The 45786-nt window shown below is 68.1% G+C and carries 40 protein-coding genes and 3 pseudogenes; 15 read left to right on the forward strand and 28 right to left on the reverse strand.

What is annotated here, in order from left to right; translation table 11 throughout:
- Positions 1-136 precede the first annotated feature (136 nt).
- The 4 genes from ABZV91_RS23955 to ABZV91_RS23970 form a co-directional block, all read right to left on the reverse strand.
- Positions 137-1465 (reverse strand): FAD-binding protein, encoded by a 1329-nt coding sequence (locus tag ABZV91_RS23955; RefSeq protein WP_355245704.1) that lies wholly within the window; start codon positions 1463-1465, stop codon positions 137-139.
- A gap of 62 nt (positions 1466-1527) precedes the next feature.
- Entirely contained in the window at positions 1528-2316 is a 789-nt protein-coding gene (locus ABZV91_RS23960) for an SDR family NAD(P)-dependent oxidoreductase (protein WP_355245707.1), read from the reverse strand.
- Between the two features lie 38 nt (positions 2317-2354).
- Positions 2355-3398, reverse strand: coding sequence for an extracellular solute-binding protein (locus ABZV91_RS23965; RefSeq protein WP_355245710.1), 1044 nt, complete (start codon positions 3396-3398; stop codon positions 2355-2357).
- A 120-nt stretch (positions 3399-3518) separates the two neighbouring features.
- Positions 3519-5450, reverse strand: coding sequence for an FAD-dependent oxidoreductase (locus tag ABZV91_RS23970; protein WP_355245818.1), 1932 nt, complete (start codon positions 5448-5450; stop codon positions 3519-3521).
- 136 nt (positions 5451-5586) lie between these two features.
- On the opposite strand from ABZV91_RS23970, the gene ABZV91_RS23975 reads away from it, so the two are divergent.
- The 5 genes and pseudogenes from ABZV91_RS23975 to ABZV91_RS23995 all read left to right on the forward strand — a co-directional run bounded on the left by ABZV91_RS23975 (position 5587) and on the right by ABZV91_RS23995 (position 11116).
- A complete protein-coding gene (locus tag ABZV91_RS23975) occupies positions 5587-6624 on the forward strand; it encodes an extracellular solute-binding protein (protein WP_355245713.1) in 1038 nt (345 codons plus the stop codon).
- A gap of 37 nt (positions 6625-6661) precedes the next feature.
- Positions 6662-7444: an SDR family oxidoreductase gene (locus ABZV91_RS23980; protein WP_355245716.1), complete on the forward strand. Its 783-nt coding sequence runs from the start codon at positions 6662-6664 to the stop codon at positions 7442-7444.
- A gap of 1 nt (position 7445) precedes the next feature.
- Positions 7446-8608: pseudogene (locus ABZV91_RS23985) on the forward strand (ABC transporter ATP-binding protein).
- On the forward strand, positions 8608-10308 hold the full coding sequence (locus tag ABZV91_RS23990) for an iron ABC transporter permease (protein WP_355245719.1): 1701 nt from the start codon (positions 8608-8610) through the stop codon (positions 10306-10308). The pseudogene ABZV91_RS23985 and the gene ABZV91_RS23990 overlap by 1 nt, the downstream one beginning before the upstream one ends.
- Before the next feature lie 43 nt (positions 10309-10351).
- Positions 10352-11116, forward strand: a complete 765-nt coding sequence (locus tag ABZV91_RS23995; protein ID WP_355245722.1) for an SDR family oxidoreductase — start codon at positions 10352-10354, stop codon at positions 11114-11116.
- A 1068-nt stretch (positions 11117-12184) separates the two neighbouring features.
- On the opposite strand, the gene ABZV91_RS24000 is transcribed toward ABZV91_RS23995, so the two are convergent.
- The 3 genes and pseudogenes from ABZV91_RS24000 to ABZV91_RS24010 all read right to left on the reverse strand — a co-directional run.
- Entirely contained in the window at positions 12185-12445 is a 261-nt protein-coding gene (locus ABZV91_RS24000) for an IS3 family transposase (RefSeq protein ID WP_355245725.1), read from the reverse strand.
- Between the two features lie 4 nt (positions 12446-12449).
- Positions 12450-13067: an IS3 family transposase gene (locus ABZV91_RS24005; protein ID WP_355245728.1), complete on the reverse strand. Its 618-nt coding sequence runs from the start codon at positions 13065-13067 to the stop codon at positions 12450-12452.
- A gap of 2 nt (positions 13068-13069) precedes the next feature.
- Positions 13070-13279: pseudogene (locus ABZV91_RS24010) on the reverse strand (transposase); the annotation flags it as partial.
- 23 nt (positions 13280-13302) lie between these two features.
- Here ABZV91_RS24010 and ABZV91_RS24015 point away from each other — a divergent pair.
- Positions 13303-13536 (forward strand): annotated as a pseudogene (locus ABZV91_RS24015) (transposase); the annotation flags it as partial.
- A gap of 88 nt (positions 13537-13624) precedes the next feature.
- Here the strand turns inward: ABZV91_RS24015 and ABZV91_RS24020 are convergent.
- Positions 13625-14572: a hypothetical protein gene (locus tag ABZV91_RS24020; protein ID WP_355245731.1), complete on the reverse strand. Its 948-nt coding sequence runs from the start codon at positions 14570-14572 to the stop codon at positions 13625-13627.
- A gap of 177 nt (positions 14573-14749) precedes the next feature.
- On the opposite strand from ABZV91_RS24020, the gene ABZV91_RS24025 reads away from it, so the two are divergent.
- A complete protein-coding gene (locus ABZV91_RS24025; RefSeq protein ID WP_355245734.1) occupies positions 14750-15286 on the forward strand; it encodes a type VII secretion system-associated protein in 537 nt (178 codons plus the stop codon).
- A 218-nt stretch (positions 15287-15504) separates the two neighbouring features.
- On the opposite strand, the gene ABZV91_RS24030 is transcribed toward ABZV91_RS24025, so the two are convergent.
- The 14 genes from ABZV91_RS24030 to ABZV91_RS24095 all read right to left on the reverse strand — a co-directional run bounded on the left by ABZV91_RS24030 (position 15505) and on the right by ABZV91_RS24095 (position 28759).
- On the reverse strand, positions 15505-16524 hold the full coding sequence (locus tag ABZV91_RS24030; protein WP_355245737.1) for an MBL fold metallo-hydrolase: 1020 nt from the start codon (positions 16522-16524) through the stop codon (positions 15505-15507).
- Positions 16521-16856: an EthD domain-containing protein gene (locus ABZV91_RS24035; protein WP_355245740.1), complete on the reverse strand. Its 336-nt coding sequence runs from the start codon at positions 16854-16856 to the stop codon at positions 16521-16523. The genes ABZV91_RS24030 and ABZV91_RS24035 overlap by 4 nt, the downstream gene beginning before the upstream one ends.
- A gap of 72 nt (positions 16857-16928) precedes the next feature.
- Positions 16929-17552, reverse strand: coding sequence for a TetR/AcrR family transcriptional regulator (locus ABZV91_RS24040; RefSeq protein ID WP_355245743.1), 624 nt, complete (start codon positions 17550-17552; stop codon positions 16929-16931).
- Between the two features lie 43 nt (positions 17553-17595).
- Entirely contained in the window at positions 17596-19110 is a 1515-nt protein-coding gene (locus tag ABZV91_RS24045) for a class I adenylate-forming enzyme family protein (protein WP_355245746.1), read from the reverse strand.
- 70 nt (positions 19111-19180) lie between these two features.
- Positions 19181-20224, reverse strand: a complete 1044-nt coding sequence (locus tag ABZV91_RS24050) for an NAD(P)-dependent alcohol dehydrogenase (RefSeq protein WP_355245749.1) — start codon at positions 20222-20224, stop codon at positions 19181-19183.
- Entirely contained in the window at positions 20224-21015 is a 792-nt protein-coding gene (locus ABZV91_RS24055) for an SDR family oxidoreductase (protein WP_355245752.1), read from the reverse strand. The genes ABZV91_RS24050 and ABZV91_RS24055 overlap by 1 nt, the downstream gene beginning before the upstream one ends.
- Position 21016: 1 nt before the next feature.
- The gene (locus ABZV91_RS24060) at positions 21017-21772 is read right to left on the reverse strand and encodes a glucose 1-dehydrogenase (protein ID WP_355245755.1); all 756 of its coding nucleotides are present in this window, start codon (positions 21770-21772) and stop codon (positions 21017-21019) included.
- Positions 21769-22971, reverse strand: coding sequence for an acyl-CoA dehydrogenase family protein (locus tag ABZV91_RS24065; RefSeq protein ID WP_355245758.1), 1203 nt, complete (start codon positions 22969-22971; stop codon positions 21769-21771). Before ABZV91_RS24065 ends, ABZV91_RS24060 begins: the two co-directional genes overlap by 4 nt.
- A 31-nt stretch (positions 22972-23002) precedes the next feature.
- A complete protein-coding gene (locus ABZV91_RS24070) occupies positions 23003-23953 on the reverse strand; it encodes a phosphotransferase family protein (protein WP_355245761.1) in 951 nt (316 codons plus the stop codon).
- Positions 23950-25158, reverse strand: a complete 1209-nt coding sequence (locus tag ABZV91_RS24075; RefSeq protein WP_355245764.1) for an acyl-CoA dehydrogenase family protein — start codon at positions 25156-25158, stop codon at positions 23950-23952. The genes ABZV91_RS24070 and ABZV91_RS24075 overlap by 4 nt, the downstream gene beginning before the upstream one ends.
- 14 nt (positions 25159-25172) lie before the next feature.
- The gene (locus ABZV91_RS24080; protein ID WP_355245767.1) at positions 25173-26324 is read right to left on the reverse strand and encodes a thiolase family protein; all 1152 of its coding nucleotides are present in this window, start codon (positions 26322-26324) and stop codon (positions 25173-25175) included.
- Positions 26321-26689 (reverse strand): OB-fold domain-containing protein, encoded by a 369-nt coding sequence (locus ABZV91_RS24085; protein WP_355245770.1) that lies wholly within the window; start codon positions 26687-26689, stop codon positions 26321-26323. Before ABZV91_RS24085 ends, ABZV91_RS24080 begins: the two co-directional genes overlap by 4 nt.
- A 37-nt stretch (positions 26690-26726) precedes the next feature.
- Positions 26727-27515 (reverse strand): enoyl-CoA hydratase/isomerase family protein, encoded by a 789-nt coding sequence (locus ABZV91_RS24090; protein ID WP_030519541.1) that lies wholly within the window; start codon positions 27513-27515, stop codon positions 26727-26729.
- 101 nt (positions 27516-27616) lie between these two features.
- Complete coding sequence (locus ABZV91_RS24095) at positions 27617-28759, reverse strand: acyl-CoA dehydrogenase family protein (protein ID WP_355245773.1); 1143 nt, start codon at positions 28757-28759, stop codon at positions 27617-27619.
- A gap of 92 nt (positions 28760-28851) precedes the next feature.
- On the opposite strand from ABZV91_RS24095, the gene ABZV91_RS24100 reads away from it, so the two are divergent.
- The 4 genes from ABZV91_RS24100 to ABZV91_RS24115 all read left to right on the forward strand — a co-directional run bounded on the left by ABZV91_RS24100 (position 28852) and on the right by ABZV91_RS24115 (position 32344).
- The gene (locus ABZV91_RS24100) at positions 28852-29232 is read left to right on the forward strand and encodes a nuclear transport factor 2 family protein (protein ID WP_355245776.1); all 381 of its coding nucleotides are present in this window, start codon (positions 28852-28854) and stop codon (positions 29230-29232) included.
- Positions 29229-29600: a hypothetical protein gene (locus tag ABZV91_RS24105; RefSeq protein WP_355245779.1), complete on the forward strand. Its 372-nt coding sequence runs from the start codon at positions 29229-29231 to the stop codon at positions 29598-29600. The genes ABZV91_RS24100 and ABZV91_RS24105 overlap by 4 nt, the downstream gene beginning before the upstream one ends.
- Before the next feature lie 56 nt (positions 29601-29656).
- A complete protein-coding gene (locus ABZV91_RS24110; protein ID WP_355245782.1) occupies positions 29657-30676 on the forward strand; it encodes an NADP-dependent oxidoreductase in 1020 nt (339 codons plus the stop codon).
- A 165-nt stretch (positions 30677-30841) separates the two neighbouring features.
- Entirely contained in the window at positions 30842-32344 is a 1503-nt protein-coding gene (locus ABZV91_RS24115; RefSeq protein WP_355245785.1) for a helix-turn-helix domain-containing protein, read from the forward strand.
- Here ABZV91_RS24115 and ABZV91_RS24120 read toward each other — a convergent pair.
- Positions 32324-33427, reverse strand: a complete 1104-nt coding sequence (locus ABZV91_RS24120) for a transporter substrate-binding protein (protein ID WP_355245788.1) — start codon at positions 33425-33427, stop codon at positions 32324-32326. The two genes, ABZV91_RS24115 and ABZV91_RS24120, sit on opposite strands and share 21 nt — an antisense overlap.
- A gap of 334 nt (positions 33428-33761) precedes the next feature.
- On the opposite strand from ABZV91_RS24120, the gene ABZV91_RS24125 reads away from it, so the two are divergent.
- The 3 genes from ABZV91_RS24125 (at position 33762) to ABZV91_RS24135 (ending at position 39666) form a co-directional block, all read left to right on the forward strand.
- Positions 33762-35813, forward strand: coding sequence for a hydantoinase/oxoprolinase family protein (locus ABZV91_RS24125; protein WP_355245791.1), 2052 nt, complete (start codon positions 33762-33764; stop codon positions 35811-35813).
- 42 nt (positions 35814-35855) lie between these two features.
- A complete protein-coding gene (locus tag ABZV91_RS24130; RefSeq protein WP_355245794.1) occupies positions 35856-37868 on the forward strand; it encodes a hydantoinase B/oxoprolinase family protein in 2013 nt (670 codons plus the stop codon).
- 106 nt (positions 37869-37974) lie between these two features.
- Positions 37975-39666, forward strand: coding sequence for a cytosine permease (locus ABZV91_RS24135; RefSeq protein ID WP_355245797.1), 1692 nt, complete (start codon positions 37975-37977; stop codon positions 39664-39666).
- A 21-nt stretch (positions 39667-39687) separates the two neighbouring features.
- Here the strand turns inward: ABZV91_RS24135 and ABZV91_RS24140 are convergent, their stop codons facing one another.
- The 5 genes from ABZV91_RS24140 to ABZV91_RS24160 form a co-directional block, all read right to left on the reverse strand.
- On the reverse strand, positions 39688-40458 hold the full coding sequence (locus tag ABZV91_RS24140) for a MerR family transcriptional regulator (protein ID WP_355245800.1): 771 nt from the start codon (positions 40456-40458) through the stop codon (positions 39688-39690).
- Positions 40459-40525: 67 nt separating this feature from the next.
- Positions 40526-42034: an NAD(P)/FAD-dependent oxidoreductase gene (locus ABZV91_RS24145; protein WP_355245803.1), complete on the reverse strand. Its 1509-nt coding sequence runs from the start codon at positions 42032-42034 to the stop codon at positions 40526-40528.
- Between the two features lie 11 nt (positions 42035-42045).
- Complete coding sequence (locus ABZV91_RS24150; protein WP_355245806.1) at positions 42046-42969, reverse strand: ferritin-like domain-containing protein; 924 nt, start codon at positions 42967-42969, stop codon at positions 42046-42048.
- Position 42970: 1 nt separating this feature from the next.
- On the reverse strand, positions 42971-43864 hold the full coding sequence (locus ABZV91_RS24155) for an SDR family NAD(P)-dependent oxidoreductase (protein ID WP_355245809.1): 894 nt from the start codon (positions 43862-43864) through the stop codon (positions 42971-42973).
- 1 nt (position 43865) lies between these two features.
- On the reverse strand, positions 43866-44849 hold the full coding sequence (locus ABZV91_RS24160) for an alpha/beta hydrolase (protein WP_355245812.1): 984 nt from the start codon (positions 44847-44849) through the stop codon (positions 43866-43868).
- 114 nt (positions 44850-44963) lie between these two features.
- Here ABZV91_RS24160 and ABZV91_RS24165 point away from each other — a divergent pair, with 114 nt between their 5' ends.
- Positions 44964-45758, forward strand: a complete 795-nt coding sequence (locus tag ABZV91_RS24165) for an SDR family oxidoreductase (protein ID WP_355245815.1) — start codon at positions 44964-44966, stop codon at positions 45756-45758.
- Positions 45759-45786 lie beyond the last annotated feature (28 nt).

Raw genomic sequence — 45786 nt, forward strand, 5'->3', positions numbered from 1 at the left:
GGGCCCGGGGGGGGGGGGGGGGGGGCCGCCGGGCGGCCGGGCGGGGGGCCGGCGGGGCCCCCCCCCCCCGCCGGGGGTGGCCGGTGCCTTCCGTCCTACTCCGGATATCGCGCCCCACCGGCGATCCGGACTGCGCTCACACCGCGACCGTCCGATCCGCCGCGGTATCGGCCGCGGCCAGGCCGAAGACCAGCGCCGGTGCGATACCGCCCGCGTACGCGCTGTCGTAGAGACCCCCGATATCCGACCCCGCCGCGTACAGACCGCTGATCGGGCCGCCCGCCGCGGAGAGGACCCGGGCGGTGGCGTCGACGCGGATCCCGTGGAACGGGAAGGTCAGCGCCGGACAGGTTTCTATGAGGTAGTAGGGGCCGCGGTCCAGCGGCAGGGCGTCGTGGGCCCGGGTGGGGACCACCGCGTTCCCCGCCGCGTTCACCGCGCGGATCTGTTCGGCGATGGCGGTGCCGTCGTAACCCCATTCCTCCGGTAGATAGGCGAAATCGTCCAGGGTTTCGGCGATTCCGCACCGGCCGTCACGGCGCCGGGTGAGGTCGAACTTGTCCACCGCCACCGCACCTTCGACGTAACTGCCGAGCACCCGCTCGCGGTACACCCGTTCGTCGGCGACGAGCAGTCCCCGGGCCTGCGGCTGTTCGAGCAGCCGCATGGCGGTCAGGTGGTCGCCCAGGGTCTCGTCGGTGAAGCGCCGGTTGTGCAGGTTGAACAGCAGGGCGTGTTCGCTGTAGTAGAGCGACAGCGCCACGAAATCGGCCGGGTCGCGGAAGGGGACCCGCGTCGGCACGAGGTGCCCGTAGAAACCGGAGTTCGGCGTGCCGGTGGCGGCGCCCACGCCGAGGGCCAGCCGCAGTCCGTCTCCGGCGCTGACCGGATTGGAGCGCAACTGCATGTCCGCTGCCTGCGGATGGATGTTCTCGGCGACCAGTTCGGTGTCACCCTGGAAGCCGCCGGTGGCGAGCACGACCGCCGCGCTGTGGATCTCGAGCTCGGTACCGTCGGGCCGGCGGATCCGGGCTCCGGTGACGGCGTCGTCGCGGGTCAGCAGCCGGACGGTCTCGGTACCGGTGAACAGTTTTCCGGCGGCGGTGATCCGGCGCCGGCATTCGTCGATGTACTGGTTGGTGTCGAACTGATGCCCGATTCCGTACCGGAGCACGGGGACCGGAGCACCGCACTGCACCCCGAGCGCTCCGATCCACGCGAGGGCCGCGGGGAACCCGTCGACCAGCGCGTGGCGCAGCACCGGATCACCGTCCGGGTTCACCTCGTCCATCACCTCGCGGGTGGGCGCGGTCCAGGCGTAGCCGGCATACCGTGCCGACCCGCCGACGGTGTCGGCCTTCTCCACCACCACGGCCGAGCGTCCCCGGTCGAGGGATCGGGCGGCGGCGGTGAGCCCGGCCATTCCCGCACCGATGACCAGCACATCCGTTTCGATCGTCCGCATTCGTGATTCCTTGTCGCTCGGTTCGCGGGCGGATGCCCGCCGTGGGTCCGGGGCCGGCCGGCTCATACGGTGAACCTGCCACCGTTGCTGAGCAGGACCGCGCCGATGACATTGGCGGCGCCGGGGGAAGCGAGGTAGAGGATGTTGTCGGCCAGTTCTGTGGCGGTGGCGTACCCGCGCGGGGCGCCGTCGGCCATGGCCGCGCGCAGATACGCCGGGGTCCGGGCCGCCATCCCGGTGTCCACCGGCCCCGGTGCGACGGTATTCACGCGGATACCGAAATGAGCCGCCTCCTTGGCCACCGACTGGCTCAGCGCGTGCACGCCCGCCTTCGAGGCCGCGTAGTGCGGGTACCCGGTGAGCGTGTCGAAGGCCGCGGACGAACCCACCGTGACGATCGCGCCGCCGCCGGTCTCCTTCATCGCGCGGACCGCCGCACGCAGCACATGGAAGGTGCCGTCCAGATTCACCGACAGGATCCGCCGCCACTGCTCGTCGCCGAGGTGGGTGAGGACGTCGGCGGGACGGTTCTGTTCGGCTGCCTCGTGGATCCGCTGTTTGCTGTGCGGATCGTCGACGCCCGCCGCGTGGACCACCACGTCCACACGGCCGTGCTCGCCGAGCACCCGGGCGAAGGCACTGTCGACCTGAGCCGAGTCGGCCACATCCAGTCCGATCGCGGTCGCGCCGGTGATCTCGGCCGCGATACGCCCCGCCGCCCGCCGGTCGATATCGCAGAGGTAGACCGCCCGGGCGCCGCGCCGGGCGAGCAGGCGGGCGGTGGCGGCGCCGATACCCGACCCGGCTCCGGTCACCAGGGCTACTGTGTCGGCGAACTGGGTCGCTGTCATGTCCTTCTCCTCGTCCGCTGCCTTTCGCACACCGCCGGTCACTGGAAGATGTCCTCCCATTCGTCGCGATAGCGTTCGGCGCCTTCGCCGATCGTGACCTCGAGGTTCTGGTCCGGGACGTCCTGCGCGACCGCCAGTGCCCCGTCGATACCGGGCAGGACGGCGCCGTAACCGGCCGAGGTCGCCTGCTGGCCCGGCCGGCTCACCATGAAATCGGCGAGCACCTGGGCGGCGTTGGGGTGCGGCGCCGAGCCGAGTGCCAGGCCGTACCATCGGGCGCCCCACACATGCGGTCCTTCGGTCCAGCCGACCGGCGCCCCCGCCGCCCGTTCGGGCAGCATCGGATTGCACATGAGCGCGGCCACGATCTCCCCGGAGGCCAGTGCCTGTCCCAGCGGCTGGCTGCTCGGGTAGATCCGCGGACCGTTCCGCGCGAGTCGCCGCAGGAAATCGCGGCCGCCGTAGTTCTCCTCGATGTGGTCGTAGTAGTCGATATAGGTCGGGGAGGTGGCCGGGGTGACGATGCCGACCTTGCCTTGCAGGGCCGGGTCGAGCAGATCCTGCGCGGTGCGGATGCCCTCGGGGTAGGCGGCGGTGTTCCAGCCGAAGCCCAGGATCACCGCACCCTCGAGGAAGAACTTCCCATCGACGATGCTGTCCGCCCGGCGGTATTCGGGCGCGTCGAACGCGGGGCCGACCACAGCTACCGCCGCATCGGTGCCCTCGGCCTTCTGCATCCAGGCCACATCGGTGATGACCGCGACATCTCCGGCTCCCTTACCGGTCCTCGATTCCGCGTCGATCCGGGAGAGCAGGTCGGCATCGACGCCCCGCACGACAGTGAGATCGATCTGGGGGTAGGCGGATTCGAACGCCTTTTCCAGGTTCGCGAGCATCGGCTGGGCCTGGGTGGAGTAGATCGTCACCGCGCCTTCGGCGTTCGCCGCCGCGACCACCTCGTCCCAGGTGCCGGAGACGGGACGGGAGACCTGGCCGGTGCCGCCGCAACCCGCCAGGGCCAGGGCGAGGGAGCCGACGACCGCGGCTGTTCTCAGCACGCGGGCGCGCACGGTTTTTCGCATGAATACCTCATCATTTCGATCCGATGTCGAGGGATGCCGACACGGTGGGGACGGGTGGTCTCGGGCGACCGGAGGTGTCCGAGCGCGGTAGGCGGGATCGAGAGTCGGCGCCGGCGCCGGTCACCCGGCCCCGACAGGCGATCGGCTACCGCTGCCGAGGACGGCCGCCGCGGCGGCGCGGCCCTCGGCGACAGCATGGGAGACCCGCCGGGGCACCACCGCGTCGCCGATCACCTGGACGCGGGCGTGCGCCGCTTCCCGCTGGAACGACTGCCAGTCGGTGGCCCGTCGTTCGCCCGCGACCACCACCCGGTCGCAGGTCAGTGCGGTCGGGCGGCCGGAGAGAAGGTTCCGGTAGGTGACCACGGTCTGCGAGTCCTGTCGCGTCACCTCCGAGACCGCGGCCTCGACGACGAACTCCACCGGGCGGCCCACCAGGCGCCGGCGCAGCTGAACCCGGCTCTCCGCCGGGATGCTCGCGGCGACGGCCGGTCCGGGCACGAGTACGGTGACCTGACCCGCGCCGCCCGCCAAGGCCGCCTCCACCACGCCCAGGGCCGGCCAGTAGCCGAACCCGTCGTCGACGACCACCACCCGGTCACCCGGCCAGATCTGCCACGGGTCGATCAAGGCCGCGGTAGTCGTCGCGGTACCGGGAGTCGCGGTCTCGACCGCGCCGGTCGCCACGATCACCTCGTCGTAGTCGGCGAGGTCCGCCGGACGGGCGCGGTATCCCAGTTCCAGTACGGTGCCGTCGAGATTGTCCTGGTAATAGCGCAGCAGCGCCGACCATCCGGTCCGGTTCGGAGCCTGCGCGGCGGTGCGCAACTGGCCGCCGATCCAGCGGCTCGCCTCGAAAACCGTGACAGTGTGGGTCGGGGCCAGCCGGTAGGCGGCTTCCAGTCCCGCGGGGCCGGCGCCGACGATCGCCACCCGCGCCGCCCGGTCCGGCGCCGAGCCGAATCGCAACGGCCGGGCCGGGCGGGCCGACCGGCCGGGCGGGGCCAGGTCCGGATTCACTGAGCAGAGCAGGACAGGGGTGAACGAGCGGCAGTCCTCGTTACAGGAGACGCACGGCCGGATCCGGCTGTCCTCGCCCCGCAGCAGCTTGTGCGCGATATCGGGGTCCGCGACGAACGGGCGCGCCATGCCGACCAGATCGGCGCCCGCGGCGAGCGCCGCCTCGATATCGGCCCGGGATCGGAACGCCTGGGAGACCAGCAGCGGCCGGTCGGTGGCCGCGCGTAACCGGTGGAGTTCCGGGAGCAGCGGGGGCCCGGCGGTCGCCATATCGCGGACATAGGTGGTGCGGACGCCGACCGTCACATTGATGTAGTCGAACATGCCGAGCAGCGGCAGCAGTTCGCACAGCCCGTCGGTGTCCATCCCGGCCTCTTCGGCGCCGTCGATCGAGACGCGCACGCCGAGCGCCAGGTCCGGGCATGCCGCGGTGATCGCGCGGTGCAGCCGGTGCAGTATGCCCGCACGTCCGGTGGCGGTCCCGGCGTCCGGACGGGTGTTCGAGGCCGCGGACAGGAATTGGGCCAGCAGATATCCGTGCGCGGCATGCAGTTCCACTGCGGCGAACCCCGCCTCCGCGGCGTGCCGGGAACTGGCCACGAAGGCCTCGACGAGGGCGTCGATATCGGCGTCGGACAGTACCCGGGCCCGGACCGGTTCGCGGGGTGAACGCACAGCCGAGGGCGCCACGGGATGTTCCCAGATCTCCGCGCCCAGCGTTTCGCGTCCCAGGTGGACCAGCTGGCAGACCGCCACCGCGCCTTCCGCGCTGATGGCCCGGGCGCGTCGGCGCAGTCCGGGCAGTCCCGCCGGATCCGAGGCGTCGGTGATATTGCCGGTGCGGTTGCCCGAATCGGATCCGACCACGGTGCCGCCCGCGATCACCATGGCCGCACCGCCGGCCGCGCAGCGCCGCCAGTAGTCCGCGTCGCCGGGCTGGGCCGTACCCGCGCTGACCGCCCCGGACCCGTGCGCGGTGGCCACTAGGCGGTTGCGCAGCGTGAGGGGGCCGATCCGCAGTGGGGACGACATATGAGGGGGGATCACCGTTCCTCCTTGAACTGGATTCACTTCATATTATTGCCACACAGTGATTGACACCACAATGGGTTTGGCATAGTTTCAAACTGACATCAGTTCAGTTCTGCCGGATGTGGGTATTCGCACCATGAAGTTGTTGTTCAAGGCCACGGCGGCCGCGACGGCCCTCGCTGTCATATCGGTTCTCACCGCGTGCGGGGCGAGCCCGGGCACCACCGGACCCGTCTCGGGCGCCTGGTCCGACGTCGAGGCCGCCGCCGAAAACGAGGGCAGCGTACTGCTCTACTCGAGCCAGAAACCCGCCAACCTGGAACGGCTGGAGAAGGCGTTCGAAACGAAGTATCCGCGCATCGACCTGGAGTTCGTACGCGGTACCGACGCCGATATCAACCCACGGGTGGAAACGGAGAACCGCACCGGGCGCGGCACGGCGGACGTCCATATGCTCACCGACGCCACCTGGGTCGCCAATGCCGCCGAGTCGGGCAGTTATTCGGCCGAGCTGGTCGGGCCGCATCTGCAGGCACCGGAGTACCGGCCCGAAACCAGTGTGCTGGAGAACCGGTTCGCGCTCAGCAGCGCGGCCGTGTTCGCACTCGGCTGGAACACCGCCGCGGTGCCGGACGGTCTGCGATCCCCGCGGGACCTGCTCGATCCGAAATACCGGGGCAAGATCGGTATCGTCAACCCCACCGGTATCGCGTCCTACGTCGACCTCTACCGCTTCTACGCCCGGACCTACGGCGAGGACTACTGGGACCGGATCGCCGAGTTGAAGCCGCGCATCTATCCGAGCGCGCTCGGTATCGCCCAGGCGCTCACCTCCGGTGAGATCGTGGCGACCCCGTCGGTACAGCCGCTGGTCACCGAGGTGGCGGCCGGTGCTCCGGTCGACTGGGCGCTGCCGGCGCAACCCTGGGGCACGCCGTGGTACACCCACGCGCTCAGCGTCGCGCCGCATCCGAACGCGGCGCAGGTCCTGGTCGACTTCATGACGACCAGGGAGGGGCAGACCGCCCTCAACGACGGGTACGCCGCGGCGCTGCCGGACATCCCGGGCGCGGTGGTGCAGGCGCAGGAGATCGCCGCCCCCGATACCGCTGATCTCACCCCGGACAAGGTCACCGAGTACTCGCAGGAATGGGCGCGTCGTTTCCAGAGCTGACCGGGCTCCGATTCACACCGATCGACGAAGGACAGGCATGGACAACAGGGCCGAGCCCCTGCGGGGCACCCACGTGCTGGTGACCGGGGCCTCCGGTGGAATCGGCGGGGCGACCGCCGAACTGTTCGCCGCCAGGGGCGCGACCGTCTATCTCACCGATGTGGACGATATCGCGGGCCGGAAGCGAGCGCTGGCGCTCGGTCCCCGGGCCCACTACCAGCATCTCGACGTCACCGACGAGGACGACTGGCGCACCGTGGCCACCGCGATGGAACGGGCCGGGCACTCGATGAACGTCCTGGTGAACAGTGCCGGGGCCGCGCTGAAGGCGCCGCTGACGCAGACCACGCTCGCGCAGTTCCGGCGAATGATCGACCAGCATCTGGTCGGCACGTTCCTCGGCCTGCGGACCGCCGCGGCGGCCATGACCGGCGGGGGCACGATCGTGACCATCTCGTCGTTGCGCGGGGTCCTGGCGACCGCCGAACTCGGCGCCTACGGTGCGGCGAAATCCGGTGTCCGGGCGCTGACCAAGGTCGCGGCGCTGGAATTGGCCGGACAGGGTATCCGGGTCAATTCGGTCTGCCCCGGCAGTATCACCACCGAGATCACCTCGGCGTCCGGCTTCGCCGCCGACGATATGGAGACATACGTCCGCAGTATTCCGATGCAGCGCCGCGGCTCGCCCGACGAGGTGGCGGCGGTGATCGCCTTCCTGGCGACCGCCGACAGCAGCTATGTCACCGGTATCGACCTCCTGGTCGACGGCGGGACCGCCGCCGGTGTCCGCACCCCCAAACTACCGACCCAGAAGGCATGAGATGACGTCGCAATTCACCGTTTCCGGCCTCACCAAGACCTACGGCGCGAATATCGTCGTCGACCAGCTCGATCTCACCATCGAAGAGGGGGAGTTCCTGGTCCTGCTCGGGCCCAGCGGGTGCGGGAAGACCACGACCCTGCGGTGCCTGGCCGGCCTGGAGAATCCCCAGGGCGGTGCCATCGCATTCAAGGACCACACGGTGTTCGACGCCGCGGCCCGTGTGAACGTGCCCGCGCACAAACGCAATATCGGCATGGTCTTCCAGTCGTATGCGCTGTGGCCGCATATGACGGTGCGCAAGAACATCGGCTATCCGCTGAAAGTGCGCAAGATGAAAGAAGCCGTCGCCGAGGGCGCGGTGGAAGCCGCCGCCGAGATGGTCGACTGCGCGCAACTGCTCGACCGCTACCCCTCGCAGCTCAGCGGCGGCCAGCAGCAGCGGGTCGCGGTGGCCCGCGGCCTGGTGGCGCGGCCGGATCTGGTGCTCTTCGACGAACCGCTGAGCAATCTCGACGCCCGCCTGCGCGATCAGGTGCGCACCCAGATCCACCGGCTGCACCAGCAGCTCGGTTTCACCGCCGTGTTCGTCACCCACGACCAGTCCGAGGCCTTCGCGCTCGGTGACCGTCTGGCCATCATGAAATCGGGCAAGATCGAGCAGTACGACACGCCGGAGCGAGTATTCGAGAACCCGGTATCGGACTATGTCGCCGCGTTCATCGGGATGAGCAACCGGTTGTCGCTGCGGCGCGGCCACGAGGGGTGGAGCACCGCGGCGGGAGATCCGATCGATCTCACCCACGCGGTGGTCCGTGAGCGGGCGCACGAGGGCACCGCCGCGGTGGCCCGGTTGCGCCCCGACGATGTCGTACTGCATGCCACCACCGACGAGGTGCCCCTGGGCAATGTGGCGCTGCACGCCGACTCGTCACCTACGAGTACGGCGGCCGCTATTTCGATGTCACCGTCGAAACCGGCGGCGAACAGCTGATCCTGCGCGCGCCCGCGGCCCAGCACAGTTCGGCGCTGCGCGGCAGTCGGCCGGGAGCACCGCTGGTGGTCAGCTTCTCCCCGGCGAGTCTGCGGGTCTTCCCGGCCTCGGGCGAGACTCCGGCCGAGGCCCCCGAGCCGGTGGCCGTCGCGGCGGGAGGGAACGCCTGATGGCCGCCGTGTCCACACTCACCGCCGGCCGGCCGTTCGCCGTTCCGGCGCACTGGCGCTCCCGCCTGGGCTACCTCGCACTGCTGGCCGTCCTGGGTTATCTGGTGGTACTGCCGATGATCCGGCTGCAATCGCTGGCCTTCGAGGACGGCGCGCGCGGCTATCGCGCGCAGTACACCCGTTTCGATATCGGCGAGACCATCCAGACCACCATCGCGCTGGCGCTGGGATCGCTGGTGATCGCGATGGTGCTCGGCACCCTGCTCGCCTTCGCCGCGAGCCGGCTGCCCGACCGGCTCGGTTTCCTGCGGATCATCCCGATCCTGCCGATCGTGATGCCGGCGGTGGCCAATATCGTCGGCTGGGCGTTCCTGCTGTCGCCGGGGCCGGGCTATCTCAATGTGTTGTTGCGGAAACTGCCGTGGTGGAGCGATTCGGATTCCGGGCCGATCGATGTCTACACCGTGCCCTGGATCATCATCCTGACCGGTTTCGGCCTGACCTCGTTCGTATACCTGTTCGTCAGCGCCGGCATGCAGAACATCAGCGCCGAACATCTGGAGGCCGCGCAGATCAGCGGATCCTCGACCGTCGGAGTGTTCTTCCGGGTGGTGCTGCCGCTGCTGCGCCCCTCACTGATCTACGGCGGCGGTATCGCCCTGCTGCTCGGGCTGGGACAGTTCACCGGACCGCTGCTGCTCGGCCAGAACTACGGCGTGAAGGTACTGACCACCGAGATGTACCGGCGGGTGTCGGAATCACCCTCGGATTTCGCCGCCGCCGCGGCGGCCGGCTCCCCACTGGTGATCTTCGGGCTGGTGCTCGTACTGATCCAGAAGGGTCTGCTGGGCAACCAGTCCCGGTTCGTCACCCATGGCGGGAAGGCCTTCGCCCCGGCGGGCGGGCGGTCGCTGTGGGCCACCCTGACCATCGTCGTCTACGCGCTGTTCGCTCTGGTCATCCCGCTGATCGGGCTCGTCATCGTCTCGTTGACGCCGTATTGGTCGGGTTCGCTGTCCTGGGATCTGCTGACACTGGACAACTTCCGCACGCTGGCCGCCGACAACGCCATCGTGGAATCGGTGCTCACCAGCGTGTCGACCTCCCTGGCCGCCGTGGTCATCTGTGTACCGCTGGGCTACCTGATGGCGACGCTGCTGGTGCGGGGACGGCAGTTCAAGGTGCTCGCCCTGCTGGCCGATCTCGTCACCGCGCTGCCACTGGGAATTCCGGCGGTCATCTTCGGTGTCGGATTCCTGCTCACCTACACCGAGCCGCCGCTCATCCTCTACGGCACCAAAACCGTCATCATCCTGGTCTACATCGTCCTGATGCTGCCGTACGCGACCAGAATGCAGATGACGGCGATGCTTTCGCTCGGCAGCACCTACAGCGAGGCGTCGGCAACCAGTGGCGCGTCGCCACTGGTGACGAATCTGCGCATCATGCTGCCGCTGATGCGCCCCACCATTCTCAGTGCCGTGGCGCTGATGTTCATTCTGCTGACCCACGAATTCGCGGCGTCTCTGCTGGTGCGGGCCTCGACCACCCAGGTGATGGGCACCCTGCTGTTCGATCTGTGGCAGAACGGGTCATATCCGCTGGTGGCGGCCATGGCGCTGCTGATGACAGCGGTCACCACCGCCGGTGTCGCGGTCGCGATGCTGGTGGGCGGCCGGAACGTACTGAACAAATTGTGATGCGGGACAGCCACCGGCGGTCACCGGAACAGAAAGGGCCGCGATGACAACGGGAGCCGCGAGGCTGCGGGACAAGGTCGTCCTGGTGACCGGATCGACGGGCGGCATCGGCGTGGAGATCGTGCGCCGACTCGCCGCGGAGGGCGCCGCGCTGGTGGTGACCGATCTCGGCGAGGCGGCCTGCGCCGAACTGGTCGCCGGTCTCGACGAGCCGGACCGGCACCTCACCCGGCCACTCGATATCAGCCGTGAGGACGAGTGGCAGGAGGCCGTCGCCGCGGTGCGCCGGCGGTACGGCCGGCTGGACGCGCTGGTCAACAATGGCGCCCTCGGCAGCCTAGCCTCGGTGGTCGAGGAAGATCTCGAGCGCTACAACCGGGTGATCGAGGTGAGCCAGACCGGGACCTGGCTGGGGATGAAACACGCGGGCGCCCTGATCGAGGACAGCGGGGGCGGGTCGATTGTCAACCTCTGCTCGATCCTGGGCACGGTCGGCGGTCTGGGCAACAGCCTCGCCTACGCGGCCGCCAAAGGAGCGGTCCGGACGATGACGAAGAACGCGGCGTTGCACTGGGCCACGAAAGGGGTCCGGGTGAATTCGATCCACCCGGGTTTCATCGAGACCGAACAGTTGCGCGCGCGGTACGCGGGCACCGAGCGCCACCGGGCGATGCTGGCGCACACACCCATGGGCCGGCTCGGCCGGGCGACCGAAGTCGCCGCCGCGGTCGCCTTCCTGGCCGGGGACGATTCCACTTTCGTCACCGGCGCCGAACTCTATGTGGACGGCGGTTGGACCTGCGCGTGAGTCCGCGACCCGGGTCACTCCACCGGATGAGGGTGGAGTGGCCCGGGTTGTTCGGCTCTGCTGACCGAGACATGTTTCTGCGCAGAGGCTTTCGATCGATCGAGAACCAGCCGGTCGCTCGCTTGCCGGAACGATCGTCTCAGCGGAAGGCGGACACGTTGCGGGCGACCCAGTCGTCGAATATTCGGGGCGGGCACCGAGCACCCGAGTGATTTCGTCACATCGAGCAGTGGGTCCGCTGTCCGGGAACCCGTCTGCGGAATCATCCGCTCCCACGCCTCCGCCCGGCCGACGTCGGTGATCGAGGTCCACGCGCCGAGCGCCGCCGCGATCACGTCGGCCTGCCGGCACGGACTGTTCCGGGCAGCGCGTAACTGCGCCCGCGATGCCCGAGATCGATCAGCGCCACCGGGCCACTGCGTTGTTGTCCTGAGTCGGTCCGAGATGAGCAGATGAGGTAGCTCTGCACCGTGACCGAGGAAACCAGCACGACATGCTCCAATGCGGCACGGCGAGCCGCGGCCATGATGCCGGCATCGTCGGCCGGCTGTGACGCCGGGTTCAGTGCTGTGGCCCCCCGAGCACGGACCGCAGCGAGCCCGGTCGGCGCAGGTCGGCGCGAACCGCCTCGACGGCGCCGGGCAGGGTGGTACCGGGCCGATCACGGGTCGCGGCGCGGATGTGGAGGCCACCTCGCTGGCAGAGTTGCCACAGGAGTTGGCTGCCGATGGTGCCGGTCACCGGAATTGCCGTGGATGGAAGTGAGTCGATCATGGACGCCACGCAACGTCCTCGATATCAGTTGAGGTGAAGTCTTCGGCTCTCGCGTTGCGGATCAGCATGACCGAGCGTCGCGGAGGTACGACGGAGCGGGCTGTACTCGGGCGCAGTGGCGACGTCGGAGCGGTCGTGTGGTTTGCCTAGGTGTAATGACCATGGACGTTGGTGACGGCGTGTCGAGCTGACAAAACGAAGACCTCCGAGTGAAGTGCGAGCTGTCTAGGAACGCACCCATCCATCGGAGGTCTTCGTGTCTGAGGTTCCCGCGCATTGCTGGAGGGCGAATAATCAGGTTCCAGCCGGAACCGGGTGATGGTAGCTCGCCTCGAACGCATCCGGTGATCGCCAACCCAGCTTCTTCTGGATGCGCTGGCTGTTGTACCAGCCGTCGATATAGGCGAACAGGGCGTTCTCGGCCTCGTCCCGGGGCCGCCAGGCCCGGCCATAGACCAGCTCGGTCTTCAATGTGGAGAAGAAGTTCTCCATCAGCGCATTGTCGTAGCTGTCGCCGACCGATCCTATCGATTGCGCGATCCCGTTGTCGGCCAACCGGTTAGCGAACCGAATCGCTGTATAGGTCGAGCCCCTGTCGCTGTGGTGGATCAGTTCCCCGTCGCGGGATGCCGCGGCTCCAGACCGCGAACTCGAGCGCACCGAGGACCAGCTCGGTATCGCAGCGATCCGAGGTCTTCCAGCCCACGATCCGGTTGGAGAACGCATCCCGCACCGCCGCCAGCCAGAACGCACCCTGGCCACACGGGATCCTGGTCGCATCCGCCACCCACAACCGGTTCGGTCGATCCGCGGTGAAGACCCGCTCGACAAGATCCGGCGCCGGCGCTGCCCGCGGATCGGTTCGTGTCGAGGCGATGCGCCACCGTTTCCGCAGGAAAGCGCCCTGTAACCCAGCGCCACGCATCACCCGCTCCACCCGTTTTCGGCCCACCGAGATGCCACGGCGGGCCAGCATCGCATGCACGCGGGGAGACCCGTAGGTGCCGCCGGAGCTGGTATGGATATCGACGATCTCGGCCGGCAATGCCTCGTCTGCGAGCTGCCGCGTTGAAGACTGTTCCAGGCGTTTGTACCACCAGTAATAGGTCGACGAAGCGATCCCGAGCACCCGTAATACGAGCTCGACCGGGTGCCGGCTGTCCTTGACGAACCGCACGATCACCTCCGGGTCTGGCCGAGCTCCGAGGCGAAATACGCACTCGCAGAACGAAGGATGTCGTTGACCCGCTCCAACTCTGCGACCTGTTTGCGCAGCCGCTTGTTCTCCTCGGCCAGATCGGTCGCCGCTGGTTCCGGTCGCTGGCCACTGGTGTCGGCTTGGCGGATCCAGTTCCGCAGGGCCTCGTGATGCACGCCCAGCTGCTGGGCGAGTTTGGGAACATCACCTCATCGGCAACACTGTTCGCCATCGCCTCAACCGCGGTGGAGACCGGCGGTTGAACCGCGCCCTGCACATGGCCACGATCACCCGCATGATCCACGACCCCACCACACGCAAGTACGTCGAGCGCAGACGCGCCGAAGGCCGAACCACCAAAGAGATCCGCCGCTGCCTCAAGCGTTACCTCGCCCGCCAGATCTACCGCCACCTCAACGCTGCCGGCGGCACACCGAGCCCGGCTTGACAGACCTAGGAGCGTCCACCGCGGCCACACCGCACTCGGCGGACACCCACCAGCCGCCCCGCGTTCCCAACCTCTCAGGTCAGTACAGCTAGGACATGTCTGTGCTTCCGAATGGTGAGCCCCAAAAGGAGTCGAATTGCGGTAGGTGCAGGCCGGTGGAAGAGACCGTTGCTTCGGCGCCCAGCCAGGACTGCCCCGATGCCTCGTCGCGGCCCAGGAACATCAAACCCCGCGGCATGTGGATGTTCCGTGAATTTCCGGTCGCGTTGATGAAATGTTCCGCCGCGAATTGTCCGGTCGAGCTACCTGGCCGCTGCGCGGGACTACACGAGATCGGCAACAGTGTGCCGAACTCGTTCCCCTCCATCGAATGCAGTACGTATGGATTCGCCGCAATGACTTCGGCGTACGAGGGACCGTCCAGGAACATGGTTTCCAGCGAACTCTTCGTCCGGACCTGGATAGAGTAAGCGTACGGGTTCGCATGAGCGATGACGTAGATCGGCGGGATGCCCGTCCGCCGGACCTCCTTGGCCCAGGGAGCTTCGATGAAGGGACCGTGATGGTAGGAGCCGTACGGCGGGCACTTGCTCGGCGGTAGTCGTTCGTAACTCGGCCGGATGTACTCGTCACTGGTTCGTTCCCGCATCGCTGCCCAGGGCACGAAATTCTTGATATCGTCCTCTTTTTCGTCCCGTTTCGAAGGAAACAGCACGCCGATCGGGTTATTGTCGGCATCATGTAGGGGAACGCTCTCGATATCGGCCGGGTCGATCTCCACATCGCGTCCAGTGCTCTTTTCGGTACCGATTATCGGTCGTTGGGATCCGGCCGCTGCCGTGGCCACGTGCTCGGTGCGGCGGAACGGGTCGAGCAGGCGAGCGGCTCGCTCGTCGCCCGCTGGATGAATACGCACCGCAGAGTTGGCACCCGCGGTGACGACGGTTATGCGCTCGCGGATTCGGGTGGTGGCGGTGTTGGCCACCGTGATCGGGCGTTCGCCCACATCGTCCAAGGCGGAGGTAATGGTCCTCATGCGGTCACTCCTCGCCCGGCGTGCCTGAAAGTGATGATAATATACGCCTTTCACGCCCCGGGTAGATGTTTCTCAGCGCCGGAGAACGATTGGGCTGAGGGCAATAGAATGACCGGTTAATTGAGATCCCGGTCGGTGTAGTATAGTCCGTATCGTCGTCGGGGCGTCGTCTCCGACATGAAGGGTTGGATTCCAGTGGATTCGGCATTTCGAACCATCAGGCGTGGCGATTGGCTGGTATTGCTGGACCCACGATGGAAAGCCGATGCCTCGAACGATAACCCGCCCGCCACGGCGATCATGGGTGGATGGGGTGTCGACGAGTCGGGGGCGGCAGGCCCCTTCGAGCCGAATCCGGACTACCGTCCCTCCGATCCGGCTACGCCCACCGACCCCATCGACATGGTCCTGCGGCGCGCGGTCGCCGGTGAGACTATGACCGACCGTATTGTCCCGACCATTGGTGATTCGATTGTCTACATCGGTTGTGACGAGGAGGGCGAGCTGCTCGTAGGTCCGGCTCCGGACGGTGTCACCTGTGTTCCGGTCGTCACCGCAGAGGTGCACAAGCAGCGCGTCGGGCCTGTGCGCTGGCGGAAGATATGGGGAGGTGCCCTCGCGGATATCGTCCCGCCCGATATCGACATTCTCGTAAATCCCGGCGGTCCCGCCCAATTCCGGTTGGTCACCCGGGCACTGCGTACGCCCGAGTGAATGTCGCTGTCGGTTGTCGTTCGGTCGATCGGCCGAGATGGCGTCACCGGCCGTGGTGCGGATGGTCGAGGACCCGCGATCCCGCGGCGTATCTACCGAGTTCTCGCCGACTACGTGGTCCCGGTCGGAGATCTCGACGGTAGGGTGGCCGGCACACTGACGTGGCCGAGCTCGTATCGGTGTGGCCGCCTGCGGCGAGGGCTTCTCCTGTCGGGTGTTCAGTGTGGGAGGCGGAAGATGTTTACATCTTCGATGTCGTCGGCGGCGAGAAGATTTCGTGCGACGAGGACATCCAGGTGGGCCATGGTTTCGCAGGTCGCGACCATTTGGTTGAACGTGTCCAGGGTGGCGAAGGGGCGTTCGCGGCGGGTCCAGGTCAGGGCCCGGGCGACTTCGTAACCGGTGCACGGCGCGAGATCGGTGACCACGGTGCGTATCTGGTCGAATCTGCGCTCGTGGTGGGCGAGTAGCGCGCGGGCCCGTTCCCCGGCGCGGCCGCCGTGGGGGCCGTGCGCGGGCAGCATGGTCCGGTCGTCGTCGTCACACAGCAGGGTCAGCGAGTGCAGGAACTTGTCCAGCGGCAGTTCCCAGGTACCGAGTTCGAATCCGATGGACGGTGTGATGGTGGGGAGCAGATGGTCGCCGGTGAACACCAGCCGGCGCCGGTGATCGTGGAAGACCGTGTGGCCCTTGGTGTGTCCAGGAGTCTCGACGACTTCGAGTTCATAACCGCCGAGGGATACCGGGCCGGGTCGCAGCCAATGGTCCGGCGCTTCCCAGTCCGCGATATCGAAGGGCTCGTCGGCGCTGCCGAGATACGCGCGCGCGGCGATACCGGCCGCCCCCGCCCGCCGGAGTTCTCGTAAGGAGCTCTCCGGGACATTACTGCCCAGCGCGCGGACCGCGCCGAGTCCCACCGATTCGCCGGCGCCCAGATGGACCCGGCAGCCGTGGCGGCGACGCAGTTCCACCGCGAAGGTGTAGTGGTCGCGATGGATATGGGTGACCAGGACATCGTGGATATCGCCGGGGGTGTGGCCGACGCGCGCGAGTCCGGCGGACAGTTCGTCATGGGTGTGCGGGCGGTGCCAGCCGCCGTCGATCAGCACGAGTCCGTCGTCGGTCTCGACGGCGTAGACATTGACGGCGCGCAGACCGTCCTGGGGCAGCTGTAGCGGTATGCGGTGGATGCCCTCGGCCACCGGATAGCAGCCGGGTTCGGCCCAGTGGGCGCTCATTCGCCGCTGCCGGCCAGGGGCACCATGGTCTGTTCCTCGCCGTACCAGATCATGCGGCGACCGCGCATGGCGCCGACATGGCGGACGGCCGCCTTCCATTCGGGGCTGGCCAGCGCGGCGTCGAGCGCCTCCCGCGATTCGAAGCTCAGGATGGACAGGCCGTCCCATCCGGCGGACCGCTCGTCGAAGCTGTCGAGTAGTTCGGTGTGCTGCCAGCGCAGCAGGCCGGGCAGGGGATAGGTGACCTCGGCGTGTTCGCCGCGCCACCACTCGATGAACTGGTCGTGGGTCCACTCGCTGGGGCGCGACGCCAGAACGATGAGGTTGTACATGGCAGTATCCTAACTGAATTCTGTTCGGTTTCGTAGGGCGTGCGACAGCGCGCACCTCCTGGCCGGGAGAGGCTATGCGCGGACCATCCGCACCGCGGTGTCGGTGACGGTGTCGGTGATCTCCGCGAGGCTGAGCGCGCCGTCCGGGCGGTACCAGCGCCAGACGCTGATCACCACGGCGAGTACGAGCCGGCCCAGTACCCGAGGATCGTCACCGGCGAAATCGCCGGTCTCGATACCGCGGGCGATGAGATCGGTCCAGTTCTGTTCGATCTCCTGGACCAGTTCGCGGGAGCGCAGCCGTTCGGCCTCCTCTTTCTCGGACTGCCGGGGCGCGGCGAGCAGATCCATATGGTTCTGCAGGATCCGTCGCTGCAGTGCGTCGATGGGCTCGGCGCGCAATGCCGCGGCCACGGCCGCGCGCAATGCCTTTTCCGGGTTTTCCTCGCCTTCGATGGCCGCGACGAAACGGTCCGCGGAATCGGCCAATTCCAGCCGCATGATGGTCAGCAGGCAGTGCGCTTTCGATTCGAAATAGTGGTACAGCGCGGTCTGGCCGATTCCGACTTCATCGGCGATGGAGGCCCATTTCGTATGCTCGTAACCGATTCGTCCGAATTGCTCGATCGCCGCGGTCAGGATGCTGCCGCGCTTCGAACGCGGGCTCTCCCGCCGAGCTCCGGTATCAACGGTCATGAGTGAAGTGCCCCCAGGATTCGACTGTGTGGATGCTTCAACTCTACCCCACCCGATATGAACTCGAGTCGGCTGCGGCGAGTTGCGCGGCGAGCCGGACCGCGTCCGGCCGGGATAATTTCCCGACCCGATTCTGCGGGAGATCGGCGACGGTGAACAGGTATTCGGGCCATTTGAATTTGGGGAAATCCGCGGCGGCGAGCTGAGCGGTCACCGCCGGCAGCGTCAGCTCGTCGGCATCGGTCACCACCAGGGCCGCCGCGCGTTCGCCGAGCAGATCGTCGGGGACCGGGACGACGCAGACCTGCACCACGCCCGGGAGCGCCGCGATCGCCGCCTCCATCTCGTTGATATCGATATTGCGCCCGCCGCGGATGATGATCTGCTTCTGCCGCCCCATCACCCGGATGGAACCGTCCCCGGCCACCTCCACCAGATCACCGGTGGGCAGGAACCCGTCGTCGGTCAGTGCCGGCGCCACCGGGACACCGCCGCGGGCGTACCCCACGAACAGGGAAGGGCCGTTCACCTGTGCATCGCCGATCTCCCCGGCGGGCAGCGGCGCACCCCGCTCGTCGACCGCGCGGACCACCGTGCCGGGGAACGGGCGGCCGTCGCGCCCCAACCGGATCTCCGGCGGGTCGTCCAGGCGTGGTGTGGTGTGACCGAGGCATTCCGACATCCCGAACACCCGCAGAAAGGTGGTGCCGAGCTTCTGTTCGGCCTCGGCCAGCGCGCGCTGGTTCATCGGCCCGCCGCCCACGGTCATGGCGCGCATGGCCGACAGCTGCCCGGCGCTGCCCTCGACCACCGAGAGTTGCAAAGCCATGGTCGGCACCAGCATGGTCCACGCCACCCGGTGCCCGGACATGGCCGCGAGCGCGGCGCCGGGGGACCAGCGGCCGATGGTGACCATGGTGGCGCCGAGGAACGCCGGCAGATACATACCGAAGCAGAACGCGGCCACCGAGGACAGCGGGACGAACGCGCCCACGGTGTCCCCGGGGCGCAGTCCGACCGCGTCGATCGTGCTGCGGCAGGCGTAGCGGATGGCGTCCTCGGACTGGACCACACATTTGGGCCGGCCGGTCGAACCGGAGGTCATCGCGATCGCACTGCCGCCGTGCCAGCGCCGGACGCTTTCGAACGGTGTGGCGCGGGCCAGCAGCAGATGCTCGTCGAAGGCGGTGTCACGACGGGAGAACACCTGTTCGGGGACCTCCCAGTGGCGCAGCGCCTCCGGTTCACCGATCACCAGATCCGGCGCGATGTCCTCGAGCGCGAGCCGGAACTCCGATTCGGTGGCGTGCGGGCTGAACACGGCGACCACTCCGCCGCGCAGGCCGACCGCGAGCGCCGCGGCCAGGGTGCGCCAGGTGTTGTCGGCCTGGATCAGCGCCGTGGGGGCGCGATCGTCGAGGGCCGCTATCCGCTCGGCCAGCGCGTTCGCCGTCGCCATGACCTCACCCAGAGTGTGCTGTCCGAGTTCGTCGATCACCGCGATATCCGCCGGTGTGCGCCGCGCTCGTGCGAGCATCTCCTTCGCCAGTACTCTCATCGCCCGTTCCTCGTGCCGCTGTGCTCTCTGTTTACTCGTCGCCGCGCTCGCGCGGGGCGGATTGCGCTCGTCACGCTGGTGGAACCAGGACGGCGCGCCCGGTGATCGCGCCCGACCGCAGCCGGCGGTAGACCTCGATCGCCTCGGTGAGGGGGAACGTCTCCGCCGTGACGTGCAGGGTGCCCCGGCGCGCGAGGTCCACCACGGTCGCCAGATCCGACCGCGGACCCCAGAAGGGGGCTGTCACCGTCCAGCCCGCGGCCAGTCCGACGTCCTTGCCGGCCGTGAGCCGCCCGCCCGCGCTACCGACCACCACCAGCCGTCCGCCCGGCGCGAGCGCCGAACCGGCCGGACCCACGGTGTCCGGTGCGCCGGCGAAATCCAGGACCAGGTCGGCGCCATCGTCCAGGCCGGCCGTCGCCGAGGCCATATCGGCGAAAACCGCGTCCACGCCGAGCCGGCGGGCCATATCCAGCGCGTCCGGCCGGTTGTCGACCGCGATGATCCGTCCGGCGCCGAATTCGCGCAGGATCTGGACCGCGAGGTGGCCGAGCCCGCCGACCCCGACCACGAGACATACGCTGCCGGAATCGATCAGGTCGCGATGCTGCCGCACCGCGTGGTAGGCGGTCAGGCCCGCATCCGCCAGAGGCGCGCAGATCACCGGGTCCACGCCGGGTGCCGGAACCAGGAACCGGGACGAGGGCACGATCATCGCCTCGGCCAGTCCGCCCGGGTGGCCCAGGCCGTTACCGATGGGTTTTCCCCGGCGGTCGGGGCCCGGGCGCAGGCGCAGGCAGTAGTTCTCCCGCCCCCGTGCGCAGTTGCGGCACTCGCCACAACCCCAGATCCCGTGAACCACCACGCTTTCCCCGATCCAGCGGCGGTCGGCCGCCGGCCCCACGTCGAGCACGGTGCCCGCCACCTCGTGTCCGAGGGTGAGCGGGAGCGGGTAGCCGAATGCGCCGGCGGCGGAATCCATGATGTGCAGATCCGAGCGGCACAGCCCGGCCGCCTCGACCCGCACCAGCACTTCCTCGCCGCTGGGCCGCGGGGTGGGGATCTCGCGGAGCTCGGGTTCGGTGCCCCAGGCGGTGAGCTGCACGGCCAGCATCAGCGTGCCGTCCAGCCGCCGTCGACCACCAGGGTCTGCCCGGTCACATAGGACGACGCGTCCGAAGCGAGGAACAGCACCGCGCCGTCCACCTCCCCGGTGCGGCCGCCCCGGCCGAGCATGGTGTTGCGCCGGACCCAGCCCGCCGATTTCTCGTTGCCGAACAGTCCGTCGGTCATCTCGGTATCGAACCATCCCGGTACCACGGCGTTCACCCGGATACCGCGCCGGCCCCACTGGCCGGCGAGCTCCCGGGTGAGTCCCAGGGTGCCGGCCTTGGACGCGGCATAGCTGGCGCCGCCGATCGGGGCGGTGGAAACCAGGCCGATCACCGAGGAGATATTGATGTAGGACGCGCGTTCGCCCTCGGGCAGCCGGGTCGCCGCGTAGGTGGCGAGATGGAATCCGGCGAGCAGGTTCAACTCCAGGATCGCGCGGAACTCCGCGTCGGTCTCCTGCTCCGCCTGTGGCGGGCCCGGCCGGCCCGCATTGTTGACCAGGACGTCCAACCGTCCGGATTCGGCGTAGCAGCGGTCCACGAGGGCGATCCGGTCCGCGTCCCGGGTCACGTCACAGGGCACCGGCACGATGCGGGAATCGGTCCGCGCCAGCTCGGTCAGCCGGTCCACCCGGCGGGCGGCCGCGTAGACGGTGGCGCCCGCGCCCGCCAGCACGCGGGCGAAGCCCAGCCCGAGTCCCGACGAGGCGCCGGTGACCACGGCGACGCGTCCGCTCAGATCGAACAGGCTCGCCGGCGTGGTGATATCCGGATCGCCCGGCTGCGTACTCATCTCAGTACACCGCCGTCCGGCCGCCGTCGACCGGGATCACGGCCCCTGTCGTGTACCCGGCGGCATCGCTCGCCAGATGAACGACCAACCCGGCGATCTCTTCCGGCCGCCCCAGCCGGCCCGCGGGGAGCCGGTCGACGATCTTGCCGACGAACTCGTCGTCCCAGCGTTCGGCCATATCCGTCGCGAACCCGCCCGGCATCACACAGTTCACCCGCACCGACGGCGCGTATTCCTGCGCGAACGCCATGGTGAGCGCGTTGAGGCCGTTCTTCGCCGCGGCGTACATCGCCTCGGGCGGGCTGGGCCGGACCGCGCCGATACTGGAGATATTGATGATGGAGCCGCCACCGGCGGCGGCCATCCGAGCCCCCGCGACAGCCATCAGCCGGAACGGGCCCTTCAGGTTCACCTCGAGGGTTTTATCCCACAGGCCCTCGGTCACCGCCGCCAGATTCTCGGCGAGCGGGGCGATCCCGGCATTGTTGACCACGATGTCGAGACTGCCGAATTCGGCGACGATCCGGTCGACGGCCGGCGCTATGCTGTCCCACCTGCCTACATGCAGTTCCAGTGGGTGCGCGCTGCCGGGTCCCGCGCCGAGCGCGGCGACCGCCGCCTCGCAGGCCGCGAGTTTACGGCTGGAGACGATCACCGTGGCGCCGGCGTCCCGTAACCCGCGGGCGATCGCCAGCCCGAGTCCGCGGCTCGCGCCGGTCACCAGCGCGACCTTTCCGGTCAGATCCGTTGTGCTCATCGGTGCTTTTTCAACTCCAGACGCGCGATGGTGCGCAGATGTACTTCGTTGGGGCCGTCGGCGATCTGCAGTGCCCGGGTGATCGCGTGCATCCGGGCCAGCACGGTGTCATTGCTGACCCCGGCCGCGCCGAAGGTCTGGACCGCCCGGTCGACCACCGTGTGCGCCACCTCCATGGCGGCCACCTTGATCGCGGCGACCTCCGCACGCGCCGCCGCATTGCCCTTGGTGTCCATCAGCCAGGACGATTTCAGGACCAGCAGGCGGATCTGGTCGATCTCGATCCGGCTGCGCGCGATCCACTCCCGCACCACGCCCCGGTCGGCCAGCGGGCCCCCGAACGCGGTGCGCTCCAGCGCGCGCCGGCACATCAGGTCCAGGGCGCGTTCGGCCATTCCGATGGCCCGCATCGCGTAGTGCATCCGGCCCGGGCCCAACCGCCCCTGCGCGATGGCGAATCCGTCCCCTTCGGCGCCGAGCATATTGGCCGCGGGCACCCGGACATCGGTGAACTGCACCTCGCCGTGCCCGAGCCGGTCGTGGAAACCGAACATCGGCAGATCGCGCAGAACTTCGACGCCGGGTGCGTCGGCGGGCACCAGGATCATGCTCTGCCGGCGATAGGGCGGCGCCTCCGGATCGGATTTGCCCATGAAGATGACAAGTTTGCAATCCGGGTCGAGAATTCCGGAGGTATACCATTTGCGGCCGTTGATGACGTAATCGTTCCCGTCCCGGCGGATGGTCGACGTGATATTGGTGGCGTCGGAACTGGCGACAGCGGGTTCGGTCATCGCGAACGCCGACCGGATCCGACAATCCAGCAGCGGCCGCAACCACTGTTCCTTCTGCTCATCGGTCCCGAACATGGCCAGGATTTCCATATTCCCGGTATCGGGCGCCGAACAGTTGATCGCCTCGTTACCGATGATGGATCGGCCGACCATTTCGGCGAGAGGGGCGTATTCCAGATTGGTCAGTCCGGCGCCCAATCCGTCATGGGTCATGAAAAGGTTCCACAGACCCAGTTCTCGGGCCCGGGCCTGCAATTCCCGCATGATCTGCGGTTGTTCGTGCGGATTGTCCGCCGCGGCGATCTGCTCGTCGTAGACGGGCTCGGCCGGATAGACGTGCTCGTCCATGAAACGGCCGAGTGTGTCGAGCAGGTCCGCCGTGCGGGCGGAGTAGGAGAAATCCACAGTGCGGCTCCTGAACAGGGGGACGGAGACCTCAACCGGCGAGCAGCGCGGTTCCGGTCTCGATGAGGCGGTCGATGGTGGCGGGCAGTTTTTCCTGGTCCGGATCGTGGTGCCGGCCTTCGCGGTGCCGCCGCAGGTTGTGGCCCATGATGGCGGCCATCTTCAGCCGGCCGAGGGCGTCGAACCAGGGCAGTTCCGGTAGGCCGGTCCCGCCCGCGCGGTAGAGCTCCACCAGTTCGGCGGCGCTCGGCAACCCGGGCACCGTGCGGCCCACCCCGGGAAAATTGCCGCCGTCGGCGAAGACCAGGAACCAGCCGAGTTCGACCCGCGGGTCGCCGGCGCTCCAGATCTCCCAGTCGATGAGCGCGACGGGTTCGGTGCCCGCGGCGATGATGTTGCCCAGCCGGTAGTCGCCGTGGACGAGGGTGGGGGTCAGTGGTTCCGGGACGCGCCGGCCGAGTAGTTCGAGCAGGCGGTCACCGCCGGTGACGAGTTCCGGCGGTACCGCGCCGAGGGTGCGGGCCCAGCGAGCCAGTTCGTCGGCCGGGGTGAGTGCGGGTTCGATACCGGGGACCGCGTCGAGGGCAACCGCGTGCAGCCGCGGCAGTACCTCGGCCGCGCGGCGCATCCGGACCGCGGCGAGATCGGGCGCCACGGCCGGATCGTCGAGAACCGGTTCCAGCGATTCGCCGGCGACGAATTCCATGGCGAACCAGGCGGGTTCGCTCTCGTCGGTGACGACGATGCGCGGCACCGGAACCTCGGTCGGCGCGAGCGCGCGCATGATCCGGGCCTGACGCAACATATCGTGGCGGCCGAGGGGTGCGCGGCCGTCGGGTACGGCTTTCACCACATAGTTCGCGCCGGTCGTCACCGCCCGGTAGGTGAGTCCCGAATGGCCGCCCGGCAGGCGTTCGAAGGCGGTGAGTTCGTGCCCGAGCTCGGCGGCCAGCCGGTCGCGGACCCGGTGTTCCAGCGTCATGGGCGTGGCTCCTTGGGCAGGCCGAGTACCCGCTCGGCGATGATGTTGTGCTGGATCTCGTCGGTGCCGCCGGCGATCCGGTAGCCGGGTGCGCCGAGGACATGCTCGGTCCAGGCGTAGGTTCCCCAGCGTCCCGAATCGGCGACCAGGTCGCGGCCGAGCAGCAGCCGCACCACTTCCGACGTGCGCGCCATGGTGTCGGTGGCGAGCAGTTTGCCCGCCGAGGCCTCCGGCCCCGGGGCCCGGCCCGCGACCACCGCCGCGGCGACCCGCATACCCGCCACCCGCTGCACATAGCTGCGGGTGACCAGGTCGGCGACCCGGTCGCGTTCCAGATCGGACAGCTCCCGCCCCAGGTTGCGGGCCGAGGCCACCGCCTGGTCGGCATTGGCCAGACCCAGAGTCGCGCCGTCGAGGCGTTCGGCGGCGAGCACGGTCAGCGCGACCGGCCACCCCTTGCCGACCGGCCCGAGCCGCAGCCCGTCGTCGAGCACCACGCCGTCGAGGTAGACCTCGTTGAACGAGCTGCCACCGGTCATCTGCCGGATCGGCCGGACGGTGACCCCCGCTGCGTCCATGGGGACCAGGAATACGGTGAGCCCCGCGTGCTTGGCCGCCGCCGCATCGGTGCGGCACACCGCCACGCCGAGGTCGGCGATACGGGCGCCCGAGGTCCAGACCTTGTGGCCGTCGAGGGTCCAGGTGCCGTCGGCGTTGTGGGTGGCCCGGGTCCGTACCGCGGCCAGATCGGAACCCGCCTCGGTCTCGGAGAAGAGCTGGCAGGCGATGAGATCGGTGCGCAGCATGGCCCGGACGTAGCGGCCCCGCTGTTCCGGCGTACCCCACTGCTCGATGGTCGGCGCCACCAATTGCTGGGTGACCGAGAACATCTCGGTCCGCCGCGGTACCTCGAACTCCGCCTCGGCGCGCCGGAACGCGAGGACATAGGACATCGGCAGCCCGCGTCCGCCGTATTCCGGGGCCCAGTTCAACGCCCCCCAGCCCGCATCGAACTTGGTGCGCTCGTAGTCGCGGATCGCGTCGGTGTGCCGCCGCTCCTCCGCGGCGGTCCAGTTCTCGAATACGGCGACCGAATCGTCACCGTGACCCCAGGTGGCCTCGGTGCGGGGTGTGGCGACCCCACGCAACCAGTCCCGGGCCGATTCGGTGAACTCGGCGAGATCCGGAAGTGTCTGTGTACTCATTGTGTTCCTCGCCCTCAGACCGAAAGGACCGTGCAGGCGCTGATTCCGGGAGCGCCGTAGACGTGTGTGAAACCGGTGCGCGGACCACCCGGCACCTGTCGTTCGCCCGCCTCGCCCCGTAGCTGGGTGACGATCTCGTGGACCTGCCGCAGCCCCGAGGCGCCGATGGGTTCGCCGTTGGCGATACAGCCGCCGTCGGTGTTGATCGGCAGCCGGCCGTCGATCTCGGTGGCGCCCGCGGCGATCAGCTCCTCCTGCGCGCCGTGCTCGCAGAACCCGCATTCGGCCATATGCATGATCTCCGCGCCGCTCTCGGTGTCCTGGAGCTGGGCGACGTCGATCTCGCCGGGCCCGATCCCGGCCTGCTCGAAGGCCGCGGTGGCGGCATCGGTACTGACGCTGGTCGGTTCCCCCGTGCCCTGGACCGCGGGGCTGAATACCTCGAAGGAGCCGAAGCGCCGGGTGCGGTGACTGATCGCCCGCAACCGCACCGGGCGCCCACCGAGCCGGCGCACAGCGGCCTCGCTCGCGACGACCACGGCCGCGCCCCCTTCACCGGGGGAGCAGAACATGAACCTGGTGAGTGGATCGTTCACCATCTCCGCCGCGGCGATCTGTGCTGCCGAGATCGGCTCCCGCCGCCAGGCATTGGGATTGCGGCTACCGTTGCGGTAGGCCTTCTCGGCGACCTTCGCCAGCGTCGCCGCCGAGATATCGTGCTCGCGCATATAGCGGCCGATCTTGGCGCCGAAGAACTGGGTGGTCACCATGAGCCCGGCCGTCCCGTAGCCCTCGGGCAGGCCCCAGTCGGCGGGATCGGGGTCGAACGCTCCGCGCGGATGTTTGTCGAAGCCGACCGCCAGCGCGATATCCGCGGCACCGGACCGCACCGCGTTGACCGCGGAGAACAGCGCGCTGCCGCCCGTCGCGCAGCCGTTCTTGACATTGGTGAACGGGATACCGGTGAAACCGAGTTCGGCGACCAGCGTGTCGGCCAGTCCCGACCCGTCGCTGCCGCCGAACGCGACCTGGATATCGGGCCAGGTCAGTCCGGCGTCGGCCACCGCGGCGGTGATCGCCTCGACCGCCATCTGGCGCCCACTGATTCCGGGCCGGCGGCCGAAGCGCGACAGCCCGCTCCCGATGATCGAAACCTGCTCTGTCACCGGTCCTCGCTCTGCTGGGTGGTGGTGAACCGGGGGACCGGTGTGACCGCGACCAGTCGCACCGGCGCCCGGTCCAGGGTGGCGAAATCGTCGCAGTCGAGAATCGCCTCGATCTTGATCCCCTCGGGGAGTTCGACATAGCCGACCGCGTACGGTGTGAACCCCTCGGCGGGAACGACATACGGTGGCGATTTCGGTGGGAACCGCTGGACGGTGTAGGCCCAGACCACCCCGTCGCCGCTGAGCGGTAGCGGGTCGGCGGTCGGCCGGGCGCAGCGCGCGCAGATCGCGCTCGCCGGGTACCCGACCGTGCCGCACACCCGGCATCTACTGCCTTCCAGTACGGGTTTCACCTGCTCACCCATGTCGTTCCTTCCGATGGTCGGTCTGCCGATCGCTGGTTCAGCGACCGACCCACTTGGGTTCGCGCTTCTCCAGGAAGGCGTTGACACCCTCGCGCGCGTCCTCGGACTGCAGGGCGTTGCCGACCGCCAGGTGTTCCATCACCATCAGCGACTGGATATCGGCGTCCAGGCCGCGGTCGATGGTCATCTTGGTGAGCTTCATGGCGAACGGGCTCTTGTCGATGATCGGCGCGATGAAATCGGCCACCAGGGCGTCGAGTTCGGCCGCCGGGGCGGAGGCGTTGATCAGGTCGAAGGCCTCGGCCTCCTTGCCGGAGAGCAGTTTGCCGGTGAGCATCAGCTCCTTGGTCTTGCGGATACCGATCATGCGCGGCAGGCGGTAGATCGGCCCCGCGCCACCGAAGAGCGCGCGGCGGATGTGGAAGTCGCCGATCTTGGCATCGTCGGCGGCGACCGCGAAATCACAGGAGATCATCAACTCGAAACCGCCCGCGGTGACATAGCCCTCCAGCACCGCCACCGACGGGGTGTTCATGGAGTAGAGGCGGTCGCAGACCTTCGCCGAGAGCACCGCGACATCCATCGCGTTGGTCTTACCGACGTAGTTCTCCCGCAGTTCGTCCAGGTCGAAGCCCGAGCAGAAAGTGTTGGCCCGGCCGCGCAGGACGAGAACCTTCAGCTCGGGGTCGTTGTCGACCTCGACGATGATCTCGTCGAGCCGGTGCAGCAGCTCCACGGTGACCGCGTTCTTCTTGTGCGGGCGGTTGAGCCAGACACGCGCGATCTCGCCGTCTTTCTCCAGGACGATGTGGTCGGTGTCAACCATCGGGGGCCTCTTTCATTGTCCGTTATTGAACTGGATTCACTTCAGTTGTACTCGACGGCGCGGAGGGCGTCAATACGGAATTCCGCGCCGGCCCAGGTGGTTCAGACGCCGATCAGATCGGCGATGCGTGCGCGGTGGGTGCGTGAATCACCCTGTGCTGCTTCGTTTCCGAGTGCGCGCCGGAAATAGGAGTGCACGGGATGCTCCCAGGTGAAACCGACGCCGCCGTGTAACTGCACCGCTTCGGAGGCGGCGAGTACGGCCGCGTCGGTGCACACGGCACCCGCCACCGCCACGGCCAGTCGCGCCGAGTCGGGGTCCTCGGCGTGCAGGGCGGCGGCATACCGGGACGCCGATCGCGCGCGTTCCAGCTCGACCAGTAGATCGGCCAGCCGGTGTTTGACGGCCTGGAAGGAACCGATCGGCCGCCCGAACTGATGACGGGTCCGGACGTAGTCGACCGTGAGCTCCAGCAGATGATCGACGATGCCGGTGTTCTCGCAGGCCGTGGCGAGGGTGGCCAGATCGTGCAGCCGCGCGACGGCGGCGGGTGTCGATTCCGGCGTGGTCAATGCGACGGCCGGGCAGTCGCGGACGGTGAGGTCGGCCTGCCTGCGGGTGGGGTCGAGGACCCGGCGTGGGCTGCGGACGGCTTCGGGTCCGGGCCGCAGGGCGAAGAGGCGGCGGCCCTCGGGGGTATCCGCCGAGGCCACCACGATATCGGCGGTCTCGCCGCCGGGTAGGTGGGTGACCGTGCCGTCCACGCGCCAACCGCCTGGATCGGGCCGGGCCCGCAGCGCGTCGGTTGCCGGATCGAGGGTGCCGACGGTGGCGAGCGACCGGCCGGCGAGTACCTCGGCGAAGAGTTCGGCGGTCTCCGCGGCGGCCGGCAGCAGCGCCTGCACGCCCAGGATCGCCGAGCTGATCACGGGTTCGCAGACCAGGGCCCGTCCGCATTCCTCGAGGACGACGGCCAGTTCGGCGGTGCCGTAGCCCAGCCCGCCGTTTTCCTCCGGCACCGCGAGCGAGGTCACCGACATCTCGTCGACGAGGCGTCGCCACAGCGGTGCGGAGTAGCCGCTCGCGGATTCGGCCGCCGCGCGGACCCGGTCGATACCGCTGTGCCTGGCGAGCAGCGCCCGCAGTGTTTCGCGCAATTGTTCCTGTTCCGGGCCGGGCGTGAGAGCCGCCGGTTCCGCCCGCGGCCAGGGAACTTCGACGGCAGCTGCTGAGGTCGGGGACATGATTCTCCGGTTGACTTGAGTTCAATTCGGCAAACTGAGCCTAGCTGTTCACGCTCTCGACAAGAAGTGGTTTGCTGAACTAAGTTCATTTCATGAGTTACGTGATCGAGGACTACTACGCGACCGTCGACAGCGGCGGATTGCGGGACGCGGTGGCGTTGCTGGCCGAGGATGTGGACTTCACGATGATCCTGCCCACCGGGGTGAACCGGGATCGCGGCCGCTCGGCCATGTTCGATTACCTCAGCGACCGACCGCCGGTGAACCGCAGGCATGTGCTGTTGCGGGTGGCCGCCGACGGTGACGTGCAGTTCGCCCACGGCGCCGTCACCGAGAACGACTCCGTGACCACCGGCTACTTCGTGGCCGCGATGCATCTGGACGCGGCGGGACTCATCGACCGGTACCAGGTCACGTTCAGCGCGGACTTCGCGCTGGTGGACCGGCCCTCGACCGAAGGAGAACAGGAATGACGGCGGATGTGCCCGTGCTGGCGCGATGGTTCGGTTATATGGATTCCGACGATCCCGACCGGGTGCTCGGCATGATCTCCGACGATTTCACCATGTCGGTGCAGTTCTCCAAGGGAGCCGGGGCGAGCGCCGAATTCGTCGGGGACCGGGCGGGTCTGGTCGCCTACCTCGCGCAACGCGAGAAGAGCACCCTGGTCCATCACATCGATGTGGGCGCGGTGGTCGGTGAATACGAACTCGTGCTCGGCCGGACGACCCGCGACGGTGCCTTCGAGGCCTCGTTCAACGCGACCGCCCAACTCGATACCACCGGTGCGGTACGGCGCCTGCTCATCGCGCGGACCCCGGAAGTGGCCTTCGCCCACTGACCGGTGCGGCGCCCCGGGGGCTCGGGCGACCCCGGCCGAACGATCCGAGGAGAACCATGAATCGCCGGCTCTGCCTGGCCCGCCGACCGGCCGGAAAACTGAGCGCCACCGACCTCGTCCTGATCGACGAGCCGGTACCGGTGCCAGGCCCGGGTGAGGTGCTGGTCCGCAATACCTGGCTCTCGATCGACCCGTCGATCCGTATCCGGCTGGCCGAGACCACCCCGGACGGGTATCTGCCCCCGCTACGGCCCGGCGAACCGCTCACCGGCCTGGCGCTGGGAATCGTCGCCGAGACCCGCGACCCGGCCTACGCCGTCGGTGATCTTGTCTCACACACCCTGGGCTATCGCGAATTCGCGGTGGTGGGGGCGGGCTCGCAGACCATCGGCGGCTACGGTGCCCCGGCCCGGATCGACAACGGCGACCTGCCGCCGCAATGGTTCCTCGGGCCGCTGGGTAGTGCCGGGCTCACCGCGTATGTGGGTCTGGTCGAGATCCTCGAGCTGACCGCGGCGGACACCCTGTGGGTGTCGTCGGCCGCCGGTGCGGTGGGTGCGCTGGCCGCGCAACTCGCGGCGCTGCGGGGTGCCACGGTCCTGGGCTCGGCCGGCAGCCCGGAGAAAGTCGCCTACCTACGCGACGAACTGGGTATCGCGGCCTTCGACTATCACGATCCCGCGCTCGCCGAATCGCTGACCGCCCTGGCACCCACCGGGATCGACGCCTATTTCGACAATGTCGGCGGTGACCATCTGACCGCCGCGCTCGACGCCCTGCGCCCGCACGGCCGGGTAGCGCTGTGCGGTGCGGTATCCGGCTACGACGGCACCGCCGCGGTGGGACCCCCGAACCTGTTCACCATGGTGGCGAAGGGGTTGCGGATGCGGGGGTTCCGGGCGGGTTCCTTCAACCATCTCGAGCAGCCGATGCGGGCGGAGATCGCCGGCCATCTCGCGGCGGGGCGGCTGATCCATCGGGAGTCGGTTTTCGACGGAATCGAACGAGCGGGCGAGGCGCTGGTGGCGATGCTGTCCGGCGCCACGACCGGCAAGACGCTGTGCCGTCTGCTGTGACCGGGACCGCTCACCGGACGTGAACCGGCTGTTCCGGGCAGAATGACCTCCACGTGACCTCCGCGCGAACCGGAGGTACGACCTGGGCGGAGGGCGCCGACTCCATCGGCCGGCCCTCCGCCGGCGGCGGTCCACCGGATCGCCGCGCGGCTCGGAGGGAGTGGTATGGCGACAGTCGGTGCCTTCGCGCTCCGCGCCGGCCTGCGATCGCTCACCCCGGGTCCCGCCGCGAGCGCCCGGCTCGGCCGGGTCGCCGCGCTGCACGAGTTCGATCCGGACGCCCCGGCCGATCTCGAGCCGGGCAGTGTGGTCTACATCCCCTCGAAGCGGTGGTCCGCGCTCGCCGCGCCCCAGGGGCTGGCGGCCGAACTGCGATCGGCCGGCGGTATCGCGGTGGTCGTGGACAACGACGATCGCGCGCTGCCGCCGGAATTCGTCGCGGAATGTGTGCGGCAATCGCTGCCCGTCTATCTGATACCGAAAGCCGTCTCGTTCGAGCAACTGGGTGCGGCGCTCGCGGCGGAGACCTACGGAACTCCGGCCGGTGATGTGCACGCGGCGGGCCCGGTTGCCGTCCGCGCCGTGCTCGACCGCTTCATCGGCGGCACCACCCTCAGGGCATGGCTCGTGACGCGCGGGTCGGCGATCGGAGGGTCGCACAGCACCGATATCGAGCTGCTGGTAAAACTGCTGTCCCGCAAACCCGTGGCACCGGACCGGATCCCGAACTCCGCGGCGGCCCTACACATCCCGCTACCCGAATCCGGTCACGCGCTCGTCCTGGCGAACCCGGACCGTCTCGCCGTCGCACCCCGGCGGCTGACCGGGCTGCTACGGCACATCGACGCGCTGGCCCGGGCGATGGAAGTGAAGCGCGCGGCGCGACAGGAATTCGAGAACGCCCTGATCCGGGAACTGGTCGAAGCCAAGGCCGCGTCCGGTGCGCTGGATCCGTGGGCCCGATCCCTGGGGCTGGAACCCGGAACGCGGGTCCGGGCGATCGCGACGGCGGCCGACGCCGGTGCCGGAGCACGGATGGTCGCCGCGTTGCAGGACCTCGGGTCTCTCGGCGGATCATCCTGTGTGGCCGGGGTGCACGGGGACAGCGCCTACGCGCTGATCACACTGGGTGAACAGGAATTCGCCGAACCCGGCGAACCGGCCCCGTTCGAGCAGGCGGTGCAGGTGCTCGACGCGCTCTTCGAATTCCGCCACGGGACGGCACCACCGATCGGCACGAGTTCGTTCGTGATGCGCGACAGCAACGATCTGGTGCGCGGGTTGATCAACGCCCGCCAGCTCGCCGACCGGCAGGCCCGCGCGACCCGGCCCGCACCCGACCGGATCCCGTTGCCGTCGCCGCTGGCGGCCACCCTGCTCGCCGCCGAACCCCAGCTGTCGGTGATCCTGGACCGCGCGCTGCTGCAACCGGTCGTCGACTACGACCGCGACAAGGGTTCGCGCTATCTCGACACCCTGCGGACCTTCCTGGCGCTGGACGGTCATTTCGCCGCTACGGCAGCCGAACTGGGTATCCACATCAACACCCTCCGGTACCGGCTGACCCGTATCGAACGACTCACCGGCCGTGGGGTCCAGTCGACCGCGGACCGGGTCGATTTCTATCTGGCCCTGTGCCTGCGCGAACTACCGCGGCACGATGAGTGACCGGCTCTCGGACCACCACGGATCCGGCAGCCGCGGCGCGAATTCCTCGACGACCTCGTAGGTGCCACCCGCGGCGCGGCCCACATAGGCGGGGTGGGCGCTGTAGTGATCACTACGGAAGTAGAACGGCAAACCCTCCGGGTTACCGTCGAATCGCACTCCGAGCAGCGCGTCGGCGATCGCGGCGGTGGCCGTGGACCCGGCCAGTTCGGCTGCCAGGCCCAGCGCGTGGACGGCGTTGTAGGCGCCGACCTGCGCCGAATGCGTATGACGTCGGCCACGAATCTCCTCCAGCGCCCGCCGATACGCGGAATTGGCCGCCGATTCGAGCGCAGAGAAATACGTCGCGACCATGAAATGGCCGTCGCTCACTTCGGGCGGCATATGGGCGAGGTCGATGGCGGTGGTGACGGTGGCCGCGATGGGCAGTGTGGCCGGCTCGAATCCGGCGTCGTGGAACTGGGTATAGAACTGCGTGGTCGAATCGACCCCGACCAGATTGCAGATCACCACCGACGGGCGGGTGCGGGCGATATCGGCCAGTACCGCGGTGAAATCGGTTTCGCCCAGCGGGGCGTGCCAGGCACCGGCGACGCTGATATCCCAGCGGTCCCCGAAACGGCGGATCGCCTCCGCGAGTACGCGCGGATAGATGTAATCGGAACCGACGATGTACACCCGTCGGCCCAGATTCGTGGCGATCCAGTCCAGATAGTCGGCCAGATACTGGTTGGGCGCGGCCCCGCAATAGAACACGCGCCGATCGGTTTCCTCGCCCTCGAAGTAGGTGGGGTACATCAGCAGGGTGCGATTGGCGTGGATCGCCGGGATCATCACGACGCGGCTGGCCGAGGTGTACCCGCCCACCACGGCGTCGACGGATTCGGTGCGGCACAGGTGATCGATACCGTGCGCGGTCAGTGAGACCTGCGAGCGATCGTCGAAGATCGCCGTCTGCAATTCCGCGCCGCCGACCCCGCCCGCGGCATTGATCTCGTGCACCGCCAGCAGGGCGCCGTCGAGAATCGATTGCTCCATCTCCGCCTGTGCGCCGCTGAGCGAATAGAGCAGGCCGATCTTCACTCCACGCTCCTCTCCGTGCGGTCCGCCGCCGTGCTGCGACGAATTCACTCTACGGCCTGGCACCGGGCACCACCCGCCGAGCCGGGCCGGCTGTTCGCGGGTCCGGGCAACCGTGTTTCGATGCGGTGACCGTGCGTCTCCCCGAGGTATCGGACACCTGCGCGTTACCTGGCGGAAGAAGCTGTTTCCGCAGGTAGCGGTGGTCGGGGTGGGATCGGGTTCGTATCGATCTCCAAGTCGCGGTCCTCGTGGCTCGGCGATCGGGCCAATTGTCGCGACTCCCGGCGCGGCGTTTCGTAATACCCGATCCGAGACACAGTCCGAGGAGGGCGATATGAGCGAAACCGGCAGCCGGGCGGAGAAGGTCCGCACCGCCGTCGATATCGGTGGCACGTTCACCGATGTGTTCATCCAGCGCGGCGACGGGACGATCGTCACCGCCAAATACCCCACCCAGGCAGACCCGATCGAGGGCGTCCTGGCCGGGATGCGGCAGGCGGGCGTGAGCTGGGAGGATGTCGAGTTCTTCTCGCACGGCACCACCATCGCGACGAATGCGCTGATCACCCGCAAATTCCCCCGGGTGGCGCTGGTGACCACCGAAGGATTCCGCGATGTGCTCGAGATCCGCCGGGGTGATCGCGAATCCTGGGACCCGTACGAGGAGGTGGCACCGCCGATCGTCGCCCGGCGGCACCGGCTCACCGTGCGCGAACGGATCGGCTACGACGGGAAAGTGCTCCAGGCACTCGACGAGGATCAGGCCCGGGATGTGGCACGGATCCTGAAGCGCCGCGCGGTGGAGGCGGTGGCCGTGTGCTTCGTGAACTCGTTCACCAACCCCGAGCACGAAGAGTTGATGGCGGAGATCCTGCAGGAGGAACTGCCGGGAGTATCGGTGACCACCTCGAGTGATGTGCTGCCGGAGATCTTCGAGTACGAGCGGTTCTCCACGACCGTCGCCAATGCCGCGCTGGTCCCGATCATCGGCCCCTACGCGCGCAGCCTCGAGGGCCGGCTCAGCGAGAACGGATACGACAACGATGTCCTGCTGCTGCATTCCGGCGGCGGCGTCATGACCCCGGCGCTGGCCGAGAAGTACGGGGCCCGGCTGGCCGCCTCCGGTATCGCGGCCGGCGCCATCGCCAGCCGCCATATCGCCCGGATGTGCGGCTACGAGAACTCGATCGGTTTCGATATGGGTGGGACCTCCACCGATGTTTCGCTCACCGACAACGGCGTGCTGGGCACCACCAACCGGTGGAGCGTGGAATTCGGCCACCCCATCTGCTTCCCGAGTATCGAAGTGCTCACCATCGGCGCCGGTGGCGGCTCCATCGCCTGGCTCGACGACGCCGGATCGCTGCGCAACGGCCCGCAGTCGGCGGGTTCGGAACCGGGTCCGGCCTGCTACGGGATGTCCGGCGAGGCGGCGACCAATACCGATGCCAACCTGGTCCTGGGAACCGTGGGCAAGAAGCTGGCCGGCGGTGTCCGCGAGCTGGACGAGGGGCAGGCGCGCGCGGCGATCGAGAAGGTGGCGGCGCCACTCGGTCTGGATGTCGAGACCGCCGCCCAGTCCATCATCAAGGTCGCCAACGCCAATATGGCCGACGCCATCCGGCTCATCTCCATCCGCAAGGGTCACGATCCGCGCGATTTCGCGCTCGTCGGATTCGGCGGTGCGGGCCCGCTGCATGCCGCGTACCTGGCCAAGGACCTCGGGATCCCGACGGTGATCATTCCGCCGCATCCCGGTGTCACCTCCGCGATGGGCTGCATGCTCGTCGATGTCCAGCACGACCTCACCACCATGTACCTGGCCGACGCCACCGAAGTCGATCTCGGGCATCTGGCCGAATCCTTCCGCAAGCTCCAGGCCGATGGACGAGAGCGGCTGGTGGCCGAACATGTCGCGGAGCAGGACATGGTCTTCGAGTACTACGTCGACACTCGCTACATGGGTCAGTGGCGGGCCATCGCGGTACCGGTATCCATGCCGCTGACCAGCCTGGACGAGGTGGTGTCGACCTTCCACGCGCAGCATCTCAAGGAGCACAACTACGCCGACGACAACGCCGGTGTGGAGATCTACCGGATCTCGGTGCGGGCCATCGGGGTCACCCCGAAGCCCACGGTCGAACCTGCCGAGCTGATCGACCCCGCCACGTTCACGCCGACGCCGGCCGAAATGCGCCGGGTGCTGTTCCCCGACGAAACCGCCCGGCTCGACACCCCGGTGTACGACCGCGCGGACCTGCCCGCGGGTGCTGTCATCGCCGGACCGTGCATCGTGGACCAGCTCGATTCGACCACCGTAGTCCCGCCGCATACCACTGCGCGCGTCGACGAATGGGGCAATCTGCTGCTCCAGCCCACCGCGTAACGGCCACTGTTCCCCGAACCACTCGTCTGCGAGGTACCAACCATGCCCACATCCCTGGACCCGGTGACCTTCGAGGTCCTGAAGAACTCCTTCATCAGCACCGTCGACCAGATGGCGGAGCAGATTCTGCGCACCTGTTACTCCTTCGTCATCTATTCGCGCGACTTCTCCTCGGCCCTCTGCGATACCGAGGGCAATACCGTCATGCAGGGCACCGGCGATATCGCCGCCCACGTCGGCACCCTGCACTACACGGCGAAAGCGGTGATCCGGCAGTTCGAAGGCGATATCCATCCCGGCGACGTCTTCGTCATCAACGACGTCTACGAAGGCGGTAGCCATTTCAACGACACCCGCATCATCCGGCCGATCTACTACGACGGTGAACTGCTCGGCTACGCCCAGGCCAACGGCCACTGGGCCGATGTCGGCGGCGCGACTCCCGGTTCGTTCAATGTGAAAGCGCTGGACCATATGGGCGAGGGGCTGCGCATTCCGCCCACCCGTTTGTGGAGCAAGGACGAATTCCTCGAGGACGTCGCCTATCTCATCGCCAAGAACACCCGCAACCCGCGCGACATCATCGGCGATATGCAGGCCCAGGCCGAGGCCACCCGGGTCGCCGAACGTGAGATCCAGCGTCTCTGCGACAAATACGGTGTGCAGACGGTGAAAACCGCCATGGCCGAGGTCCAGGACTATGTGGAGGAATTGACCCGGGCCAAGATCGCGGCCCTGCCGGATGGCGTCTGGTACACCGAGGACTACATCGATCAGGACCCGGCGCTGGGCGAAGGGCTCATTCCGGTGACCATGAAGATGACCATTTCCGGCGATACGGTCCACTACGACCTCAGCGAATCCCATGCCTCGATCTCGTCGATGATGAACGCCGGATTCGGCGGCTCCTTCGCCGGGATCGTGGCCGGCACCAAGATGCAGTTCCCGGACATCCCATTGAATTCCGGCTTCTACCGGGTGGTCACCGCGGAGCTGGGGCCCCTCGGTTCGGTGGTCAACGCGGACTGGCCGTCACCGTGCGCCGGCTTCTGTTCCGGCCCGTTCGAGAAGATCATGAGTTCGGTTTTCGAGATCTGGTCCGATATCCAGCCCGAACGGGCCATGGCCTGCACCTTCAACCTCGAATATCTACTGGTCGGCGGTCGCGATGAACGGGACAGCGGTAACACGAATTTCATGTGGTACGACTGGATGATGGGCGGCTGGGGCGCCCGCAACGGCGCCGACGGCTACAACGCCTCGGCCGCGGTATTCGGCGTCCAGTACGGTACCCAGCCGTTCGAGGGCCAGGAGCGTCTCGCTCCCGTCCTCACCTCCTGCCACGATCTGGTTCCGGATTCGGGCGGTCCCGGCAGGTTCCGCGGCGGGCTCGGCGCGGAGAAGGGCGGCCGGTTGTGGGCCAGCAACAACACCGTGATGTCCTACTGCTGCGATCGCGAACGTTCGGTGACCTGGGGGCTCTGGGGTGGGTTGCCGTCCATCCCGCACGGGGTCTGGCTCAACAAGGGCACCGATTCCGAACAGTATCTGGGTTCCATCTTCGCCGCGGTGCCGATCAAATCGGGTGACGAGTTCACCCGGCCGTCGGCGGGGGGAGGCGGCCTCGGCGATCCGTTGCGCCGGGAGGTTTCGGCGGTACTCGAGGATGTGATCGACGGGTACGTCACCGTCGAGCGTGCCGAGAAGGACTACGGCGTGGTGATCAAGGAGATCGACCCGGAGATCTTCGAATACGAGGTGGACACCGCCGCCACCGGGAAAGCCCGCGATTACCTCCGCCGCAACCGGCATTCCTGGATGGAACGGGATCCGCAGGAGGTCGCCGGCGAGTACCGGTCCGGTCTGGTCAACGAGATGGACTGCGTCCGGCAGTACGGCGTGATCCTGGACTGGGGCAGCGGCGAGGTGCTGGAGAACACCACCGCCCAGTTCCGCCGGATGCTCCAGCGGCGCACCGTCGTGCACTGGACCGATGATCCCGCCGTCGACTACGTCAAGGGCACGCTGACCGTCACCGAGGCGGCGGCAGTCTAGGCACGGCACAGGTGGGCGGGGACGGCGCGGTCCCCGCCCACCCTCTTTCGCACCCGGCACGACCCGGGGCAGTTATGTCGAGTTGTTCACGAATGGGAGTTCACCCATGTCACCCTCGCCGGAGGCGGTCGCGACCGCCGTACCCGAACTCGTCGTCTCGTCGTCGGACGATCCCAAAGTCCTGGAACGCGCTGCGGCCGAGGACTATTCATTGCATATCGTGCCGCTGTCCTGGCGGAGTTCGCCGTGGTCGGTGTCCATGGCCTGGTTCGGGCTCATGAGCGCCATGTTCTGGGTGGTGGTGGGCAGCACCGTCACCCTGGCCGTGGGCACCGTCGACACCCTGATCGGGATCGCCGCCTCGGCACTCAGCTACGGCGCGATCAATTCCGTCGTCTCGCGGTACGCCGCCCGCACCGGCACCAGTGTGTCGTTGTTCTCCCGCGCTCTGTTCGGCCGGGCCGGATCGGCTTTCGCCGCAGCTCTTTTCGGCGTGACCATCACCTATTACGTGGTGGCCGAGGGCGCGATCGTGGCCAGCGCCCTGCACGCCTATCTACCCGCGCTGCCGATGGCGGTGTGCTGCCTGATCGTGGTGGTGTATCAGGCACCGCTGGCGATGCGCGGCGTCAACACCTGGCTGGACAAGATCAACGGTGTCCTGCTGCCGCTGTACCTGCTCGGCCTGGTCGGCTCGGTGGTCTGGGCGGTGGTCCGCTACGGCTACAGCAACGACTGGCTCACCTACGAACCCGCGGGCGCCGCGGATCTCGGCGTACCGGGCTGGTCGTTCGCCTACACGGTCTACATGGGCGTCTGGGTGGTGACCATGATGGCCTGGGATTTCGCCCGCTTCGGGCGTCCGGCCGATGCGGCGTTCAACGGCCGGGTGACCTTCGGTACGCCGTTCTACCTGATGACCCTGCTGGTGAACGGCATGGTCGGTATCTTCCTGGCACACACCATCGATATCGCGGGGGAGCTGAACGAGGAATCGGCCATTCTCGGCGTGGTGTCGATGATGGGGTTCTGGGGCCTGCTGTGGGTGGTCGTCAGCCAGACCCGGGTCAATTCGGGCAATTTCTATCTCGCCTCGACCAACGTCCAGAACTTCTTCGCCCGCGCCTGCCGGCTCACCCTGCCGCGGGTTTTCTGGCTCGGCGTCGTCGCGGTGATCGTGTACGTGATGATGCTGACGAATGTCCTCAGCTGGATTCTCCAGGCGCTCACCTATCAGGGCGTCATCATCGTCAGCTGGGTCGCCATCGCGCTCACCCATATCCTGCTCACCTCCCGAGACGCGTCGCGGACGGGTCCGGAGATCCGGCCGGGCCGGGTGCCCGCGGTGAACCCGGCCGGTGTCACGGCGTGGGGTGTGTCCTCGGTGGCCGGTATCGCGATGGTGGCTTTCGGCGGGAGTGCCGGCTCGGTCTGGGCGCCGCCGGTCAGTTGTGTACTCGCCGCGGTGCTCTACGGTGTGGCCCTGCGTTTGTCGAAGCCGGCCTGGTTCACGCTGGCGCGTCCGTTCGATCCGCGTGACGAAGTGGACGATCCGTGGGAGACCAGGGTGCGCTGCCACAGCTGCGGGGACTCCTATATCGCCTACGAGATGGACCGTGACCCCGCTGCGGGGCATCAGGCGATCTGCCTGGCGTGCGCGTCGGATACTCCAGGGTTCCTCGCCGCCGCTCAGGCGGAGGCGGCCGCGTACCGAGTTGCGCCGGGTGCGGGGGCCGCGAGGGCCGGCGTCGCACTCCAGGAACCCGAAGAGCCGGAGAAGCAGGTGCCGGTGCCCTGAGCGCGCCGGCTGCCGGGTGGTTCACGCTCCGTGGCCGTGGCCCGCCCGGCGTTCGCGCTCGCGTTCGGCAGCGGTGGCGAGATAGTCGCCGAGTTCGCGGCGCAGCGTGGCATCCAGCGACCGCGCGAGACTGGTGTGCACCGCGGCGACGCCGAGCTCCCGCATCGTATTGAGCATTCGGGTGGTCGCGGCGATCTCGTCGTTGGAGTCCGGGAGCCAGCCCGGCCCGTGCTCGTCGACGATATGTTTCTTGGCCGCATTGATGAGCAGGCCGCTGATATCGTCGATCCGGGTCGCCACCTCCGCGTACACCGAGATCAGCGTGCCCAGCTCCACCCCGTACTCGTGCAATTCGGTGAACGAGGTGAGCAGCTGGGTATCGGTGATCACCACCGTTTCGCCGTCCACCCGGACCAGTCCCATCCGGCTCAGCTGCTCCACCAGTTCCTCGGTCTGTGCGCCGAGAATGGTGGCGAGCAGTTCCCGGGGGACCTCGAAGGTCTCCTCCTCCGACCAGTTGGCGGTGACCGCGTGCTGCAATCCCAGCACCTCGGTGAGGTCTTTCCCGGTCTCCCAGCTGGTGATGAAATCGGCGATATGCGCGGTGGTGAAGCCACGTTGTAGCAGCGCATCGATCAGCCGCAGCCGCTCCAGATGGGAATCGTCGTAGATACTGGCCCGGCCGTCACGGTCTGCCGGTGGTGGCAGCAGACCACGTTCCTGATAGGCGCGGACATTACGGGACGTGGTGCCCGCGGCACGGGCGAGATCATCGATCCGGTATCTGCTCATGAGTCCGCACCTCCCTCGCCCGCCTGCGCCGGGCAACCCGGCCCGAGTATCCGAGTCTAACCGCCGGTCAGGAAACCGATGCCACGGTCGGGGCGATCCGCGGCGCCGCCCCCACCACCGTGTAATCGGCGAGGTCGACCTCGCGCAACTGGTTGCGGTACTGGGTGGCGAATCCCGGATACATGGTCGCGTTGAAGCCGTCCTCGGTGAGGTACCAGCTGCGGCAGCCGGAGTTCCAGGTGGTCGCACCGAGCCTGCGCTGGATCGTCGCGTTGTAACGCTCTTGGCGCTCGGGGCGCACCTCGAGCATCCGGAGATCACGGTCGAGGATCAGGCCGATCGCCTGTACCAGGTAGTCGATCTGCGCTTCCATGTACACCAGGGCCGAGTTGTGTCCCGGGCCGGAATTGGGTCCGAAGGTCAGGAACAGGTTCGGATACCCCGAGACCGCGACACTGCGGTACGCGAATGCGCCGCGCCGCCATTCATCGGCGAGCACCCGGCCGTCGCGGCCGGTGATCGGGATCGGTGTCCCCGTTTTGGAGACGTCGAACCCGGTGGCGAACACGATGCAGTCGGCGCGATGCTCGATCCCCTCGGCGGTGCGGATCCCGTCCGGCGCGATCCGGGCGATCGGCCAGGTGATCAGCTTGCAGTTGTCCCGTTGCAGCGCCGGGTAGTAGTCATCGGTCATGAGCAGTCGTTTGCAGCCCGCCCGGAAATCCGGGGTGAGCTGCCGCCGCAACCACGGATCGGCGACCTGTCGCCGCAGTTGCGCCCGGCCGACCAGCTCGACCACCCGGGTCAGCGGGGTGTTCCAGACGACGCCGAGTGCCACCGATTCGTGCCCGTAGAACCAGGCCTGCCGGGCGAGGGTCTGCGCGCCGGGGACATGCCGGTAGAGCTCTTTGGCGAGGGCGCCGGTGCGCCGGTTCACCCGGGGCAGCACCCAGCCGGGGGTGCGCTGGAAAACCTTCACCGAACCGGCCCGTTCCACCAGCTCCGGGATGATCTGCACCGCACTGGCGCCGGTGCCGATCACCGCGACCCGTTTCCCGGCGAAATCGTAGTCGTGGTCCCAGCGGGCACTGTGGATCGTATGGCCGGTAAAGGTGTCGATACCGGGGATATCGGGGTAGCCGGGTTCGGTCAGCGGGCCGGACGCCAGCACCACAGCGCGGGCGCGGACTTCTCCGGCGCCCTCGATCGCGATGGCCCAGGTCCCGGCGGCCTCGTCGAATGCCATTCCGGTGACATTGTGCCGCAACCGGATATGCGGTCCGATTCCGGATTTCGCCACCATCGAGTCGATGTAACCGAGAATCTCGCCGCTACCGGAATAGGTGTGCGACCAGTCCGGGTTGGGCGCGAAACTGTAGGAGTAGAGCCGGGAGGGAATATCGCAGGCCGCGCCGGGATAGGTGTTGTCACGCCAGGTCCCGCCGATCGCGTCGCCGCGTTCGAACACCGCGAAATTCGTGATACCGCGGTCCCGGAGCCGGATGGCCGCGCCGATCCCGGCGAATCCCGCACCGATCACGGCGACATCGAGCGGGGCTGTGCTGGTCGTGGTCATGGTTGTCCTCGTCACGCGGCGGGGGTGTAGGTGATTTCCTTCGACCAGCTCGGGTCCTTGCGCAGCAGCCGCCGCGGAATGGCCCCGGTGACCTTCACCAGGGTGTCCGCGAGCAGGTGGTATGGATGCCCCCGGTCGACGACCCAGTCGCCGTGCATCTTCACGATCTGGTACATCGGCAGCCGGCGCGCGAATTCACTGCGCTCGCCCACCTTCCGGTAGCGCTCGAGTGCCGAGTACAGCTTCTTCTCGTCCACTCCCATCGCGACGATGTTGTCGCGCATCTTGTTCAGCAGCGGCATATAACTCAGCACGCCGATCAGGAAGGTCGGTTTCACCCAGCCGCCGACCAGTTCGATGAGCAGTTTGCGCATCTCGGCGTGGCCCAGCACATCCATCACCGCGAAATCGACAGCCAGATGCCGGGATTCGTCGGCATTGATCCGCCGGAACGCCTCCTGGCATACCGGGTCCTCGATCTCGTCCATGATGAATTTGACGAGCGCGCCGTCCAACGCCACCTCGAGCATCGGGATCACGGTGCCCAGGAACGACAGCGACATCTCGTCGGCGTATTTGTCCAGGAAATCGATCACCAGTTTGACATTGATATTCGGCTGCGGGATCTCGTCGCCCTCGAGCATGCCCCAGCGCCGCATGAGCGCGAGTTCGGCATTGGCGTGCTTCTGCTCCTCGGCGTGGAAATAGCGGTAGATCTCGCGCAAGGTCTCGTCGGGGGCCTTCTTGGCCATGGCGGCGAATCCGCGCGCCCCTACGTTCTCGATCCACATCAGGTCCGACATGAACGGCTTCAGGCGCGCGTGCTGTTCGGGGGTGATCGTTTCCGCGCCCGGCGCGTCCCAATCGATATCGGCCAGTGCCCACTGGCGGTCCTTGATCTTGTCGAGCATGTCCTGGAAGTCCATGGTCGCCATATCAGACTCCTGTTCTCTGGGTGGTGGTCGGGGTGGCGGGCGCGTCCTGCGGCAACCACCGCTCGAGCAGACCCGCCACGGTCGTGTACGGTCCGGGAAACGCCCGCTTGAGCAGCCAGATCAGCTGGGCGTCGGGCTGCGGGAGGACGTGTAGCCGGCCGCGGTCGTGGGCGTCGAGGGTGATGCGGGCGACGCGCTCGGGGGAGAAGCCGGTCCAGCGCATGAGGGTGTCGGCGAGATCGCGCGAGCCACTGGTGATGCGCCCGTCCCGGGCGACATTGGTGCGGACGAAGGTGGGGCAGAGCACGGTGACCGCGATATCGGTGCCGCTGAACTCCGCGGCCATCGTCTCCGACAGGGCGAGCACGCCGGCCTTGGATGTGTTGTAGACCGCCATCGCGGGCGCGGCGGCGAAACCGGCGGCCGAGGCCACATTGATGATGCCGCCGCGGCCGATGGCCCGCAGCCGCGGTGCGAAGATCTCGCATCCGTGCACTACGCCCCACAGATTGATACCGAGCGCCCATTCCCAGTCGGTGAATCCGATCTCGCCCACCGGTTTTCCCCCGATTCCGACGCCGGCATTGTTGACGACCAGCGAGACCGGGCCGTCGAAGACCGAGTCGGCGAACCGGGCGAGAATCTCCACGTCCTCCCGGCGGGCGACATCGCAGCGGAAAGCGTGGGCGGCGCCGGGGTGCTCGCGCTCGATGAGGGCCACCGTTTCCGCGGCGCGGCTCTCGTCGATATCGGCGCAGACGATCTGTCCGTCCCGGGCGGCCAGTTCGCGCGCGAGGGCGCGGCCGATTCCGCTGCCGGCGCCGGTGACGACCGCTCGGGCGCCATGGGTGCGGCCCGAGCCGCCGAACGGTAGGAGGTTGCGCAGGGCTGGCATCTCAGCTCACTTTCCGTGGGGTGCCGGCCGCGAGTGCCGCGCACAGGAAATCGGCGGCTCGCCCCAGTGCGGCGTCGGCTTCGGGGGCCAGGCGCGGCAATGCCTGGAACACGTGCACTTGGCCCGGCCAGATCTCGAGGGTGCAGTCACCACCCGCGGTCCGGACCATCGTGTGCAGGTGCCGGGCATCGGCGCTGAGCATCTCGGCGCCGCCGGCCTGGACCAGCATCGGCGGGAGCGCGGTGCCCGCCGCGACGGTGAGCCGCAGCCGCGGGGTGTCGTCGGGATGCCCACTGGTGTAGACCCGCGGGAGCCGGCGGGCGGCCCGGGCGGAGATCACCGGATCGCGCCGGCGTCGCTCCTGATCGGACGCCAAGGCGAAGGTGAGATCGATCAGCGGGGAGAACAGGGCGACGGCGGCGGGCTGCGCCGCGCCCCGGGCGGCGTTCTCCAGGAGCAGGTCGAGAGTGAGGTGCCCGCCCGCGGAATCGGCTGCGATCACCAGGTCGCCCGCGGCGAAGCCCTGGCCGAGCAACCATTCGAAACCGGCGGCGATATCGTCGGCGGCGGCCGGGAAGCGGTGTTCGGGGGCGAGCCGGTAGTCCACGACGAATACGGGCAGACCGGTATCGCGCGACAGCCGGGAGGCGAGACCGCGATGGGTGCGGGCCGAGCAGAGCACGTATCCGCTGCCGTGCACGTAGTAGACGGCGCGGCCGCCGGACCGGACGCCGGGGGCGCGCACCCATTCGCCGCGGACACCGCCGGCCCGGACCTCCTGTACGACGGTTCCGCGCAGCGGCGGGCCGGCCAGTTCCATGATCGTCGCGATGAGTGTGCGGGCGAACAGTACGCCCGGCGGGTTCATCGGCACCGCGCAGTTGATCGGGCGCAGACCGTATTCCGCCGCGGTGGCGGCCAGCCGCGAACGCAGGGAGGGCGTCCGCGGCACATCCGAGCGCGAGGTCCTCGTCGACCTAGTCATGCGTTCAGAATCATTCAGCAATGTGCCATTTGTCAATGGCGAATATGCGGGCGTCGGGCAAGGGGCCCGCGTGGCACCTCCGGCCGATCTGTGACGGTGCGGCACGATGAGGGGATGAACATCGACCTCTCCGGACGGCACGCACTGGTCACGGGTTCCAGTCAGGGCATCGGCCTGGCCATCGCCACCGCGCTGGCGCGGGCGGGCGCGTCGGTGATCGTGAACGGGCGCGGTCCGGACAAGACCGAAGCGGCCCGCACCGGCATCCTGGACGAGGTCCCGGGGGCCTCGGTCCGCGCCGTCGCCGCCGACCTGTCCTCCGCGGTGGGTGCCGGAATCCTGCGGGAAAAGGTCCCCGAGCTCGATATCCTCGTCAACAATCTCGGAATCTTCGAGGCGAAACCGGTGCTCGAGATCGACGACGACGATTGGCGCCGCTACTTCGAGGTGAATGTGCTGTCCGCCATCCGGCTCACCCGGATGTATCTGCCCGGCATGATGCAGCAGGGCTTCGGTCGCGTCATGAATATCGCCAGCGATTCGGCGGTGGTGACGCCGCTGGAGATGGTGCACTACGGCACCACGAAAACCGCACTGCTCGCCGTCACCCGCGGATACGCGAAAGCCGCGGCGGGCACCGGCGTCACCGTCAACTCCGTGATGGCGGGCCCGACCCATACACCCGGCGTCGAGGATTTCGTTCGGGACCTGGTCGGCGCCGATCTTCCCTGGGAAGAGGCCCAGCACCGCTTCATGCTGGAACACCGCCCGCATTCGCTGCTCCAGCGTCTGATCGAACCCGCCGAGATCGGCAATATGGTGGTTTACCTCGCCTCGGATCAGGCCTCGGCCACGACGGGCGGCGCGGTCCGCGTGGACGGCGGCTACATCGATTCCATCCTGCCCTGAACGGGTCGCTCGACCGCCGTGTCACGGC

Origin of the sequence: Nocardia sp. NPDC004568, from assembly GCF_040609955.1 — a bacterium.
Lineage (GTDB): Bacteria > Actinomycetota > Actinomycetes > Mycobacteriales > Mycobacteriaceae > Nocardia.

Excerpts from the sequence above, each read along its gene's own strand:
- ABZV91_RS24135 (WP_355245797.1), top strand. The coding sequence starts at position 37,975 with ATGTCACCCTCGCCGGAGGCGGTCGCGACCGCCGTACCCGAACTCGTC.
- ABZV91_RS24030 (WP_355245737.1), bottom strand. The coding sequence starts at position 16,524 with ATGAGCGCCCACTGGGCCGAACCCGGCTGCTATCCGGTGGCCGAGGGC.
- ABZV91_RS23980 (WP_355245716.1), top strand. The coding sequence starts at position 6,662 with ATGGACAACAGGGCCGAGCCCCTGCGGGGCACCCACGTGCTGGTGACC.
- ABZV91_RS24035 (WP_355245740.1), bottom strand. The coding sequence starts at position 16,856 with ATGTACAACCTCATCGTTCTGGCGTCGCGCCCCAGCGAGTGGACCCAC.
- ABZV91_RS24110 (WP_355245782.1), top strand. The coding sequence starts at position 29,657 with ATGAATCGCCGGCTCTGCCTGGCCCGCCGACCGGCCGGAAAACTGAGC.
- ABZV91_RS23965 (WP_355245710.1), bottom strand. The coding sequence starts at position 3,398 with ATGCGAAAAACCGTGCGCGCCCGCGTGCTGAGAACAGCCGCGGTCGTC.
- ABZV91_RS24160 (WP_355245812.1), bottom strand. The coding sequence starts at position 44,849 with ATGACTAGGTCGACGAGGACCTCGCGCTCGGATGTGCCGCGGACGCCC.
- ABZV91_RS23955 (WP_355245704.1), bottom strand. The coding sequence starts at position 1,465 with ATGCGGACGATCGAAACGGATGTGCTGGTCATCGGTGCGGGAATGGCC.
- ABZV91_RS24055 (WP_355245752.1), bottom strand. The coding sequence starts at position 21,015 with ATGAGTACGCAGCCGGGCGATCCGGATATCACCACGCCGGCGAGCCTG.
- ABZV91_RS24140 (WP_355245800.1), bottom strand. The coding sequence starts at position 40,458 with ATGAGCAGATACCGGATCGATGATCTCGCCCGTGCCGCGGGCACCACG.
- ABZV91_RS24020 (WP_355245731.1), bottom strand. The coding sequence starts at position 14,572 with ATGAGGACCATTACCTCCGCCTTGGACGATGTGGGCGAACGCCCGATC.
- ABZV91_RS24040 (WP_355245743.1), bottom strand. The coding sequence starts at position 17,552 with ATGACCGTTGATACCGGAGCTCGGCGGGAGAGCCCGCGTTCGAAGCGC.
- ABZV91_RS23995 (WP_355245722.1), top strand. The coding sequence starts at position 10,352 with ATGACAACGGGAGCCGCGAGGCTGCGGGACAAGGTCGTCCTGGTGACC.
- ABZV91_RS24105 (WP_355245779.1), top strand. The coding sequence starts at position 29,229 with ATGACGGCGGATGTGCCCGTGCTGGCGCGATGGTTCGGTTATATGGAT.
- ABZV91_RS24095 (WP_355245773.1), bottom strand. The coding sequence starts at position 28,759 with ATGTCCCCGACCTCAGCAGCTGCCGTCGAAGTTCCCTGGCCGCGGGCG.
- ABZV91_RS24060 (WP_355245755.1), bottom strand. The coding sequence starts at position 21,772 with ATGAGCACAACGGATCTGACCGGAAAGGTCGCGCTGGTGACCGGCGCG.
- ABZV91_RS24165 (WP_355245815.1), top strand. The coding sequence starts at position 44,964 with ATGAACATCGACCTCTCCGGACGGCACGCACTGGTCACGGGTTCCAGT.
- ABZV91_RS23990 (WP_355245719.1), top strand. The coding sequence starts at position 8,608 with ATGGCCGCCGTGTCCACACTCACCGCCGGCCGGCCGTTCGCCGTTCCG.
- ABZV91_RS24155 (WP_355245809.1), bottom strand. The coding sequence starts at position 43,864 with ATGCCAGCCCTGCGCAACCTCCTACCGTTCGGCGGCTCGGGCCGCACC.
- ABZV91_RS24130 (WP_355245794.1), top strand. The coding sequence starts at position 35,856 with ATGCCCACATCCCTGGACCCGGTGACCTTCGAGGTCCTGAAGAACTCC.
- ABZV91_RS23970 (WP_355245818.1), bottom strand. The coding sequence starts at position 5,450 with ATGTCGTCCCCACTGCGGATCGGCCCCCTCACGCTGCGCAACCGCCTA.
- ABZV91_RS24145 (WP_355245803.1), bottom strand. The coding sequence starts at position 42,034 with ATGACCACGACCAGCACAGCCCCGCTCGATGTCGCCGTGATCGGTGCG.
- ABZV91_RS24090 (WP_030519541.1), bottom strand. The coding sequence starts at position 27,515 with ATGGTTGACACCGACCACATCGTCCTGGAGAAAGACGGCGAGATCGCG.
- ABZV91_RS24070 (WP_355245761.1), bottom strand. The coding sequence starts at position 23,953 with ATGACGCTGGAACACCGGGTCCGCGACCGGCTGGCCGCCGAGCTCGGG.
- ABZV91_RS24050 (WP_355245749.1), bottom strand. The coding sequence starts at position 20,224 with ATGCTGGCCGTGCAGCTCACCGCCTGGGGCACCGAACCCGAGCTCCGC.
- ABZV91_RS24045 (WP_355245746.1), bottom strand. The coding sequence starts at position 19,110 with ATGAGAGTACTGGCGAAGGAGATGCTCGCACGAGCGCGGCGCACACCG.
- ABZV91_RS24100 (WP_355245776.1), top strand. The coding sequence starts at position 28,852 with ATGAGTTACGTGATCGAGGACTACTACGCGACCGTCGACAGCGGCGGA.
- ABZV91_RS23975 (WP_355245713.1), top strand. The coding sequence starts at position 5,587 with ATGAAGTTGTTGTTCAAGGCCACGGCGGCCGCGACGGCCCTCGCTGTC.
- ABZV91_RS24115 (WP_355245785.1), top strand. The coding sequence starts at position 30,842 with ATGGCGACAGTCGGTGCCTTCGCGCTCCGCGCCGGCCTGCGATCGCTC.
- ABZV91_RS24025 (WP_355245734.1), top strand. The coding sequence starts at position 14,750 with ATGAAGGGTTGGATTCCAGTGGATTCGGCATTTCGAACCATCAGGCGT.
- ABZV91_RS24075 (WP_355245764.1), bottom strand. The coding sequence starts at position 25,158 with ATGAGTACACAGACACTTCCGGATCTCGCCGAGTTCACCGAATCGGCC.
- ABZV91_RS24125 (WP_355245791.1), top strand. The coding sequence starts at position 33,762 with ATGAGCGAAACCGGCAGCCGGGCGGAGAAGGTCCGCACCGCCGTCGAT.
- ABZV91_RS24085 (WP_355245770.1), bottom strand. The coding sequence starts at position 26,689 with ATGGGTGAGCAGGTGAAACCCGTACTGGAAGGCAGTAGATGCCGGGTG.
- ABZV91_RS24150 (WP_355245806.1), bottom strand. The coding sequence starts at position 42,969 with ATGGCGACCATGGACTTCCAGGACATGCTCGACAAGATCAAGGACCGC.
- ABZV91_RS23960 (WP_355245707.1), bottom strand. The coding sequence starts at position 2,316 with ATGACAGCGACCCAGTTCGCCGACACAGTAGCCCTGGTGACCGGAGCC.